The 57,671-nt window shown below is 43.8% G+C and carries 50 protein-coding genes and 2 riboswitches (2 of these 52 cut by a window edge); of the genes, 31 read left to right on the top strand and 19 right to left on the bottom strand.

Annotated features, from left to right (window positions below):
* The 7 genes from RB622_RS18265 to RB622_RS18235 form a co-directional block, all read left to right on the top strand.
* Positions 1 to 112: the 3' portion of a sodium:solute symporter family protein gene (locus RB622_RS18265; protein WP_308048035.1), read on the top strand. It extends 1,718 nt beyond the left edge of the window; the window shows 112 of its 1,830 coding nt (coding positions 1,719–1,830); its start codon lies beyond the left edge, outside the window; it ends in the stop codon at positions 110 to 112.
* 47 nt (positions 113 to 159) lie between these two features.
* Positions 160 to 1,350, top strand: a complete 1,191-nt coding sequence (locus RB622_RS18260; protein ID WP_308048034.1) for a glycosidase — start codon at positions 160 to 162, stop codon at positions 1,348 to 1,350.
* Positions 1,350 to 2,534 carry an AGE family epimerase/isomerase gene (locus RB622_RS18255; RefSeq protein ID WP_308048033.1) on the top strand — a complete coding sequence of 395 codons (1,185 nt, stop codon included), beginning with the start codon at positions 1,350 to 1,352 and terminating at the stop codon, positions 2,532 to 2,534. The genes RB622_RS18260 and RB622_RS18255 overlap by 1 nt, the downstream gene beginning before the upstream one ends.
* 480 nt (positions 2,535 to 3,014) lie before the next feature.
* Positions 3,015 to 6,083: a SusC/RagA family TonB-linked outer membrane protein gene (locus tag RB622_RS18250; RefSeq protein ID WP_308048032.1), complete on the top strand. Its 3,069-nt coding sequence runs from the start codon at positions 3,015 to 3,017 to the stop codon at positions 6,081 to 6,083.
* 33 nt (positions 6,084 to 6,116) lie between these two features.
* Positions 6,117 to 7,637: a SusD/RagB family nutrient-binding outer membrane lipoprotein gene (locus RB622_RS18245; RefSeq protein ID WP_308048031.1), complete on the top strand. Its 1,521-nt coding sequence runs from the start codon at positions 6,117 to 6,119 to the stop codon at positions 7,635 to 7,637.
* A gap of 103 nt (positions 7,638 to 7,740) precedes the next feature.
* Entirely contained in the window at positions 7,741 to 8,256 is a 516-nt protein-coding gene (locus RB622_RS18240) for a phosphoheptose isomerase (RefSeq protein WP_308048030.1), read from the top strand.
* 143 nt (positions 8,257 to 8,399) lie between these two features.
* A complete protein-coding gene (locus tag RB622_RS18235) occupies positions 8,400 to 9,293 on the top strand; it encodes a DUF72 domain-containing protein (RefSeq protein WP_308048029.1) in 894 nt (297 codons plus the stop codon).
* 60 nt (positions 9,294 to 9,353) lie between these two features.
* Here RB622_RS18235 and RB622_RS18230 read toward each other — a convergent pair whose 3' ends face one another.
* The 4 genes from RB622_RS18230 to tnpA all read right to left on the bottom strand — a co-directional run bounded on the left by RB622_RS18230 (position 9,354) and on the right by tnpA (position 14,954).
* Positions 9,354 to 10,313: a 3',5'-cyclic-nucleotide phosphodiesterase gene (locus RB622_RS18230; RefSeq protein ID WP_308048028.1), complete on the bottom strand. Its 960-nt coding sequence runs from the start codon at positions 10,311 to 10,313 to the stop codon at positions 9,354 to 9,356.
* Positions 10,314 to 10,439: 126 nt separating this feature from the next.
* Positions 10,440 to 12,638: a TonB-dependent receptor gene (locus RB622_RS18225; RefSeq protein WP_308048027.1), complete on the bottom strand. Its 2,199-nt coding sequence runs from the start codon at positions 12,636 to 12,638 to the stop codon at positions 10,440 to 10,442.
* Between the two features lie 64 nt (positions 12,639 to 12,702).
* Complete coding sequence (locus RB622_RS18220; RefSeq protein WP_308048026.1) at positions 12,703 to 13,335, bottom strand: cytochrome c biogenesis protein CcdA; 633 nt, start codon at positions 13,333 to 13,335, stop codon at positions 12,703 to 12,705.
* 136 nt (positions 13,336 to 13,471) lie between these two features.
* Positions 13,472 to 13,768, bottom strand: a riboswitch (cobalamin riboswitch).
* A 724-nt stretch (positions 13,769 to 14,492) separates the two neighbouring features.
* Positions 14,493 to 14,954, bottom strand: coding sequence for an IS200/IS605 family transposase (gene tnpA, locus RB622_RS18215; protein ID WP_308048025.1), 462 nt, complete (start codon positions 14,952 to 14,954; stop codon positions 14,493 to 14,495).
* Positions 14,955 to 15,089: 135 nt separating this feature from the next.
* Between tnpA and RB622_RS18210 the strand changes: the two genes are divergently transcribed.
* From RB622_RS18210 to cobN, 9 genes are all read left to right on the top strand, one after another.
* Positions 15,090 to 15,743: a hypothetical protein gene (locus tag RB622_RS18210; RefSeq protein ID WP_308048024.1), complete on the top strand. Its 654-nt coding sequence runs from the start codon at positions 15,090 to 15,092 to the stop codon at positions 15,741 to 15,743.
* A gap of 47 nt (positions 15,744 to 15,790) precedes the next feature.
* Positions 15,791 to 16,070: riboswitch (cobalamin riboswitch) on the top strand.
* Positions 16,071 to 16,253: 183 nt separating this feature from the next.
* Complete coding sequence (locus RB622_RS18205) at positions 16,254 to 18,656, top strand: TonB-dependent receptor (RefSeq protein ID WP_308048023.1); 2,403 nt, start codon at positions 16,254 to 16,256, stop codon at positions 18,654 to 18,656.
* Between the two features lie 124 nt (positions 18,657 to 18,780).
* Complete coding sequence (locus RB622_RS18200) at positions 18,781 to 20,325, top strand: PepSY domain-containing protein (RefSeq protein ID WP_308048022.1); 1,545 nt, start codon at positions 18,781 to 18,783, stop codon at positions 20,323 to 20,325.
* A 68-nt stretch (positions 20,326 to 20,393) separates the two neighbouring features.
* Positions 20,394 to 20,543 carry a hypothetical protein gene (locus RB622_RS18195; protein WP_308048021.1) on the top strand — a complete coding sequence of 50 codons (150 nt, stop codon included), beginning with the start codon at positions 20,394 to 20,396 and terminating at the stop codon, positions 20,541 to 20,543.
* A gap of 94 nt (positions 20,544 to 20,637) precedes the next feature.
* Positions 20,638 to 22,512, top strand: coding sequence for a CocE/NonD family hydrolase (locus RB622_RS18190; RefSeq protein WP_308048020.1), 1,875 nt, complete (start codon positions 20,638 to 20,640; stop codon positions 22,510 to 22,512).
* Between the two features lie 119 nt (positions 22,513 to 22,631).
* On the top strand, positions 22,632 to 23,981 hold the full coding sequence (locus RB622_RS18185) for a cobyrinate a,c-diamide synthase (protein WP_308048019.1): 1,350 nt from the start codon (positions 22,632 to 22,634) through the stop codon (positions 23,979 to 23,981).
* A gap of 62 nt (positions 23,982 to 24,043) precedes the next feature.
* Entirely contained in the window at positions 24,044 to 24,328 is a 285-nt protein-coding gene (locus tag RB622_RS18180) for a hypothetical protein (protein ID WP_308048018.1), read from the top strand.
* 21 nt (positions 24,329 to 24,349) lie between these two features.
* Positions 24,350 to 24,526, top strand: coding sequence for a hypothetical protein (locus RB622_RS18175; RefSeq protein WP_308048017.1), 177 nt, complete (start codon positions 24,350 to 24,352; stop codon positions 24,524 to 24,526).
* Positions 24,527 to 24,656: 130 nt separating this feature from the next.
* On the top strand, positions 24,657 to 28,949 hold the full coding sequence (gene cobN, locus RB622_RS18170) for a cobaltochelatase subunit CobN (RefSeq protein WP_308048016.1): 4,293 nt from the start codon (positions 24,657 to 24,659) through the stop codon (positions 28,947 to 28,949).
* Between the two features lie 294 nt (positions 28,950 to 29,243).
* Here the strand turns inward: cobN and RB622_RS18165 are convergent, their stop codons facing one another.
* The 4 genes from RB622_RS18165 to RB622_RS18150 all read right to left on the bottom strand — a co-directional run bounded on the left by RB622_RS18165 (position 29,244) and on the right by RB622_RS18150 (position 33,339).
* A complete protein-coding gene (locus RB622_RS18165; RefSeq protein ID WP_308048045.1) occupies positions 29,244 to 30,434 on the bottom strand; it encodes an IS256 family transposase in 1,191 nt (396 codons plus the stop codon).
* 893 nt (positions 30,435 to 31,327) lie between these two features.
* Positions 31,328 to 31,540 carry a hypothetical protein gene (locus RB622_RS18160; RefSeq protein ID WP_308048015.1) on the bottom strand — a complete coding sequence of 71 codons (213 nt, stop codon included), beginning with the start codon at positions 31,538 to 31,540 and terminating at the stop codon, positions 31,328 to 31,330.
* A gap of 427 nt (positions 31,541 to 31,967) precedes the next feature.
* Positions 31,968 to 32,708, bottom strand: coding sequence for a hypothetical protein (locus RB622_RS18155; protein WP_308048014.1), 741 nt, complete (start codon positions 32,706 to 32,708; stop codon positions 31,968 to 31,970).
* Positions 32,709 to 32,769: 61 nt separating this feature from the next.
* On the bottom strand, positions 32,770 to 33,339 hold the full coding sequence (locus RB622_RS18150) for a Crp/Fnr family transcriptional regulator (protein ID WP_308048013.1): 570 nt from the start codon (positions 33,337 to 33,339) through the stop codon (positions 32,770 to 32,772).
* 445 nt (positions 33,340 to 33,784) lie between these two features.
* On the opposite strand from RB622_RS18150, the gene RB622_RS18145 reads away from it, so the two are divergent.
* From RB622_RS18145 to RB622_RS18130, 4 genes are all read left to right on the top strand, one after another.
* Positions 33,785 to 33,937 (top strand): hypothetical protein, encoded by a 153-nt coding sequence (locus tag RB622_RS18145; RefSeq protein ID WP_308048012.1) that lies wholly within the window; start codon positions 33,785 to 33,787, stop codon positions 33,935 to 33,937.
* A 12-nt stretch (positions 33,938 to 33,949) separates the two neighbouring features.
* On the top strand, positions 33,950 to 34,399 hold the full coding sequence (locus tag RB622_RS18140) for a hypothetical protein (RefSeq protein WP_308048011.1): 450 nt from the start codon (positions 33,950 to 33,952) through the stop codon (positions 34,397 to 34,399).
* A gap of 235 nt (positions 34,400 to 34,634) precedes the next feature.
* Complete coding sequence (locus RB622_RS18135) at positions 34,635 to 35,204, top strand: hypothetical protein (protein WP_308048010.1); 570 nt, start codon at positions 34,635 to 34,637, stop codon at positions 35,202 to 35,204.
* A gap of 55 nt (positions 35,205 to 35,259) precedes the next feature.
* Positions 35,260 to 35,532, top strand: a complete 273-nt coding sequence (locus RB622_RS18130) for a DUF4242 domain-containing protein (RefSeq protein ID WP_308048009.1) — start codon at positions 35,260 to 35,262, stop codon at positions 35,530 to 35,532.
* Positions 35,533 to 35,557: 25 nt separating this feature from the next.
* Here RB622_RS18130 and RB622_RS18125 read toward each other — a convergent pair whose 3' ends face one another.
* A complete protein-coding gene (locus tag RB622_RS18125; RefSeq protein WP_308048008.1) occupies positions 35,558 to 36,403 on the bottom strand; it encodes a methyltransferase domain-containing protein in 846 nt (281 codons plus the stop codon).
* A gap of 153 nt (positions 36,404 to 36,556) precedes the next feature.
* On the bottom strand, positions 36,557 to 37,261 hold the full coding sequence (locus RB622_RS18120) for a type 1 glutamine amidotransferase domain-containing protein (RefSeq protein WP_409021629.1): 705 nt from the start codon (positions 37,259 to 37,261) through the stop codon (positions 36,557 to 36,559).
* Positions 37,262 to 37,504: 243 nt separating this feature from the next.
* Here RB622_RS18120 and RB622_RS18115 point away from each other — a divergent pair, with 243 nt between their 5' ends.
* A complete protein-coding gene (locus RB622_RS18115; RefSeq protein WP_308048006.1) occupies positions 37,505 to 38,068 on the top strand; it encodes a Crp/Fnr family transcriptional regulator in 564 nt (187 codons plus the stop codon).
* On the opposite strand, the gene RB622_RS18110 is transcribed toward RB622_RS18115, so the two are convergent.
* A complete protein-coding gene (locus RB622_RS18110; RefSeq protein WP_308048005.1) occupies positions 38,065 to 38,241 on the bottom strand; it encodes a hypothetical protein in 177 nt (58 codons plus the stop codon). The genes RB622_RS18115 and RB622_RS18110 overlap by 4 nt on opposite strands.
* A 317-nt stretch (positions 38,242 to 38,558) precedes the next feature.
* Here RB622_RS18110 and RB622_RS18105 point away from each other — a divergent pair, with 317 nt between their 5' ends.
* The 3 genes from RB622_RS18105 to RB622_RS18095 all read left to right on the top strand — a co-directional run bounded on the left by RB622_RS18105 (position 38,559) and on the right by RB622_RS18095 (position 43,596).
* Positions 38,559 to 41,315, top strand: a complete 2,757-nt coding sequence (locus RB622_RS18105) for a DEAD/DEAH box helicase (protein ID WP_308048004.1) — start codon at positions 38,559 to 38,561, stop codon at positions 41,313 to 41,315.
* Positions 41,312 to 43,114 (top strand): hypothetical protein, encoded by a 1,803-nt coding sequence (locus RB622_RS18100; protein ID WP_308048003.1) that lies wholly within the window; start codon positions 41,312 to 41,314, stop codon positions 43,112 to 43,114. Before RB622_RS18105 ends, RB622_RS18100 begins: the two co-directional genes overlap by 4 nt.
* A gap of 77 nt (positions 43,115 to 43,191) precedes the next feature.
* On the top strand, positions 43,192 to 43,596 hold the full coding sequence (locus tag RB622_RS18095; RefSeq protein WP_308048002.1) for a hypothetical protein: 405 nt from the start codon (positions 43,192 to 43,194) through the stop codon (positions 43,594 to 43,596).
* A 57-nt stretch (positions 43,597 to 43,653) separates the two neighbouring features.
* Here the strand turns inward: RB622_RS18095 and RB622_RS18090 are convergent, their stop codons facing one another.
* Positions 43,654 to 45,486 (bottom strand): hypothetical protein, encoded by a 1,833-nt coding sequence (locus RB622_RS18090; RefSeq protein WP_308048001.1) that lies wholly within the window; start codon positions 45,484 to 45,486, stop codon positions 43,654 to 43,656.
* A 111-nt stretch (positions 45,487 to 45,597) separates the two neighbouring features.
* Positions 45,598 to 46,398: a 5'-nucleotidase, lipoprotein e(P4) family gene (locus RB622_RS18085; protein WP_308047999.1), complete on the bottom strand. Its 801-nt coding sequence runs from the start codon at positions 46,396 to 46,398 to the stop codon at positions 45,598 to 45,600.
* A 159-nt stretch (positions 46,399 to 46,557) separates the two neighbouring features.
* Between RB622_RS18085 and RB622_RS18080 the strand changes: the two genes are divergently transcribed.
* From RB622_RS18080 to RB622_RS18070, 3 genes are read left to right on the top strand one after another with little or no spacing between them, the layout of a single operon-like run.
* On the top strand, positions 46,558 to 47,289 hold the full coding sequence (locus RB622_RS18080) for an intradiol ring-cleavage dioxygenase (protein WP_308048044.1): 732 nt from the start codon (positions 46,558 to 46,560) through the stop codon (positions 47,287 to 47,289).
* 57 nt (positions 47,290 to 47,346) lie between these two features.
* The gene (locus RB622_RS18075) at positions 47,347 to 47,922 is read left to right on the top strand and encodes a hypothetical protein (RefSeq protein ID WP_308047998.1); all 576 of its coding nucleotides are present in this window, start codon (positions 47,347 to 47,349) and stop codon (positions 47,920 to 47,922) included.
* Positions 47,919 to 48,638: a pirin family protein gene (locus tag RB622_RS18070; RefSeq protein ID WP_308047997.1), complete on the top strand. Its 720-nt coding sequence runs from the start codon at positions 47,919 to 47,921 to the stop codon at positions 48,636 to 48,638. Before RB622_RS18075 ends, RB622_RS18070 begins: the two co-directional genes overlap by 4 nt.
* Positions 48,639 to 48,643: 5 nt before the next feature.
* Here RB622_RS18070 and RB622_RS18065 read toward each other — a convergent pair whose 3' ends face one another.
* On the bottom strand, positions 48,644 to 49,036 hold the full coding sequence (locus RB622_RS18065; RefSeq protein WP_308047996.1) for a protease inhibitor I42 family protein: 393 nt from the start codon (positions 49,034 to 49,036) through the stop codon (positions 48,644 to 48,646).
* Positions 49,037 to 49,350: 314 nt separating this feature from the next.
* Here RB622_RS18065 and RB622_RS18060 point away from each other — a divergent pair, with 314 nt between their 5' ends.
* Complete coding sequence (locus RB622_RS18060) at positions 49,351 to 49,728, top strand: catalase-related domain-containing protein (protein WP_308047995.1); 378 nt, start codon at positions 49,351 to 49,353, stop codon at positions 49,726 to 49,728.
* 62 nt (positions 49,729 to 49,790) lie between these two features.
* Here RB622_RS18060 and RB622_RS18055 read toward each other — a convergent pair whose 3' ends face one another.
* Both RB622_RS18055 and RB622_RS18050 read right to left on the bottom strand, forming a co-directional pair.
* A complete protein-coding gene (locus RB622_RS18055; RefSeq protein WP_308047994.1) occupies positions 49,791 to 51,410 on the bottom strand; it encodes a PQQ-dependent sugar dehydrogenase in 1,620 nt (539 codons plus the stop codon).
* Between the two features lie 303 nt (positions 51,411 to 51,713).
* On the bottom strand, positions 51,714 to 52,796 hold the full coding sequence (locus tag RB622_RS18050) for a phosphatidylinositol-specific phospholipase C1-like protein (RefSeq protein WP_308047993.1): 1,083 nt from the start codon (positions 52,794 to 52,796) through the stop codon (positions 51,714 to 51,716).
* Positions 52,797 to 53,097: 301 nt separating this feature from the next.
* Here RB622_RS18050 and RB622_RS18045 point away from each other — a divergent pair, with 301 nt between their 5' ends.
* The gene (locus RB622_RS18045; protein ID WP_308047992.1) at positions 53,098 to 53,931 is read left to right on the top strand and encodes a GNAT family N-acetyltransferase; all 834 of its coding nucleotides are present in this window, start codon (positions 53,098 to 53,100) and stop codon (positions 53,929 to 53,931) included.
* On the opposite strand, the gene RB622_RS18040 is transcribed toward RB622_RS18045, so the two are convergent.
* The gene (locus RB622_RS18040) at positions 53,881 to 54,156 is read right to left on the bottom strand and encodes a hypothetical protein (RefSeq protein WP_308047991.1); all 276 of its coding nucleotides are present in this window, start codon (positions 54,154 to 54,156) and stop codon (positions 53,881 to 53,883) included. The two genes, RB622_RS18045 and RB622_RS18040, sit on opposite strands and share 51 nt — an antisense overlap.
* Before the next feature lie 111 nt (positions 54,157 to 54,267).
* Here RB622_RS18040 and RB622_RS18035 point away from each other — a divergent pair, with 111 nt between their 5' ends.
* Positions 54,268 to 54,849, top strand: a complete 582-nt coding sequence (locus RB622_RS18035) for a 2'-5' RNA ligase family protein (RefSeq protein WP_308047990.1) — start codon at positions 54,268 to 54,270, stop codon at positions 54,847 to 54,849.
* Positions 54,850 to 55,478: 629 nt separating this feature from the next.
* On the opposite strand, the gene RB622_RS18030 is transcribed toward RB622_RS18035, so the two are convergent.
* Complete coding sequence (locus tag RB622_RS18030) at positions 55,479 to 55,706, bottom strand: hypothetical protein (protein ID WP_308047989.1); 228 nt, start codon at positions 55,704 to 55,706, stop codon at positions 55,479 to 55,481.
* Between the two features lie 192 nt (positions 55,707 to 55,898).
* Here RB622_RS18030 and RB622_RS18025 point away from each other — a divergent pair, with 192 nt between their 5' ends.
* The gene (locus RB622_RS18025) at positions 55,899 to 57,125 is read left to right on the top strand and encodes an RsmB/NOP family class I SAM-dependent RNA methyltransferase (protein WP_308047988.1); all 1,227 of its coding nucleotides are present in this window, start codon (positions 55,899 to 55,901) and stop codon (positions 57,123 to 57,125) included.
* Between the two features lie 6 nt (positions 57,126 to 57,131).
* Here the strand turns inward: RB622_RS18025 and RB622_RS18020 are convergent, their stop codons facing one another.
* Positions 57,132 to 57,671: the final stretch of a hypothetical protein gene (locus RB622_RS18020; protein WP_308047987.1), read on the bottom strand. It continues 1,140 nt past the right edge of the window; the window shows 540 of its 1,680 coding nt (coding positions 1,141–1,680); its start codon lies beyond the right edge, outside the window; it ends in the stop codon at positions 57,132 to 57,134.

Below are 57,671 nucleotides of genomic sequence, written 5' to 3'. Positions count from 1 at the left end.
GGTATTTGTCGTGTTAATGATGCCTCTTCAGATTGGCATTACCGCTGCGATCCTTGGTCTGTGCGTCATTATCCTGTGGAAAACCTGGTACAACAAGCTCCCCGCAGCTTAATATTTCAGAAATATTTTTTTGTATCTCATCGAAAATATTGAATCATTATGTCAGTTTTTAAAACGAGACTAACGCAGCTTCAAAAAGAACACACCTTACTTATTGAACGTAAAAATCAGTCAATTTGGCCGGGAAACGGAATTTACGACCGTTACACACATCCTGTTCTGACAGCCGCGCACGCGCCCATTTTCTGGGAATATGATCTTAACCCGGACACCAATCCGTTTCTAATGAAACGTTTCGGGATCAATGCTGCTTTCAATGCCGGCGCCATCAAACATGACGGTAAATATCTTGTGGTTGCCCGTGTGGAAGGATCCGACCGTAAGTCGTTTTTCGCCGTTGCGGAAAGTCCGAACGGGGTGGATAACTTCAAATTCTGGGATCATCCGATCGTGATGCCTGAAACGGGAGAACCCGATGGAAATGTTTACGACATGCGCCTGACCAGGCATGAAGACGGATTCATTTATGGACTTTTCTGTACGGAACGCAAAGATCCCAACGCCAGACCGGGAGACGAATCTTCGGCCATCGCGCAATGCGGCATTGCCCGCACTACAGACCTGAAAACCTGGGTGCGCCTGGCGGATCTGATCACCCCTTCTCCCCAGCAACGCAATGTGGTTTTACACCCGGAATTTGTCAACGGGAAATATGCTTTTTACACCCGTCCCCAGGATAGATTTATCGAAGCAGGTTCCGGTGGAGGTATCGGTTTTGGTTACGCTGAAACGATTGATAACGCCGTTATCGAGAAAGAATTCATCGTGGACCAAAAACAATACCACACCGTTTACGAAGCTAAAAACGGACAAGGACCGGCACCTGTTAAAACAGAAATGGGATGGCTGCATCTCGCGCACGGCGTTCGTAACACGGCCGCCGGATTGCGTTACGTGCTGTATATGTTTATGACGGATTTAAATGATCTTACCAAAGTGATTTACAAACCAGCTGGTTACTTCATAGCCCCCGAAGGCGAAGAACGGATTGGTGATGTCTCCAATGTAACTTTCTCAAACGGCTGGATTTTGGATGAAGACGGAACCGTATTTATCTACTACGCCTCATCCGACACACGCTTGCATGTGGCGACTACGTCATTAACGCAGCTGCTCGATTATGTCGTTAACACACCGGCTGACGGGTTCCGCTCGGCAGCGTCGGTTGATACTTTGACCGGTTTGATTAACAAAAACCTGACCCGCGCCGGTCATACTGTTGCCATATAATGCTAGAAAAACTGTCCTATTTTAAATCTGAGATCGAGAGCGAACTACACGCGATCCTGGATTTCTGGAAAAATCACGCAAGTGATATTCCCCAGGGTGGCTTCGTTGGGAAAATGGATCATGAAGGAGTTGTTCATACCGATGCGGAAAAAGGTTGCGTATTAAATGCCCGCATTTTATGGACGTTCGCCGCAGCCTATAACAACTTCAAAAATCCGGCTCACCACCTCCTGGCCGAACGCGCTTACGATTACATTCAAAATCATTTCCACGATCAGGAAAATGGCGGCGTTTACTGGTCCGTGGATGCCGCAGGAAAACCACGCAACACCAGAAAACAGATTTACGGGCTGGCTTTTACGATCTACGGATTAAGCGAATTTTACGGAAATAACAAAAAACAGGAAGTCCTGGATTTTGCCATTTCACTCTTTGAGCTAATTGAAAAAAATAGCTACGATCATAAAAATGGTGGTTATTGGGAAGCTTTCAGCGCAAACTGGCAACCGATGACCGATTTGCGGTTAAGCGAAAAAGACCGGAACGATCCCAAAACAATGAATACGCACCTGCATATCATGGAGGCTTATGTAAATCTCTACCGCATATGGCCTGAACCGCGTGTCGCAGCAAAAATCCGTCATCTGCTGGAAGTTTTTGAAAAACATATCATCGATCCCGACACTTTCCATTTGCAATTGTTCTTTAACGGAAAATGGGAAAGTCAATCCCAAGCTGTTTCTTACGGCCACGATATCGAAGCAAGCTGGCTTTTACATGAAGCGGCTGAAATTTTACACGATCAGGCACTGATAAAAAAATGGAAAGAGATTGCGCTCAGAATGGCCGATGCAGCTGCCAGAGGCTTTATGCCCGATGGAAGCCTGATCCATGAATATGACCCTGCAACCCACCGCACGGACACGCACCGGGAATGGTGGGTTTCGGCAGAAGGTATGGTTGGGTATTTAAATGTATATCAGATCAGCAACGATGACCGTTATCTGGAAAAAGTCGCAGGACTCTGGGCATTTGTTCAAAAACATTTATTGGATCAAGAAAAAGGCGAATGGTTCTGGGGCGTTCATGACGACTACTCAAAAATGCAGGAAGATAAAATCGGCTTCTGGAAATGTCCGTATCATAATGCCAGAGCCTGTATGGAAATTTTGAGACGTATTTAGGCCGTCCCGATTTGCAATCGGGACGGGAATGGTTTAGCCTTGTAACGCAAAGAAATGATAAAGTTAAAAACGCTGAACCAGGCAACACCGATTACAAATCGGTGTTAGCTACTCCGCTCCATACCGTGATTTTCTATCAAAAAGACTAAAAAATATACCATTGTACGTAGCTGCATCTAAATCAGCTACCACCAAACGAAACAACCGAACATAAACAACTAATAATGAGCCAATTGATACAATTAAAATTTGTATCAATTGACTCATTATCATTACAACCCATCGCTATACCGGCTTTCCGAAGATAATAACTGTGTTATTTTTTGATAAAATACGACTATATACGGCTAATTTTCAAATGGTAAATTTGCAATAAATAATTTAACTATATCAATAGAAAAATCAACCAGATGTAACTATTTGTATAATTAATTTTATCTACAAGAGTCCAGTTAACCTATTTTAAAACTTGAAAGCAGTATGCGAAAAAATGTACTAGTGACAGCACTCTTCTTTTCCTTACTCGTCACCGTGGGTTTTGCCCAGGAAATGACGGTAACGGGGAAAGTGACTGAAGAAGGAGGAAGTGAAATTGCCGGTGTCAATGTGGTTCTGAAAGGAACAAACCGCGGCACCACCACCAACGACAAGGGAGAATACAGCATCATGGCCGAAAAAGGCAAAGTGCTTACTTTCAGTTTCATCGGATACAATTCAAAAGAAATCACAGTCAATGCATCCGTCCTTGATGTTTCGCTGACCGTCGAAGCCACCGCACTGAATGAAGTTGTCGTCACTGCGCTTGGTATTAAAAAGGAGAAAAAAGCACTTGGTTATGCCGTTTCCGAGATCAAGGGAGAAGAACTGACCGTTGCCCGCACGCCAAACATGGCAAATTCCCTCGCAGGCAAAGTGGCCGGTCTTAATATTACCGGAACAGCCACAGGACCGGCAGGTTCCACACGGATAACCCTGCGAGGAAACGGATCCATTTCCGGAAATAACCAGCCACTGATCGTTGTAGACGGTATACCGATTAACAATGACAATCTTGGGCAGGCAGGCATGTGGGGAGGCGCTGACCAGGGCGACGGGATTTCGAGTTTAAACCCCGATGAAGTTGAAAACATCAGCGTTTTGAAAGGTGCTACGGCCGCAGCGCTTTACGGCTCACGGGCATCCAACGGTGCCATCCTTGTGACAACAAAAGGTGGAAAAAAAGAAAAAGGTATTGGCCTGGAAGTTAATAGCAATTTCCTTGCCGAGGACTTATTGATCAAAGAATTCAAAGATTACCAGTACCAATACGGAATGGGTAATAAAGGTTTGAAGCCCACAACGGTCGCAGAGGCCCTTACCTCAAATAGCTGGGGATCGAAACTGGATGGCACCAATGCGATTCAGTACGATGGCGTATCCAGACCCTATGTTGCACAGCGGGATAACCTGACGAAATTTTACCAGATGGGAAGTACTTTCACGAACAGTGTCGCCTTTTCAGGAGCGGCGGCCAGCAGCACTTATCGCTTCTCCATGAATAACATGGATAACAAAGGGGTAATGCCAAACAATACGCTGCACCGTAATAACTTTGCTTTGAATGTTAATTCAACGCTTGGCAAAAAACTGACGATCCTTACCAACATCAAGTACGTCTTTGAAAAAACCAAAAACAGACCGAGACTATCCGATTCTCCGGGAAATGCCAATTACACGCTTTATTCTCTTGCTTCTTCCATGGACGTTAACACGTTCAAAGACAGCAAATATGACGCCAAAGGAAATGAGCTCGTTTGGTCTGATAACGTTTATGTGACCAACCCTTATTTCGCAGCCTACGATTTCGTTAACAATGATCAGAAAAACCGGGTGATCGGTGCCATCGAACCTAAATTTGACTTTACCGACTGGCTTTATGTGAAAGGACGTATCGGGATCGATTATTTCAATTACCGCTATCGTTCCATCGAGCCTTATGGTACCGCCTACAAAACGCTGGGCTCCTATACCTCCAATCAAAGAGAATTTATGGAGCGTAATATGGACTTGATGCTGGGTGTCGACAAGAAATTCGGAGATAAGTTTGGGCTAAACCTGATTCTGGGCGGAAACCAGATGCGCAATGTTAACCGCCTTACCAACCTTGGCGGAAGCAACTTTAACATTCCGTTTTTCTATGATATTTCCAACATCGATCCAGCTGCCAGAAGTTCCAGTGAAAACTACATTGAAAAACGTATCAATTCACTTTACGCCTCCGGTGAGTTTTCTTTCAACAATTATCTGTTCATAACGGCCACGGCACGAAACGACTGGTTCTCAACGCTGGCCAGAGGATACAACAGTATACTTTATCCTTCCGTGGGTGGTAGTTTTGTCGTCTCAGAGGCGATACAAATGCCGAATGCGATCAATTACCTGAAAGTAAGGTCCTCATGGGCACAGGCCGGTGGTGCAACTGATCCATATAAATTATTACTTACCTACGCACTTTCCGGTGCGCACAACGGTGCTCCGCTGGCCCAGATCAACAATTCAGAAATACCCAATAGTCTGTTACAGCCATTAACCTCTACAACCTTTGAAGCTGGACTCGAAACAAGATTATTCAACAATCGTCTGACCGCTGACATCGCATTTTATACGAGAAAAACAACCAATGACATTGTCAATGCAACCGTATCTTATACCTCAGGCTACAATGCGGCAACGTTTAATGTAGGTGAAATATCGAACAAGGGTATCGAACTTTTGTTGAATTTTGAAGCACTGAAAAAGAATTCCTTTACCTGGAATGCATCCTTTAATATGGCCTACAACAAGAGTGAGGTTATCAACCTGTATGACAATCTGCAAACGTTACGTGTGGATGAAAACAGAACCAGAACGGCATACGTACACCAGGACATAGGCCTTCCTTACAGCCAGGTAAAAGGTTTTGATTTCAAACGTGACGCACAAGGCCGCGTGGTATACGATGCACAGGGTTATCCGCTTCAGGGTGAGCTGATCAGTTATGGTTCCGGGGTTTCACCATGGACACTAGGTTTCACTAACTCGTTCCGCTACAAAGGCTTCGGATTGAGCTTCCTGGTAGACGGTAAATTCGGTGGAAAATTATTCTCAGGCACAAACGCATTGGGCTACCGGCGCGGAAATCAAATCGAAACACTTGTAGGACGTGACGGCGGACTTATCGGCGAAGGGGTAAACGAAAAAGGCGAACCTAATACCATTCGTGTGGATGCACAGCCGTACTATGAACGAATAGCCAACAACATTGCCACACCGTTTGTGTATAGTTCTGACTTTGTGAAGCTGCGTCAAGTGATCATCGATTACGCAATACCAACGAAATATCTTGGCCCAAAATCTCCGTTTAAAGCGGTTTCACTGTCTCTGACCGGACGTAATCTTTTTATATTATTTAAGAAAACACCGAATATCGATCCTGAATCAAATTACAACAGTTCGAACGCGCAGGGGCTGGAATTTTACAGCGCTCCGCCAACACGCAGTATGGGCGTTAACCTGAATTTGAAATTCTAAAAGAGTCGGTATCATATCAAACAAGATAACATTATGAGACATAAAATATTAATCCTTTTCAGTCTGATGACCTTTTTGGGTTCTTGCACGAAGGACTTTGAGAAAGTGAACATTAATCCGAATGCTCCGGCGTCTGTTCCTCTGGACTATCTGCTAAGTCAATCATCGCTGCTGCTTGCCGGTTCTGCCGGTGACCCCGGTTATAAATCCTGGCGCGCCAACTTTATTTATGCAGGTTGTATCATGCAGCAAATGGCTTCGGTGGAGGTGAATTTTTACCGCGGAACCGTTTATACTTTTCAGGGCGATTTAAGCGCAGCCTATTTCGAAAGCTCTTATCCCAACTCGATAAAAAACCTGGTGAACTTGATCGATCTGGCAAGCAAGGATGCCAAAGATGTGAACATATTGTCCATGGCGAGAATACTGAGGGTGGTTGAAACTTCATTCCTGACGGACCTTTATGGCGACGTGCCTTATTCAGAAGCCGGAAAAGGATTTATCAGCAAGATCAATTCTCCCAAATATGATGCGCAGCAGGCCATCTACATGGACATGCTGAAAGAGCTTGATGAAGCGACCAAGGCATTTAATGCCTCTTCATACAAACCCACAACCGCTGATTTTGTTTATGGCGGTGATCTTGAAAAGTGGAAAAGAGGTGCACATTCTTTGATGCTGCGCATTGCTTTGCGTATGCAAAAAGCCGACGCAGCCAATGCACAAAGCTGGGCAAAGAAGGCTATTGATGCCGGTGTTATGACCAGCAATGATGATAGCTTTGCCATTAAAATGGACAAAACCGGAGCAGGAAACAACTCCAACGCCAACTCATGGAACCTGGGCGCGGGGAGAAAAATCGCCGATGGAAATAATATCCAATGGGCCAAAACCTTCATCGATATGATGAAAGCAAGAAAAGACCCCCGACTTCCGGTTGTGGCTGCGCTAAAAAATGGCGACCGCTCTGTTGACAAACAAATAGGTATTCCAAGCGGAACCGATGCCACCGCATTGGCTTCGCTTCCTGAAAAAAATCTGGACAACTATTCCCGCACTGCACCAAACATGTATGCGTTGAGTAACCCGTATTTCATCATGACCTATGCCGAATCTCAATTGTTGAAAGCCGAAGCGATTGAACGTGGCTGGTCTGCGGGTGACGCCAAAGCAGCCTTTGAGGCGGGACAAACAGCGGCGATTCTTCAGCTAAATTCTTATGGCGGTATACTGACCGACGCAGATGCAAAAGCTTATGCAGCCGCAAATCCTTATCCGGCTGGCAGCCTGGATGCAAAAATGGAAGCGATCCAAACAGAAAACTGGCTGATCAATGGCTCCGTACTAAACCACATGGAGGCCTGGGCCGACTGGCGCAGAACAGGATTCCCAAAACTGATTCCCGTAAACTATCCTGGAAATGAAACCAACGGTCAAATCCCCCGCCGCCTGCGTTATCCGCAAAGTGAGGTGGGTGTAAACGACAACATCAAAGAAGCGATCACACGACAAGGTGGAGATACTTTCATGACCAAAATGTGGTGGGATAAATAAGATACGACAGCCTCTTCGAAAGATGCTCCAAAATATCGGAGCATCTTTTTGCTTTTTATCCTAATTTTGAGGTTTATCGGATCATAACCAAACTTATCAAAATATGCTTGACGTATTTCCTGCTTCAACAGACAAAGCTATTGTTTTCGAAAATGTACAGAAGTTCATTGACGAACAAGGCTTCAATGTTGTAGCTAAAGACCATTCTCGTCCTTGGGGAGGCTTTTTTGTACTTGACGAAAGCCAGGCGCCACAGTTTATCAAAACATTCTTCCCGCATTTATCCCTGGAAGATTTTGCAGGTTATGAAAAGCTAAGCCCAAAAATCTTAGTGGTGGCTCCTGAAAAACGTTTATCATGGCAATATCACCACCGTCGTGCCGAAATCTGGAAAGTGATCGGTGGCAACGCGGGTATTGTGATCAGCGATACGGATGAAGAAACGGAAATGAAACAATTGCCAATCGGAACGGTGATCAGCCTGAATCAGGGTGAGCGCCACCGTTTGATCGGTGTTGACGAATGGGGTGTTGTGGCCGAAATCTGGCAACATACGGATCCTTCCAATCCATCGGATGAAGACGATATCGTCCGCGTTCAGGATGATTTCGGAAGATAATTTTGACAAAGTGACAGTGCCATGGCTCATTAACCATGGCACTTTTTTTACTCAATTAGTTTTTGGAGCTTCGATACCTGAAATATTTGGTAAATTTAAACCTCCCGTCACCTTTCCCAAACCTTACTCCCATATATAGCGCCATGAAATTCGGAAAAATTGAAAACCCGGAGAAAGTTGATTTCGTACTTCCTCCCGATCATAAGGATAACAAGATCGTTTTAGAAAAATCGAAAAAAGGCAGGCCGGAGATTTTTATCGGCTGTGCAAAATGGAATAAGTCCGACCTGAAAAACTTTTATCCAAAAGGTACAAAAGACGAGCTTGCCTATTATGCCACACAATTCAACAGCATTGAATTAAATGCTACCTTTTATAACAATTTCCCGGTTGATACCATTGACAGCTGGCATGATAAAACTCCGGAAGGTTTCAGGTTTTTCCCAAAATTGCACCAGGGGATCAGTCATTGGAAAAGGTTGAAAGATGCGGAAGACCCAACGAGTGTGTATCTGGATCATATTTCACATCTTGAAGAAAAACTGGGCATGCTGTTTCTGCAATTGCCGGATAACTTCGGACCGAAAAACTGGGAAGTTCTAAGAGATTATCTGGAAGTATGGCCGTCCGGATTTCCTTTGGCACTTGAACTGAGGCATACCGGCTGGTATGACGGATCCTGGAACAGCGACAGCCTTTATGAACATCTCGAAAAGAAAAATATCACACACATCATCACCGATACCGCCGGCCGCCGCGACCTGCTGCATATGCGCCTGACGACCCCAACGGCATTTGTCCGCTATAACGGAGCTAATGTGGACTCTGATTACACGCGCCTGGACGACTGGATGGACCGGTTGAAAAAATGGGTAGATGCCGGCATTGAAAACATCTATTTCTTTGTGCACCAAAATCACGAAGAAGCCTCTCCCCTTCTATCGGCTTATCTGATCGAAAAAGTCAACAAGGAGTTTGGGACGGACATTAAAATTCCGCATAATCCAAATGCCTCCAAGCAAATCGGATTGTTTTAGCCATAACTTTCTCTTTGCCACGAATTTCGTAAATGTTTGCCGTCTGAATTCGTGGCATTTTTATAACTCGAAAGCACTTCCCTGTTCCGGAAAAATAATGTCAAGTCCCAGCGCATTGCCATCGCTCAGCTGGCCTTTGATGATTACCTCGTTTTGTCCCGTCGGCTTGATGTGCGTAACAATAACCTTTAAATCGCGCATATTTTCCTTTCCCGCCAGCGCAGCCAGTTTATTCATTTCTTTCATCAGCCATGCGGGCGTAAGGTGCCCAAAAAGTTTATCATCAGGCTGCTCATTGGGATAGGAAACTTCAAGGAAAATGCCGGTTAACGTTTTTGTTTTGACTAACGGAGCAACCGCTTCCCAGACTTTTTGAAGTTTGTTTGATTTTTCCACCTCGTCGGGACCGGTATCTCCAAAATACAAAACCTGTTTTCCATTATGCTGAATCAGGAACGCGGCACTTTCATAAGGATTCCCGTGACTGAGTGAGAAAGATTTTACGGTCATTTCTGTATTTTCCAGACTTACCTCCTGCCCTTCCGTCAACGGTTTATACTTGTATTTTTTCAAAGAAACACCGTTACCGTCACTTCCGAAATTCGGCCAGCTTTCCCAGTTGAAATAGTGCTTTTTAACAATTTCGATACATTTTGGCAAGCCATAAATACTCTTGACCGTATCCTCAGGCGCATTGATGATCAGACCGGAAATATGGTCGAGGTGCGGGTGTGAGATCAGATAACCTTTGATAAAACGCCTGAAAACCTGGTCGGTCGTTGCAGCAAACGCTCCGTTGGCAACAGACATTTCGATTCCCTGGTGTATGGTGCCGGCATCCAGGCAAACGTAAGCCGTCGAATTGACCGGCGCCATCATATACGCCGACATATTCCCTTCCTCAACCCCGCCTTTAACCCCAAGCGGAACCACGTTAAATGCAGACTGCGCCTGACAAACCGAAGTTAAAAACTGAAAAATGCATGAAAATATAATGAGGCAGTAAATCCGTAGTCGCATGATGAGTTGGATTGAGATGTCGCAAATAATAAATCCTTCATCCTAAGATACGGATGAAGGATTTATATTATTATCCCGACGGTAAACAATTCGGTACGCGCGTTACCGAAAACCGGTTAGCTTATGCTAAAATGCAACTGTATAACGTACTGAAACAGCGCGACCGGGCAAGTTATAGCCACGTTTTTCATAATAATTTTCATCGGTTACATTATTAACCTTTAACGCCAGCGTATGTTTTTGAGCGATTTTGAAAGCCGCCGTAAAATCCAATACCATGTATTTAGGATAATCGATCACTGGATTGATCGGATCCGTGTAGTCGATATCCTTGCGTGTTCCAATCGAACGCCCCGACAAACGCAGACGAAGCCATTTCAGGTTATCATATTCCAAACCATAGTTGAATGTGTTTTTAGCCACATTCTGAATATCGCGGGTAACTTTCGATTCGTCAGTTCCCACGATATCTTCTGCTGCCTTAAACATGGAAGTTGCATTGATATACGCTTTCAAGGAATAACGATAATTTGAAAGTGCGCCGAAATCATAAGTCACTTCGGTCTCCAAACCGTTGATTTCTGCATCCGCCGCATTGACAAAAGTAGCACGGGAAACGATGACATCTTTATTGGCAAGCGGTTCATTAACCGTTCTGATCACCTTGGCAATCCGGTTGGTTACCTTCGTTGAAAAATACGTTACGTTAGCTGAAAGACCTGTTTTTGGTTTATTAAAACTCAAACCCAAATCCCAGCTCACACTGCTTTCGTTTTTCAAATCAGGGTTTCCGGCCGTAACCGCAATTCTTCCTTTTGAATCCCGTATTTCGTTATATCCTGCCACGCTGTACGCATCTGTGGTTACAAAAGCGCGTCCAACGGTTCCTTTTACCCGCAGTGCAGGAATCAGCTCATAACTCAGCCCTAAGCTCGGACTTGTAAACGGATTCGTTTTTTTACCTGATTTATACGTCGGCAAAAGTGCCGTTTCCTTTACATCAAAGGTAATGTTATCATAACGGACACCTGGCTGCACTGTCAGGCGACCGAAGTTCAACATGGCCTGGGCAAAAAATGCGGAAGAAATAATGGCATAAGCCGGCTGCGTTGGTGCGCGTTCGGTTGTGTCGTTTGTCCAGCGTCGGCTCTTGGTTGAAGCATTCAGATAATCATAACCTACAATTAAAGAATGCTTACCGATGGACCAGACATCCTTTACCTGAATGCCTTTCCAGGAATTTCCCAATTCCGCAGAACGGAATGGAATAACCGGCTTGCCTGATGTGTTGAGTGTATAGTTTTTTGTATTTTCTTCCGAGGTGAAAACTTTCAGGCTCGGACTGTGATTACCGATTTTACCCGTCAAAGCCACATCAAATGCAGCGCGGTCAACATCCTTTGTGCTTGCTTCGGTGGAACCCGAAGAAATTTCTCCCGGCGATTCTACGTTTTTTGCCTGGAATTTATCCCCACGAATATCAATCCGCCAATTTTCGTTCAACTGATAACCCAACCGCAAGGCACCCGAAAAATAATGCAGCTTGGTATAAGGTCTTCTTACACCGTCGGCACTGCGCTCATCGACATCCTGAACGGGTTGAGTCGTGTAGTTTTTTCTAACCGTCGTATAATCAAAAGCATCGCGAAACAAATTCCATTTCCCTATTTTATAATCTTTTGATCTTTCAAAATAGGAGAATGACATGTCATAATCCAGTTTTTTGGTAAGATTCCCACCCGCATTCAAACCCGCCTGCAATGTTTGAAAACTTCCGTATTCGATAAATCCGTTGCCTTTTGTATCTCCTTTTGATCGTTGTGTGATGATGTTAATGACGCCGCCCATCGCCTGAGATCCGTACAAAGAAGAGGCAGGTCCTTTTAAAACCTCAATTCTTTCGACACCATTTAAGTTGATCTGAGATAAGTTGGTGGCTCCTGCGGCACGGCCGTCGATCAAGAGCAGAGTACGCTGGTTTAATCCAGAGAACTGCGGACGAAATCCACGGATACCGATCCCCGACGAAAGGTTCGGATATTGAATGACATCCACGGCAGCAGTTTTACGGACAATATCAGTCAGGTCATTGGAAGGGGTCATTTCAATATCCTGGCGACTGATGATATCCAGTTTCTGAGGAATTTTTTCCTTTCTGGTTTCATAACGCGTAGCCGTTACCACAACAGGATTTAATATATTTTCTCGGGTAGAATCAGATAAAACCACTTCCTGTGCCTGCGCAGAGAAAGTGGTAACGGCCATGGCTAATAGACCGGCAAACGTGTGTTGATGAAAGGTAGAAAAGTAAAAATTATGCTTCATTGGTATGGATAGAATAATTGATTGCGATTTTGGGAATGATCTATTCAAAGTTATTTTGTAAAAACTACCCCTGAAAAGCCTCGTAGAGTGTGATGAGCCCTATAATAATCGAAAAAACACCTACGATATAGTTGATAATCTTCAAGACAGAATCCCGTTTCGCGGCAAACTTGTTAATGGAAAAAGCGAAGAAATATCCGTACGCCGACATCGACAAAATAATACCGAGGCTTTGAATAACGATAATCCAAACGGCAGTATAGGCGTCACTGGCAGCGAGTGTCAGCGCCACGGCGCAGGCCCCACCCGTTCCGGCCAGTCCATGCACCATCCCGACCCAAAAAGAGCGGCTGACTTTTTGAGCGTTAATAGTCAGTTCAGCTAAATCTGGTTTCCTAAAATTCCGTCTCAAGGCCACAATACCCAGCCAGATCATCAACGGCCCGATTATCAACTCGACTTTCTCGGAGATATCCAATGAAATATTTGATTTCAGGATAAGCACCAGACAGGCAAACAAAATAAGTGTAAGGGAATGCCCAAGTGCCCAATGCGACGACCGCCAGATCAGCTTCAAACGATCTTTTGGTTTCTGATTTTTTTCGGTGGCCAACACCGAAACCGCGGCCATATGGTCGGGCCCAAAGGAGTGCTGAACGCCTAGAAGAAGAGAGTCTACTAATAAATAATTGATCATTTCTTTTTACATAAGTAATTGAGAAAACCCGTTTTAACATATTAAGGGCTACTTATGAAAAATGCACCATGAAGCAACTTAGCAACAAACGACGCTGCCAACTCAGTAACTTCCTGCTTCTTTTCCCGAAAGCATTCCGAATATGATGTTACATGGCAGGTCTTCTGGCTCGTTCAGTCTAACAACGCCTTCCCGGTCCCAGTGTTGAATTTTGAATGAGTGAATAATTGAATGGTGGAAAACTCCGAGATCTGGCTCACTCTTCCCATTCTATCATTCACCAATTCTATCATTCAACATTGTCTCCCCAGTGGCAAAAATGTTGTGACTTTTTAATGAACTTACAGCAGCGGGTACTACTCCGGATTCTCACCGGATTCCCTTTTAAGTGTTTGGCCCTTGTGCCTCACACACCACTTAACGGATGCAAACTTACTATTAAATTTATTAGTGAGACAAAATTATTTTGATAGAGGATAGTGTAAGGCAACCCACACGAGACGTTCCTAACGGAACGAAATGAGGCAAATTGGAAATTTCATTGCTACCTACAAAATGTCCCGATGGGACATGATTCGGCAAAATAGCTTCACGGCAGAGATGTAGACAGGAAATCGCAAAGACTTTTATATTGACGAATGCCCGATAGCACATGTTCCGATAACAACACTCCTCCGGTAGCGATACCCAAGGCAAATTGAAAATACTTTTATATTGACGAATGCCCGGTAGCACCTGTTCCGGTAACAACATTCCCGGATAGCGATGCCCAAGGCAAATTGAAAATACTTTTATATTGACATATGCCCGGTAGCACATGTTCCGGTAACAACATTCCCGGATAGCGATGCCCGAGGCAAATTGAAAATACTTTTATATTGACATATGCCCGGTAGCACCTGTTCCGGTAACAACATTCCCGGATAGCGATGCCCGAGGCAAATTGAAAATACTTTTATATTGACATATGCCCGGTAGCACCTGTTCCGGTAACAACATTCCCGGATAGCGATGCCCGAGGCAAATTGAAAATACTTTTATATTGACATATGCCCGGTAGCACATGTTCCGATAGGAACATCTTGTTGGTAGAAAAGATCTATGCATTGCCTTTTCCCAACGTTCCTTCGGAACGTTTCGTGACGAATACTTATCGCCTATTCCAATTCCTTAAAAATATACTGCTCCTCCCATTCAATGTCAAACGCCACCAACAATTTCCTGTATTCTTCTAAAAAACTTTTCTTTTGATGATGGGTCTCCTGGTTTTGAATGTATCTGATCACGTCGGGCACCTGGCTTTTTCCATAGGAAAAGGCACCATAACCTTCTTGCCACGCAAATGGATGCCTGGAAAAATTCTGAGCTTTAACCCATTTGTTACTTTCTGTTTTAACGTTTTGTATCAAGGAGGAAATCGACTGATGCGGACGAATGCCGGCGAGGATATGAATGTGATCTGGCATGCTATTAATTTGAAGCATCTTGTGCCGGTTCTCCTGAAATATTCCGGTGATGTATTGGTGTAATTTTTCTTTCCAAACCGGCTGAATAAGTGCCTCTCTGTATTTTACCGCAAATACAAAATGGATGTGAAGTTGTGTGTAGGTATTAGCCATATTTCGATAGTGTGTTGTAAGAAAGCAATTTATCGAAAATCACCAAACGTTCCTAACGGAACGAAAGCCCTACCTTTACTCCACCATTTTCTACCAACGAAATGTCCCAAAGGGACAAAAGATCACGAAATATAAATGTTTAAAGACTATAAGCTCGCATCTAACACCGTCTTTTTGTTCCAAAGGAACATTTTGTTGGTAGAAAATACGGAAAAATCCCGGGTCCTCGTTCCATCAGAACGTTTCGTGCAAGTACAAAGCATCAAATCTTTAAAGAATTACAAGCTCCTATCCAACACCGTCTTTTTACCCCAAAGGAACATTTCGTTGGTAGAAAATCCGGAAAAATCCCGAACCATCGTTCCATCGGAACGTTTCGTACTAGTACAAAGCATCAAATCTTTAAAGAATTACAAGCTCCTACCCAACACCGTCTTTTTGTTCCAAAGGAACATTTCGTTGGTAGAAAATCCGGAAACATCCCGAGCCATCGTTCCATCGGAACGTTTCGTGCAGGTACAAAGCATCAAATCTTTAAAGAATTACAAGTTCGCATCCAACACCGTCTTTTTGTTCCAAAGGAACATTTCGTTGGTAGAAAATCCGGAAAAATCCCGAACCATCGTTCCATCGGAACGTTTCGTGCAAGTACAAAGCATCAAATCTTTAAAGAATTACAAGCTCCTACCCAACACCGTCTTTTTGTTCCAAAGGAACATTTCGTTGGTAGAAAATCCGGAAAAATCCCGAGCCATCGTTCCATCAGAACGTTTCGTGCAGGTACAATAACTTCGATTTAAAACCGTACATTTGCGCCTCAATAAGTTCTTTTCTTTATTTTTCCAACAGGAAAAGGTTTTACTATCAGTGAATTAATAGGGAATCGTGTGTAAATCACGAACTGTCGCGCAACTGTAAGTAACATCAAAAATTTATATCAATCATGTCCACTAGGCTAATGATTGAATGAGTGAATGATAGAATGGATGGAGTAAGCCAGATTTTGGCAGCTTCCAACATTCATGAATTCTCACATTCGATCATTCAAAATTAATCCCGGGAAGGACGGTATAAATGTTACAAGTCAGGAGACCTGCCTTTTTCTATGTTGACAATGCTTTCGCGGAATGAAGCTTCGTCAGGTTTGGTGTTTTTCTATCCAGGCAAATTTGCCATGGATCGCTATGCCCTTGCGGTATGCTGAACACATTTTCTTGTCTTTATTTCTTCTTCCTTCCGACGGCATTCCAAAATACAGCTAAGAGCTTTTAACTCATTTCTCTAATCAAAGTTAAAGGTATGCAAACGCAAAAAAACTGTTTCCCGCGGACTGGAAACAGCAATCAAATTACAACAAGAACACGGTACAGTCATGTACTCAAAATCGCTCTGTTTATCCAGCTATTGCTAATCAACGCAGCTTTTGCCCATCATTTTGGCACATTAAAAGGTTCCATCCAAAGTGAAACAGGCGATCCAATTATTGGCATTCATGTTCGTTTGGAAGGGACATCTTTCGCTGCGATAACAAATGAATCCGGTCATTTTGAGATCAAAAACATTCCGGCCGGTCATTATACACTACTGGCAAGCGGAATTGGTTATGAGGCGAAAAAAGAAAACATCGAAATCAAACAAAATGAGATAACACTTTTACAATACAAGTTAAACAGCAAGACCAACGAGCTGTCGGAGGTGGTAATCAGTTCAGGCGCCAACCGCTCGTTTTCTTCGGTAAATAAAATTGATGTGCCGCTTCGTGATATGCCAATCACAACTTCCACGGTATCTGTAAAAACAATCGAACAGCGTGGAGTCGATGATTTGGGTGAAGCTATGAAAAACACAACCGGTGTTCTGGCGAACAATACCTACGGTGGTTTTCAACACTTTACCATTCGAGGATTTTCAAATTTCGTTTTATTGGTTGATGGTGTCCGCGACGAAAGACATAACATTTCTACCAGTGCACCCAATACAAATCTTGCCAATGTTGAGCGTATAGAAGTCTTAAAAGGGCCTGCTTCTGTCCTTTTTGGTCACTCGGCTTTGGGTGGCATTATCAACATTGCCAGAAAACGCCCAACTGCCAATTTCAAAGCAGATTTCTCAGCAACCTATGGCAGCTTCAATACCAGAAGAATCCGTGCCGGCGCCGGCGGTGCAATCAGTGACAAGCTGCGTTACCGGGTCGATTTCGGCATGTCGGATACCGACGGATACCGTCATTCCGGTTCCAATACGAACAATGGTTATCTGGCTTTGGAATATACACCCACCGACAAAGATTTATTCTATCTGACAATTGGTGCCAACAAAGATATTTATGATACAGATACCGGCATTCCCATGCTTGAAAGCAGCAAGGTAGTTCCCGGGATGAATGTCAACACACGGTACAACGATCCGGCCGATTTCCTGAAACATACCCGCTACGACTATCAGCTGAAATATGTTCATAAATTCAATGAAAGGTTAAAACTTTCAAACCAGCTTTCTTATTACGACGACAACATCAATTATTTCTCCACAGAAGAATTGACGCTGAACAATTCATTGGATTCGATCAATCGCTCGTTCCCGTTTTATTTCAACCATTTAACAAAACCCTTGCAAAACCAGCTGGAACTGACTTATGAATTCAACACCGGCCGCATTGAACATAAGTTACTGGTTGGATATTCATTAAGTCTTCTCAACAGAAAAACATACAACGGCGATGTTTACGGTCCTGGCAAAAACGCAACCGTAGCCATCTCCAATCCGATCCTGAATCAGGGTCACATCAATTTCAGGGACGTAAATTACAAAGCGACCATGGAAAATGTTCATGGGATTTACGTGCAGGACTGGATCAAAATCACGGATAATTTAAAAGCACTGGCCGGGCTGCGTTATGACATTTTCGATGGCACCTATTATACCAACAAAGTTGACGCCGACAGAAATATAACCGAAAAAGGTCCTGAATCTACCATTTCAAAATCCGCATTAACCTACCGCGCAGGTTTGGTTTACCAACCAATAGAACCATTGTCTGTGTACGGTTCTTATTCTACTTATTTCAAGCCATCACGCCGTGTTGCACCCAATGGAGAGACCTTCGATCCGGAAACGGGTTATCAGGGAGAGGTCGGAAGTCGTCTGGAATTATCATCCAGATGGGCTGCCAATCTTGCCTTTTATTATATGCGTAAAAACAATCAGCTGGAAGCCTTGCCGGGTGGTGTTTACAAAAGAATCGGCTCTGCCGAATCGAAGGGATTTGAAGCGGAAATCAACGGAAACCTTTTACCAGGGTTGGATCTTACGGCGGGTTACACCTTCTCAAAAGCGAAATACCTGCCCTATGACAGTGAAGAAATCAATGTCGCTGCCGGAAAAAGAGTATCCTTCGCTCCCACCAATATGTTAAATGCCTGGTTGAATTATGAACTGCAAACCACTGCGCTGAAAGGACTCAGTTTAGGAGCAGGTGCCAATTACATGAGTGAGACTTTCACCAACAGTGCCAACACCTATGCGTTACCTGCATATACCGTCGCAGATGTAGCGATTGGATACCGTGTTGGGCGCGTAGGTTTACGACTGAATATCAACAATTTGTTTAACGAAAAATACTTCGCTAATGCCATTTATACAAGCCAGTTTTCACCGGGAGCAACAAGAAATTTTCTGCTGAGTTTGAAGTATGGCATCTAGGATTTTTTACCCGTCCGACGGTTTTTTAACCGTCGGACGGGATTTTTGCATAAGACATCGTATCAGCCAAAAATATTTTCGATTGACAATCTTAGCTATCCGGCGAACATGTCAATTTCTTCCTATGAAAAACATTACAAAATATACTTTGCTCCTGCACCGCTATCTCGGATTTGCATTGAGTCTGCTTTTTGTGATCTGGTTTTTGTCGGGTTTCGCGATGATGTATGTCAAATATCCAACGATGCGGCAAAATGAAAGATTACAAAACCTACCCGTTGTTGACCTAAGCCACGCCAATCTAAGTCTGAAGGAATCCTTGGCAAAATCCAGTATCACGGATACTTTACGCGCAGTCAGGTTAGGCATGTTGCTCGACAGACCTGTCTACCGCGTTACGACAATCCAAAATAAAAACCTCGCCATTTATGCCGACAATGGAGAATTATTGACTCCAACGGATACCATACTGGCACAAAAACTGGCGATTACTTTCCTCAAAAACAGATATCTGCCTAAAAAGTATGAAACCTTAACTGAAATCGATCAGTGGATGGCCGGTGCCAGATCGATGGGATATCAGCCTCCAGTGCACCGTTTTAAGATGAACGATCCCGAAGAAACCTACCTATATGTGTCTACCCAAACAGGAGAAGTAGTGCAAATGGTTAATGTCAAACAGCGTTTCCTTGCCTGGCTGGGTCCTATTCCACACTGGATTTACCCGACTGTGCTGTTGAGAAACAGACCACTTTGGAATGACATGATCATCTGGACTTCCTCCCTGGGTACACTCATGTGCATCGCCGGTATTGCGATGGGTTTTATTCGTTACAAAAGAAAGGATAAAGATTCACTGGCTTTTAGTCCGTATAAAAAGAAGTGGTTTCGCTGGCATCACTATACGGGTTTTGTCTTTGGAATTTTTGCTTTCACCTGGGTTTTCAGTGGTCTGTTATCCATGACTCCCTGGGATTGGGCACCCTTTACCAGACTAAATCCGGACGAAAATAGACAATGGACGGGTGGAGTTTTCAACCCTGATTTATTTAAGCTGCCTCCTTCGAAAGCATCGGCGGTTTTCAGAAACAACCTGGCACTGAAAGAGATTCATTATACACAATTACAGGGAAAACCGTATTATCAGGGCTATCAGGACGAACAGCACACGCAGCTCTTATTGGCCGACAATTCGTCGAACAACGCTTTTGAGTTATTTCCTTCCAAGCCTTTTGTCCAAACGGTTAAAGCGCTGAACCCGGCAGTTAATGTGTTAGAAGCTGTGGTACTGTCGGATTACGACGATTATTATTACTCGAAAAACAGAGACAAACGCCTTCCGGTATTAAGGGTCAAAATGGATACACCCGAAAAAACATGGTACTATATTGATCTAAAAACGGGGCAGGTGGTTTTAAAACATGAGAAAAAGAGCCGTTTGGAAAGGTGGTTGTACCACGGATTACATAGTCTGGATTTCAGTTTCATCTTTTACAAAAGACCGTTATGGGATATCATTGTGATTATTTTGATGCTTGGAGGTTTGGCCGCGAGTAGCACAGGATTAGTGTTGACGTGGAAATGGTTAAGGAGGAAGGTAAAAAATAAAAAGCCGGTTTTGAAGCGACAGGCAGTGGTTGAAGATCGTTTGAAAGATGGTGTACAATAAATCACGAAACGTTCCTATGGAACGAATTGATTGATCTTGAACCTAGTTTCTACCGACCAAACGTCCCTATGGGACGACGTTCAAAGGCCAATATTTTGCCGAAAAATCTCCAGATCTCGCTAAATAAAAACGTCCCTTTGGGACGTCTGGTTGGTAGCTACGATTTCGTTTGGGTCTATTGGCTTCGTTCCATCGGAACGTTTCGTGTAAATATCTAAAAACTAACATACACTTTAAAATCTGTCCCTACCAACAAACCCGATTCTTAATGTATTTTTGTCAAGACAACAATTAACGCCAATCATCAACCTAATGAAACAAAAAATATTTTACATTCTCCTCTGTCTACTCCCACTACTTTCCAACGCGCAAAACGCCGCCATAACAGACACTGGCTGGGTGAGAAAAAACTATCAAAAAACGGAACAATTCATTGAAATGCGGGACGGTGTGAAGTTGTATACTGCCATTTATACACCACGGAATAGCAATGAAAAATATCCCGTTCTTATGCAACGCACGCCTTATTCCTGTCGCCCTTATGGCGCAAATAACTACCGCCAACGCTTGGGTCCGAACGGCAATTTGATGAATGAGAAGTATATTTTTGTTTATCAGGATGCGCGGGGTCGTTATAAAAGTGACGGAAATTTTAGGGAAATGACACCGGCTATTCCCGACAAAAAAACCAATAAAGATGTCGACGAATCCAGCGATACGTATGATACGATTGAATGGCTGTTAAAAAACACGACTTCCAATGGTAAAGTCGGCATATATGGAATTTCTTTCCCGGGGTATTATTCCTCGGCAGCTTTGCCCGATGCACATCCGGCCTTGAAGGCAGTTTCTCCACAAGCCCCCATGTCCGATGAGTTTCTGGGCGACGACTGCAACCACAACGGCGCATTTTTCCTGATGGATAACTTCGGTTTTTACAGCGGGTTTGACGGACCTAAAAGTGCAAACGCGGAAAGTTACACACCTTTTTTCAACGCCGAATTCAATGATGCCTACCAGTATTTTCTGGATTTCGGTCCTTTGAAGAAAGCAAATACGACTGCCTATTTCTCCGACCCGAAAAGTGTATGGCGACAAGTTACCGCCCATGATACCTACGATGAATTCTGGCAATCAAGAAACATTAAAAAGCATCTGAATAATATTAAACCTGCGGTTTTGGTCGTGGGTGGTTGGTTTGATGCAGAAGATTTGTATGGTGCTTTGAAAACCTATTCGGCGATTGAAAAACAGTCTCCCGACAATAACACAAGATTGGTAATGGGCCCCTGGACACATGGTGGCTGGGCTTCTCCAAGTTGGAAATCGTTTGCCGATTATCAGTTTGGCGCTGATTTAAACCAATACTATCAAAACGAAATCGAGACCAAATTTTTTAATTTTTATTTGAAAGATAAAGGTGAATTCAATCTGGCCGAAGCTACTGTTTTTGAAACGGGTTCCAATCTGTGGAGGAATTATGATGTCTGGCCACCAAAGAATAGTCAGCCGGAAACATTTTATTTTCATTCCAAAGGAAAACTGACCGCCGAAAAACCAAAAGCTTTGAAAGCGACAACCGAATACATCAGCGACCCTGCCAAACCTGTTCCTTATACGAACGAAATCAGTGGCCACAGAAATAATAAATACATGGCCGAAGACCAGCGTTTCGCTTCCCGCCGCCCGGATGTAATTTATTTCCAGACTGATTCTCTAACCTCGGATCTGACTTTGACAGGTGAAATAACAGCCAATCTTTTTGTCTCCACCACAGGAACAGATGCTGATTTTATTGTAAAAGTGATTGATGTCTGGCCCGATAGTTCGCCTGATCAAGTGCAACGCGGACAACCCAAACCTCTGGATATGCGTGGATATCAACAAATGGTAAGGGCGGAAGTATTCCGAGGAAAATTCCGTAACAGCTTTTCAAAACCGGAACCATTTGTAAAAGATAAGGTTGAAAAAGTGTCTTTCAAACTGAACGAAGTTGCGCACACCTTCAAAAAAGGACACCGCGTGATGGTGCAAATCCAAAGCAGCTGGTTCCCCTTGGTTGACCGTAACCCGCAAAAATTCATAAACATTTTCGAAGCCAACGAAGACGACTTTCAAAAAGCTGAGATTAAGGTATTTCATGATATCAAAAACAGCAGCAACGTAATATTGCCTGTGCTAAAATGATAGGTTACATGGAGGACCACAGAGTTGTAAAGAGATACATAGAGTTTTCTATACTACTATATAAACCTCTGTGTCCCTCTTTCTGACTCAGTGGCCCTCTGTGTAGCCTATAAAACCATATGCGAAGTTCTCATTTCCTTATTTCGGCTCCTTCGAGTAATTCTGGTAAAACGACCCTTACCCTTGGGCTTTTGCGTGCTTTGAAAAATAAAGGATTGCATGTTCAACCTTTCAAATGCGGCCCCGATTATATTGATACACAACACCATACCACAGCGTCAGGAAATCCGGGAATCAATCTGGACACCTTTATGGCCTCGGAAGATCATGTCCGTGAAATTTATAAACAGTATTCCGAAGAAGCCCATGTTTCCGTCACCGAGGGTGTTATGGGACTTTTTGATGGTGCAGATAAAATGCGGGGAAGCAGCGCAGCCATTGCTGAATTATTGGATATTCCCGTAATTCTGGTAATTAATGCCAAATCGATGGCCTATTCAGCCGCACCTTTGTTGTATGGTTTTAAGAATTTCTATAGAGGAATTCGCGTCGTCGGTGCGATTTTCAACTTTGTCAGCACGATCTCGCATTACCGGTTTTTACAGGAAGCGTGCGAAGAAGTTGGTATTGAACCGCTAGGTTATCTGCCAAAAAACGAAGCCCTGGCGATTCCTTCCAGGCATTTAGGATTGCATATTTCGGCGGAAACGGATTATGAAAGTATTATCGAACAACTGGCACAGGAAATTCCTAAAACGATTAATATAGAACGGTTGCTGGAAATTTCCACAAGAGAAATTTCTCCCGAAATAGAACCCGAAACATTATCTCAAACACCCGTTCCAACCAAAAAATATAAAATTTCCGTCGCCCGGGACGAGGCTTTTACTTTTACCTATTACCAAAATATCGAAGTGCTTTCTTCTTTTGGCGAGATCACATTTTTCAGTCCGATTCATGATAAGGAACTTCCTGAAGTGGATTTTCTATACTTGCCAGGCGGTTATCCTGAATTGTTTGCTGATGCCTTAAATGAGAATAAAACCATGTTGGAAAGCATCAAATCTTATTGTTTAAACGGAGGACTGACTTTTGCGGAATGTGGTGGTTTGATGTATCTAGCAAATGAAATGATTACTTCCGAAGGCTTCAATTTTTCAATGGTCGGTATGCTGGATTGCGCGACTTCCATGGAAAATTCAAAATTGACATTAGGATACCGCACGATCCGGTGGAATGATTTAGAATTGAAAGGACATGAATTTCATTATTCCAGATTGTTGGAAAATCGTTTGGAAACGGAACCTGTAACCGTTAAAAATGCCAAAGGGATTGAGGTTGAAACGCGACTGTACCGGAAGCTCAATACGTTTGCTTCTTATGTGCATTTGTATTGGGGGGAGAATTTTGGCTTTATTGAATACTTATTGAAGCATTTCACGTCAAAAGGTTTCACGCAAAGCAGGTAAGGGAAAACGCAAAGAACGCTAAGCTTTTTTCTTTGCGGACTTTGCGTTTTATCTTTTTTACTTTGCGTGAAAGAAGAAATACAACACTTTTACAACGCTATATAGCCTTTGCAGATCAGGGATATAATGTTAAATTTGATAAAGAAATTGAAGAGCTAACCGGAAATCAAAAAAGCATGGGAATAAGAGAAATGGTACTCGATAAGGCTGAGAAGAAAGGAATTTTGAAAGCTAATACTTCTGTAATAAAAAGTTTATGCGCAATTGGCAATTTCACTATCTCTCAGATTGCTAGTTTAGTCAATGTTTCGGAAGCATTTGTGCAAAGTGTCGTTGTTGCAGAATAGCTAACCGGTAGTCAAAAAAGTATGGAAATAAGAGAAATGGTACTCGATAAAGCTGAAAAAAAGGGAGCTGAAAAAGCGACCGTCTCATTCATCAAGAGTTTATGGGAAACGGGTAATTATACTGTCTCTCAGATTGCTAGTTTGGTCAAAGTTTCTGAAGCATTTATTCAAAATACCATTGCTTCAAAACATAAGTAATACACTAAAATAAAACACCTTACACACCATCAACCTAAAAAGGCTCCCACACGGAGTCTTTCTTTTTATTAAAAACCTCATTAACGGCCACACTAAAAGCTAACCGCTAATAGCCAACGCCTAACAAATCATGTCAGAAATTAAACGCCAACGCATCACCCGCGCAGACGGGAAAGCCATCAATCTTGTACAGCGCCGGGGACATTTGTCTTATTGTTATAACGCTTGCTGCTGTGGTCGGGTGGATCGCGGGTATGCGTCTATTCCGGTTGAATTGTACAAAAGTGAATGGCTGCGCAGGAAAATGCGGAATGTGGTGCATATGACAAAAGGCGGTTGCCTGGGTCCCTGTACGTTGGCGAATGTCGTTACACTTCTGTTCGACGGTAATTCTGTCTGGTTTCATTCGGTGAACAGTGACTGGCAGATTATTGCCATTTTTGATTATATCGACAGCATGATCTCGGCTGACCGTTTCCTCGTTCCACCGGCGGAATTGTCTGAAAATGTGTTTCAGTTTTATACCTGGAAAGGCTCGGAAGCTTCCACTAAAATCGGACAGACGCCCATGCCTACGGAAGGAATTGTTTTCCTTACTCATGCCGATACGGATTTATTAACACTGCATAGAACCATTCAGGATTTGCCGAATGATTTCCCAAAAACATTAGGCATTAACTTAATGGCGGTAAAAAGTGAAGCGCAGATGGCGCAGTTACTCGACGGTGAAATCGCCTCAGCACAAATCATTATCCTCCGGATTCTCGGTCGGCCAAGTGCTATTCCCGGGTTTAATGAATTGATCAATCGTGCCAAGAAAAACAGACAGCATCTTATTGTGGTCAGCGGTACGGGTGATTTAAATCCGGATTTTGCAGCTGCTTCTACGGTTTCCCCGGCGATTTTGCATGATGCTATGCTTTATTTACAAGCCGGCGGTTATACCAATTTCACTTCGCTGCTTTATTACCTTTCTGATCATTTGTTGATGACAGGTTTTGGCTCGGATGCGCCGGTTACTTTACCTGAACACGGTATTTATCACCCTGATTTACCCGAAAACGCTGATCTTTCCGATTGGCTTAAACGATATAATCCAGACCAGCCCACAGCCGGAGTTACCTTTTACCGCTCTCACTGGACGAGCGGCAATACTGCTTTTATTGATGCGATGGTGCGCGCTTTGGAGGATCGTGATGTTAATGCTTTACCCATTTTCACCTCATCGCTCAAAGTGACCGATCCGGTTTCCGGACAACCCATTGCTTTCCAGTTTTTCAATGGCGAAAAAGGTGTTCAGATTGATGTTTTGGTCAATACTGTTTCACTTGCCATTACCGATATCCAAAAGGCAGGTTCTGATAATACTGGCGCCGAAAAAGCATTGAGTCAGCTGAATGTGCCGATTATCCAGGCAATTTCAAGTACCATGAACCGCAATGCCTGGGAATCTTCCAGTCGCGGGTTGAGTACTTTGGATACCGCTATGAATGTCGCCATTCCTGAATTTGACGGGCGCATTATCACCGTTCCGATTTCTTTCAAGGAAAAAGACAGACAGGCAAAAGGATATGAAGCGCTTGACAACCGCATTGATCGCGTGGCCGGAATTGCGCTGCGTTTTGCCCGTTTGCGGCATTTGAAAAACTCGGAGAAGAAAATCGCTTTCATCTTTACCAATTCCAACACCAAAGCTTCCCAGATCGGGAATGCCGTTGGACTGGATGCACCGGCTTCGCTGATGAATATTTTGCATGCGATGCAGGCGGAAGGTTACCAGATTAAAAATCTGCCGACTACCGGAACGGAATTAATTCATGAATTAATTGACCGTTGTTCTTACGACCAGACTTACCTCACACCCGAACAGCTTTCCAACGCTGCCGGTCGGGTTCCGTTTGATCAATATGCTGGCTGGTTTGATGAATTACCGGAAGCTCTACGCAAAAAAATAACCAAACAATGGGGGCAGGTACCCGGCGAAACGTATGTCCATGACGGCCATATCGCCCTCGCCGGACTTGAACTCGGCAATGCGTTCGTAGCCTTGCAGCCGCCGCGTGGCTATGGCATGGATCCGGATGCGATTTATCACCAGCCGGATCTGGCGCCGACGCATCATTATTATGCATTATACCGCTGGCTGCGTGACGGCTGGGGAGCGGATGCAATTGTGCACGTTGGCAAACACGGAACGCTGGAATGGCTTCCGGGCAAAGGAATCGGGTTGTCGGAAAACTGTTTTCCGGATGCCATTCTGGGTGATCTGCCGCTTTTTTATCCTTTTATTATCAACGATCCCGGCGAAGGTTCGCAGGCGAAACGCCGTGCCCATGCCGTGGTCGTGGATCACCTGACGCCGCCTATGACTTCCGCGGATAGTTATGGCGAACTGGCCCAGCTGACCCAGCTTGTCGATGAATATTATCAGGTGGAAACGCTTGATCCTTCGAAATTACCTTTGCTGCAAAGACAGATCTGGGAGCTGATCAAACAGACGAATCTGGATGCCGATCTGGCTGCGATGCTGAACCGTGACCATGGCGATCACAAGCACGATTGGGACGATGATATGACGCCCGAGGGTGTGCCAGCGAGTCTGGCGGAGATGGATGGAAAGGATATTGCCCACCTGATCGAGGACATCGACGGGTATTTGTGTGAATTGGGCGCGGCGCAGATCCGCAACGGTTTGCACACGCTCGGACAAATGCCGGAAGGTGATGCGCTGATTGATATGCTACAAGCGCTAACCCGACTGCCCAATGCCACGGTACCGGGTTTACAGTCAGAAATGGCTTCGCTTTTTGGTTTTGAAATAGAAGATCTTTTACAGAAAAAAGGTCAGAAAATAGATTCCGTTTCGCCGCAGTTTCAGTCGCTGGCAGGAAGGCCGGTGGTGACGGCGGCGGATGCGATGGAAATTATTGATGAGCTGAACAATCATTTGTTCAGGGTACTGGCACAACATCGTTTTCATCCAAAATACATTGATCAGGTTTTGTATGAAACACTGGATATGGCGCCTTCGACGACGGGTTTGGCTGGAATCCGGCTTGTGCTGGCATTTGTTTGTACCCAGCTGGTACCGAACCTGGCGCGGACGGATGAAGAAATTACCAACCTCATGCACGGACTTTCCGGCGGGTATATCCCTGCCGGTCCGAGTGGTGCCCCTACACGGGGCATGGCGCATATTTTGCCAACCGGACGAAATTTTTACGCCGTAGATCCGCGCGCACTTCCGTCCAAAGCGGCCTGGGAAGTGGGCCAGCAGCTTGCACGGGAAGTTTTGGATCGTCACCTGAAAGAAACGGGGCGCTATCCGGAAAGTGTCGGGATCAGTATCTGGGGGACTTCGGCGATGCGTACCCATGGGGACGATGTGGCGGAAGTGCTGGCGCTGATGGGCGCCCGGCCCGTATGGCAGCAGGAAAGCCGGCGCATTACCGGCGTGGAAATTATCTCGCTCGAAGAACTCGGTCGCCCGCGGATTGATGTGACCACCCGGATCAGTGGATTTTTCCGTGATGCTTTCCCGCATTTGATCGAATTGCTGGATGATGCCGTGCAGCAGGTTATTGTGCTGAACGAACCGCTGGACCAGAATTTTGTCCGAAAACATTATCTGAAAGATCTGGCTGAACTGCAAAAAGATAATGAATTATCGATTGAAGATGCCGAGGAAAGGGCCAGTTACCGGATTTTCGGGGCGGCTCCGGGTGCTTATGGTGCGGGGATTTTGCCTTTGATCAATGAAAAAAACTGGCATGCCGATGCGGATTTTGCGCAGGCCTATGTCAACTGGGGCGGTTATGCCTATACGAAGAACGCGCAGGGTGTGGATGCCCGCATGGCATTTCAGCAATGCCTTTCCGGCGTGGAGGTGGCGCTGCACAACCAGGACAACCGCGAACATGATATTTTCGACAGCGACGATTATCTGCAATTCCATGGCGGGATGATTGCGACCATACGCAGCCTCACCGGGCAACAGCCAAAACATTATTTCGGCGACTCGCAAAACCCGGCACAACCGGTGGTGCGCGACCTGAAAGAGGAAACGTTACGTGTATTCCGTTCAAGGGTTGTGAACCCGAAATGGCTCGACAGCATCAAAAAACACGGCTACAAAGGCGGACTGGAACTAACGGCGACGGTTGACTACCTCTTCGGTTATGATGCCACGGCAAACGTGATCGATGACTGGATGTACGAAAAAGTAGCCGAAACCTACGCCCTGGACGCCAACATGCAGCAGTTTTTTGCCGAAAGCAACCCATGGGCCTTACACGCCATCGCCGAAAGATTACTCGAAGCCGCACAAAGAGGCTTATGGGCCGAGCCGTCCGCTGAGGTTTTGCAGGGGTTGAAGGAGGTTTATTTAGAGAGTGAGGGGTTGTTGGAGGTTCGGGGGGAGTGAGGAAATTAGAATAGGAAATTGCTTAAACAGTTAGATGTGCGGTGAGAAGTGATAGAATTATTTGGGATTTTTTCACTGCGTTCGAAAGACAACCCTTTTCCCATAATTAACCTTGTGAATTTGAGGCAATATATTTACGTTTTGGTCCGGTAGAATTTGCTAATGATTGCAAGAACATATCATTGGGTGCATTTTAATAATAAATATTATTGCTCCGATAATTATAAAAAGTACATGTAAAGAGAGCGTTAAATTAACTGTGTAAGCCCGTGTTAAAACAACTGTGTAAAGGGATTAAATTTTGATTTGACATTTTTCCTGCCCGAATATATTAATAAATTGTAAAAGCATAATTGGCCAATTTCTTTGGGGCATAGTCCATTTTCTGGACACTTGCATCAGAGCCAGGTAAACGGCCTTTTCCATCGCCGAGTCGTTTGTAAAAGAAGTTTTGGTTTTCGTATACTTGCGAACGATGCGGTTGATGTTTTCAATGATGTTCGTTGTATAAATGATCTTTCTGATTTCCATTGGAAACTCGAAAAAAGTAGTCAGATTGTCCCAATTGGCCTTCCAGGATTGTCCGATGTAGGGGTATTTCTTCGACCAAACCGCTTCAAAAGCTTCCAGTTCACGGTAAGCTATCTCTGCATCCGGCGCATCGTAGACTTTTTTCAAGGCGTCAGCTACCTGTTTTTTGTCTTTCCAAACCACAAATTTCAACGAATTTCGTAGTTGATGAACGATGCATATTTGGGTTTTAGTCTCAGGAAAAACGGATCTGATCGCATCAGTAAAACCTTTTAGGTTATCGGTGCTACTGATTAAAACGTCTTCAACACCCCGGCTTTTTAGATTTGTCAGCACACTCATCCAGAAGGATGCGCTTTCGTTTGGGCAAGTCCACATACCCAATACTTCTTTTCTGCCCTGGTTATTAAGACCAACGGCGATTTGAACCGCTTTGTTTATTACTTTACCTTCATGACGGACTTTAAAAACAACAGCATCTAACCAAACAACCATGTAAACAGACTCCAATCGACGGCTCTTCCATTGATCTATATGTTCAATGATCCGGTCGGTAATGTGTGAGATCGTAGCCTCGCTCATATCAACGCCATAAAGTTCCTTGATATGGTTTTCAATATCACGAGTACTCATACCGTGGGAGTAAAGCGAAAGGACATGATCCTCAATGTCATCCATGACCCTGCGCCTCTTAGGAAGAACCTGCGGTGAAAAACTACCATCACGATCTCGGGGGACTTCTATTTCCGTTGGACCATATTTGCTTTTAACTTGCTTGCGAACTTTACCATTCCGACTATTTTCGAAATGACTGCTGTTGGAAGCATGCTTTTCGTAGCCTAAGTGCTCGTCCATTTCCGCCTGAAGAAGCTCTTGGACGGTCTCTTTGAAGAGTTCCTGGAAAAGATTTGACAGGTCTTTTCCTGATTTGATCGAACCCAGATTCGACCTAATCGCCTGTTTGAGTTGAGAACGGTCCGTCGATACGGTTGTTTTCCATACTGTATAAAGTTATAAATTAGCCGCCTACCGCGGGTGCATTTACACAGTTATTTTAACACTACCAATAATACTTCTAACAAGATTTATTGGAAGGATTTTATATTATTCTTTTTTATCCCATTTGTGATTTCATTTACTCTAGTATTAAAGGGTTACAATTTTAAAACGCAGGTAAGCAATCTAATTTCATCAATATCAATATTTGGGGATTCCTATTTAACTTATTGGCTATTATTTACAGCCAATTTGATAAATTGCAATCAGATGCCTTAAAAGAAGACAAGAGTTTAAAAAAAATATTTGTAAACGAAATCCATTCAAATATCTCGTTTTGCATTTTATTATCTATAATAATTGTCTTAGTACTATTATTAACAACTGTTGATTTCCCTTCGTTTGAATATTTAGATATTCTTAAAAAAATTGTGGATGTCATAGCATATTTTTTACTTATACTATTTCTCCTTACGTTGATAATGGTTTTAAATCGAGTATACATATTGTTAAACAGAGAAGCTCGAAAACACTAATTATTCGCTGCACCCGCCTATGTTAAAGTAATTTAAAGCTATCATCACGAAACGTTCCTACGGAACGAAAACCACATCAACACATTCTGACTTCTACCAACGAAATGTCCCGATGGGACAATGACGTTGGGATATTCAGGGATTTTTGTTCCGATAGGAACATTTCGTTGGTAGGAAGTGAATTTAATTTCCGGGTAACCGTTCCTTCGGAACGGCTCGTATGCCGGGTGCTGAGTGTAATCTAAAAAAACGATCAATGCCTAAAATTCAATCAACCAAAAACCAATATAGATTGAAACTGCTCAACCTCACTTGTTATCCCTCAACCCCAACCCTATTCCCATCAACCCACCAAGCCAACCCCAGCACAATCATCTGCAAAACCACAAACGAAACAAACAACATCATGATATTATCTTCCGGTGGCGGGCCGAACATGTTGTAGGCGTTGGCCAGGACGAAAAAGCCGGTCATGATCCATAATCTCCGGGTACCTTGCGCGGTGATGGCTTTCGTGCCTTTTTGCATACATATAAACGCCGCCGAAAAAGATAATGCTTTCCAGCAATACGGTGATCAGCTTGTAATTCCATCCCCCCTATCCCGACTTTGAAATCACCAAAGGGCATCAGGGGCAAATATGGGATTTGGATAATAGCGCCCAGAAAGCGGTAGATTAATACGGCGGTCAGCAGGAATTTCACGAAACGTTCCTTCGGAACGAAAACTCCATCAACACATCCAAACTTCTACCGACGAAATGTCCCGATGGGACAATGACGTTGGGATATTCAAGCGTTTTGTTCCGATAGGAACATTTCGTTGGTAGGAAATCGGTTTAATTTCTGGGTACCCGTTCCTTCGGAACGGCTCGTGTTTGCTCCTTCTGGGTTCGATCCGGGATCATATTGAACAAATGAAATTCAACTGATGAAATTCACACAAATTGAAACTTCTAAACTTTACCTACTCTAAACTCACCCCCAACCCTATTCCCATCAACCCACCAAGCCAACCCCAGCACAATCACCTGCAAAACCACAAACGAAACAAACAACATCATGATATTATCTTCGGGTGGCGGGCCGAACATGTTGTAGGCGTTGGCCAGAAGGAAAAAGCCGGTCATGATCCACAATCCCCAGGTACCTTGGGCGTTGATGGCTTTCGTGCTTTTGGCATACATATAAACGCCGCCGAAAAAGATAATACTTTCCAGCAATACGGTGATCAGCTTATAATGCCATAAACCCATCCCGACTTTGAAATCACCAAAAGGCGTCAGGGGCAAATCCGGGATATGGACAACAACGTCCAGAAACCAATGGCTCAACACCGCGAGACCGACAATGACAGCACTTTTGACATCCTTTTTAAAAAACCAGTAGCCGCTTCCAACGATAATTCCCCAGACGATTCCCATGAAAAGACTGTGCGTATAGGGATAATGGACGAACTCGAAAGGTGTCACTTCGGTAAAACCGGGATGTATTTTCACGGTTTCAATATTGAAAAGCAGCAAAAACGGCCACAGGATATCTACAAATTCTACGGCCACAAAAAGCATGGTAAGCGAAACTTTGGGTGCTATTTTCTTCGCGGCAAGGGCGAGACCATAATGTCCTAAAAACATGATTTCTGACTTGGTTTGGTACATCACAAAAGTACCGGTCGGCCAGACCAAGCTACTTGACAAAAATCAAGAAAATGGATTTACTGGAAAATACTGAATCTTTCAGAGGCTAGTTTTTACTAACTCACTGCAACTGTTTTCTCCGGATACGGCTGATGGTTTCGGGCGTCATACCCAGCATGGAGGCAATGTATTGCAAAGGCACCTGATTGAATAACGCACGGTTTCTTTCGAATAAAAAATGGTAACGTTCCTCAGCTGTCATCGAGATAAATGAAAAAATACGGTCTTCCATCATCGTAAAACAATGCGCGAGGAACAGCTTTTCCGTCTCGGGCCATTTCGGAATGATCTCCCCGATCCGGTTATAATCCGCCCGCTCGATCACAAATATTTCAAGGTTCGTGAGCGCCTGCATATACCAGCGCGACGGCGTTTGAAACAGTAAACTGGACAGATCCGCCACGAAATAACCTTGACTCGATATCCACTGCGTGACTTCCTTGCCGTCTACATCTGCATAAATCCGCAAAAGCCCCGACTGGATAAAACACAGCTGATTACACTGCCTCCCCGCTTTCAGGAAATAATCACCTTTATTCAAAGTCTTCTTCCTGAACAGGGCAGACACTTTTACAAGGTCATCCTGATCGAAGGTAAAATAGGAATGAAGGTATTGTTCGAGGTCGGTCATTTTTGGCGGTCGGCTTTCGGCAGTCAGCTGTCAGATTTATGCAAGGAACAAAATTTTGGGCGATTACGGAAAGGTGTTGGCGACGGCTCTCCCGTTTGGCATAGTTTCAGACTATGTCTGGAGACCACGCCAAACACATGAACCGAGTTCACCTGATCACAAAACGTTCCTATGGAACGAAAACCACGCAAAGCCACTCCATCTTCTACCCACGAAATGTCCCAAAGGGACAATCACATTAGGATATTCCGGCGCTTTTTGTTCCGATAGGAATATTTCGTGGGTAGGAAGTGAGTTTTTTATTGTTGGGTGCCCGTTCCTTCGGAACGGTTCGTGTTTGCTGTTGCTGCGTATAATCTGATTACTTACGCCAGATTAGATGCAGTGCAACGAATTAACCGATTTCGACGAATAACTTACTACATATCAATCATTCCCGGCGACCATGAGAAAATATATTGCACTGCTACTTTTACTGGTTTGGGGAACCTTACCTACCCGCGCACAGGACCGTTATGACTCGCGAAAAGCACTAACGAGCGAAGAGCTGTTTTTTAAACAAAATGGCAATCAAAAGAGCCGGGGGAATGCCGGGTAGAAATTCCTGGCTTTGGATTGTTCGCCGCTCCTGGGCGGTTTCCGGCGTTATCGTTTCTTCCCGGGCGATAAAATAAAGTTCAGGCTTCGGAATGAAAAAATCCGGTTTAACGAAATCATAGCCAGCATTACCGACTCATCCTTCACCATTGGCATTACAAACGAAGCTGCCAGCAGGATGGATTACCAGGAAATTCCGTTTAAAAACATAAGACTTATCAAAGTTTCCAGACGGATCCCCTTTGTCACCGAAGCAGCAATCTACTTTCCTATGGCAGGCTTGATTTACATCGGCGCCGCCTTTGTCAACAAGGGAGTGGATGATAAACATTTTACCACGGATGCCTCCGCGTTGATTGTCGGCGGAGCATTAATGGCGGCAGGTTTGGTCTGTTGCAAATTATCGTTTTCAGGAATTAAAATAAATGATAGGAACAAGCTGAAAGTGTTGGAAACTTATTGATATAAAGATTAATTATTGTCACTCCCCGGCTCCTTGAACAGCACGTTCTGCTCTAAATCCGGCCACAGACCGAATAAGATATCAATACTAAATTACAATAAATCAACCCATTACCGAATAATAAAATAATTCGCATTGCATTTTTTTTTAGCTTATCTTTAATAAGCACAAGGGGTTTGTACCAGTTTTTTTCTTTTGAAAAACTGTCTATCATTAACCACTTATCTTTTCAGAGATGGTACGCTATGCGTTACCCCGGTTTGATCTGTCGAGAGAAAATGACGAAGCGATTGTCAGGAGCTTTTTAGTGTCTCTTGAATATTTCTTCAAAGATTTTGTTGAAGCGCCTTTCAATTTTGCCGATTGGGTAGGTCAAAAAAACATCGGTGATTTAACCAACGAAATGTTCCAGTCAGCGTGGGAGGAAACCAGCACGTCATTGCACGTAGCCTTAAATTTTTATGACGAAAGCCAAAATGAGGGCACGTTATACCGCAAACTGGAAAGTATCGGGTTTACCCGTTATAGCTTACAGGCAAAAGCGAACCTACTAAACACCTTTTCAAAAAAACTGGGAGACTTTATCGATGAATTTTTCCCGTCCGAAGTACCGAATACAAGAATTTTTTCGATACTCTATTCTCCCGAGAATGTCAGTTACAGATCTTCCATGACGTTTATCAACATTTTAAAAGATCTATTGGATTACCTGAACGCTTTGCTGGGAAGCTTAGCCAAAATATTTGAAGTCATTGATATCATCAAAGAATTTAAAGAACTGATCGAAGGCTCTATCAAAGTCTGAGCCCCGGAATAATCTTACTTGTCATCATATTTTCACTTTAAACGATCATGCAATCATGCCAAAATTTGTCATTGAACGGGGAATTCCGGATGTCGGAAAACTGGGTAGCGAACAATTAAAAGGTATTTCGCAGGCATCCTGCGATGTGTTAAGACTCATGGGGCCTGAAATCCAATGGGTGCACAGTTATGTGGCAAGCGACAAGATTTATTGTGTTTACATCGCGCCAAACAAGGAAATGATCTTTGAACATGCGCAAAAAGGAGGATTCCCGGCCAATTCGGTCAGTGAGGTTTCAGCCATTATTGACCCAACGACAGCAGAATAGCGCATAATCAACGCATTTGATACGCTTACTTCTCGGCATAAATCACAAGAGCGTTTGAGTCAATCACAACGTTCCCGTCGGGATATTTTTGTGCGAGCAAATCATAGACCTCTGTTTTAATTTTCTTTTTCATCGCATCGTCAGCCTTACTTAAAGCAGCAACAAAAGGAGCGGCCACTTCGGTCATCATATTCCAGTATACATCGGTGGTCTGGGCGTTCAGTTTTCCGGTTACTTCTTTTTCCGTTCTATTTTTCAGCCCAACCTGCGCAAATAAATCACTGATAAAACCTGCTTTTGCACAGCGGAACATACCTGGAGATGAAGGTGGAGGCACAGGCAAATCCATATTCTTGTTAATCGTCCCCATGATGGCCGTTACCCAGAAATTCTTTTCCGGACCATTCCAAACCGAGGTGGCAATTCGGCCGCCCGGTTTTAGCACCCGCGCCATTTCTTTCGCCGCTAAAAGCATATCAGGAAAAAACATAAAACCGAAACGACAACTGATCGCATCAAAAGTATGATCGGCAAAAGGCAACGCACAAACATCAGAGACTTTGGTTTCCAGATTATCAATTCCCTGCTTTTCCGCGTTTTCGCTGGTTATTGCGAGCATGTCCTCCGAGATATCCGTCGCCACTACCTTTCCACCTTTGACCATCGATGCAATGGTTAAAGCGGGTTCCCCCGTGCCGGAGGCAATATCCAGTATGTAATCATCAGTCCCGGGTTTTATCAGACTGATAATTTCGTCCCCCATGGGTTTCAGAAAATCCATCATCAGGTCATCCCATTTCTTCCAGCCTGGAGAAAACCGGTTCCATGATTCCTTTTGCTGATCGCGAATTTGTTCGAGTTCCTGGTCCATGATCTTATCGATATAATTGTATATTGAAATTACGAATTTTAAACACAAATACTCATAACCAAATAGTTACAAAATCAACTTCTTATCCAACGGCAAAAAATCCAGAACCTGGGTTCTGGATTTTTCATCGGCACGGATCTCCGCATCTTGTAATTATTCAGCGCTCTTCAAAGCTCCAATAATTTTCTCGGCTACCAGTTCAGACGAGGCAGGATTTTGGCCCGTAATGAGTACGCCATCACTTACTGCAAAGGGTTGCCAGTCGGCACCTTTCTGATAGTCCGCACCGTTTTCTTTCAGCATATCTTCGAGCAAAAATGGCACTTCTTTCGTGGACTGTCCTGCGATTTCTTCGCTGTTGGTAAACCCGGCCACTTTTTTACCTTTTACCAACAGTTCTCCGTTTTTAGCCTTAACATTTTTCAACGCCGCCGGTGCGTGACACACCAGTGCAACCGGTTTATTTGCATTATAGAAGTACTCGATAATTTCGATTGATTTAGCATTTTGAGGAAGATCCCACATCGGTCCATGCCCACCAGGGTAATACACCGCGTCAAACTCTTTCGGGTTCACATCGGTAAGCGGAACCGTATGGTTCAGTCTTTCCTGTGCAACCGGATCGGCAAAAAACCGTTTCACCGAAGCGGTGCTAAAATCAGGTCTTGTACTTTTAGGATCAATCGGCGCCTTTCCGCCCTTGGGTGATGCAATGGTCAGTGCAACACCCTGATCCGTGAACAGAAAATAGGGAGCCGCAAATTCTTCGATCCAGATTCCGGTTTTTGTATGCGTCACCGGGATTTCATCAAAAGAAGTAACTACGATCAGGACTTTTTTCGTTTGCATATTGTTCATCGTTTGTTTATTTACATTTGTGCTGCCCTGCGCCAAACCTTTGACGGCAAGCAATGGAATCAGCAGCAGGGAAAAGAATGATGTGATTTTCATGATGTTTTTTATGCAAAGTTGGGCATAACGACGCACTGAAAACAAGGAAACAGATCACTGTTTTTCTGTGACAAATATCACACCGCTACTGTGGTTAAGCCGTAAAAAAGCATCATTCCCCACCGTACATTCAATTGATATTCAAAGCGTATGAGTTTACAGTTAAGAAAACATTTCGAAGAGATCATCACGCTGACGGATGAAGAGTTTGATTATGTGCTGTCACATTTTGAGCCGAAAAAATTCCGGAAGCATCAGTTTGTCGTGCAGGAAGGCAACGATGTGGACCACGAGTATTTTGTCCTGAAAGGCCTACTGAAATCAACTTATCCCAAGGAAGATGGTAAAGACCATATCCTTCAATTTTCTATGGAAAACTGGTGGGTAACGGATTATCAGGCATTTTTCAACCGGCAAAAAGCTACGCTTAATATCGATTGTATTGAAGACGTTACAGCACTCATGCTCACTGCATCCAATAAAAATAAGTTATGCTCCGAGATGCACAAAATGGAACATTTTTTCAGGATTAAAACCAATGGAGGATATGTGGCCCTGCCGCAGCGAATTTTATCATTTCTGCAATACGACGCCAAAGCGCGTTATCAGCAATTGATCGGAAAATATCCACAGCTTTATCAGCGTTTGCCCAAAACTTTGCTGGCTTCTTACCTAGGCGTTTCCAGGGAGACTTTGAGCCGGTTTACTGTCTAATCCAGGAGCTCTTTTGTCGGCAGGTAGTCAAAAATGATTTTATCCACATCAGAAATTTTATCCTGATCAGCGTAGTTGAGCCACTTTATTTCCTCAATTTCCGAGGTTGCCTGTAACGTACCGCTGTAATTTATCTTACTGGCAAAAGGGAACCTACGCACTCCCCTTTTCAAAAAACTTAGGGGTTTAATCGATGAATTCACCTTCATTCGAAGCGCCGAACATTAGCATTTCTCCAAACGCTATTCTCCTAAAAATGTCAGTTACCGTGTTTCCATAACATTTACGAACATCTTAAAAAATCTCCCGGATTCTCTAAACACCCTATTGGGAAGCCTAAGTAAAAAATTGGAAGAAGTATAATCTGTCGCCAAACCCATTCTTGCATCGCAATCCTCTTTTCCCTTACTTTGTTTTTGTTCCAACCCAATATAAAATGTCTATTTTCGAGCAATTAAAGCGAAGTAAATCTTTTACAGAATATAAAGATATGTCCCCTAAAAAAGATATGGGGCTTTTTTTTCTTCTTCAGTTCGATCAACAAGGCGCATTTATTGAAACAGTTGACAAAACCGGCAAAAACGCAACCTTTGATTACCGTCAGTATAGTGGCGTTCAGCGAAGTATAGCCAAAACGATCTACATGATCCGGGACCGCAGCCATTTCACCATTGACTGGGAAAATCCTGAAAGCAGGTTATACCTTCATGAACACCCATACCTGATCCCACAATTACTTGAAAGCGGTATTTTTATCAATCCTGATGATGAAGTCATTAAAGCAGGAGCCGGGACAGCCCAACTACGATTAATCCTTAGCAAAACGAGTGAGCAGTCGCTCTCGTCTCAACTGGCATTGATAACCCCGGATGCCGAATTTACCGATTTCCAGTTTATCAATGAAGAACATGTGTGGCTCGCTGGCAGTAATATTGTGCTGGAAACACAGCCTGTAGGCGCACTTTTTCATTCTCTGGAAAACTTTAATCTTAAAAACTTACCGCTTGCTGATTTACAGAAGTTTCTTTCCCTGTTTTTCTCTTACCTCGACAATGTAACCTTGTTATACGAGAGTTATACGGTGCAAAGAGACGCTGAACCTATCAAATCAAGGCCTGCTCTTATTTTCGAAAAAGTAGATGCCGACAATTCGCTTTACTTACGCATCGGGCAGCTTATGCCCAATACCGATGTCGATTTTCTTGACGAATATGACCTGTTCCGTTTTGCGGTGATCAATGAAATGGAAGAAACCATTACTGTGCGCCCGATCGAGCAGGTGCATGTTGAGCAACACCTTTCTTTCATTGAAAAAACACTAAATAAACATGCAGAAAAGGGGAAGAAAAAAAGCAACAACGGAATTATCCAGGAAGAGAATTTACTAATTATTCCTGAAAACATAGCTTCGGAATTTATATACAGGGATATCCCTGCTTTGATTGGCCAATATGCACTGGTAGGTAGTGAAAAGTTAAAATCTTACAAGATTAATGTAAATCCGCCGAAACTAAATGTGCAGGTGGGCCACGGGATCGACTTTCTTGAAGGGAAAACCACCCTCGAGTTTGGCGATCAGAAGATTTCGCTTTTTGATGCGATTAACCAGTTTAATAAAACCCGTTACATCATTCTTGCAGATGGTAGCCAGGCACTCGTGAATGAGCTTTATATGCAGAAACTCCAGCGTCTTTTCAAAAAGAAAAAGGATAAGGATAAAATCGAAATATCCTTTTTTGACCTTCCGCTGGTAGAGGAGCTGATCGAAGAACGTGCTGCAAAAGAGCAGTTCAGTAAAGCAAGAAATATATTTGAAGGTTTCAACGGGCTCGCTGATAAAAAAGCAAAACTCCCGGAAATCAATGCAAAACTACGTCCCTACCAGCAACAAGGCTACAAATGGCTCCTGTATCTGCACCAGAATAAATTGGGCGGATGCCTGGCCGATGACATGGGACTGGGAAAAACCCTGCAAACGATCACACTGCTGGCGGAAGTTTATGCAAAGGATAAAACCGGGTTGACTTCGATCATAGCCATGCCTAAATCTTTGCTTTTTAACTGGGAAAATGAGCTGAAAAAATTTGCGCCACAGCTTACTTTTTATACCTGGTACGGCACCAACCGGGATAAAGACGAAGCCCGAAAAGTAAATATCATCCTGACCACCTATGCCATGGTACGTAATGATATCGAGTTTTGGAAGGACGAAAAATTTCTTTACGCGATCCTCGACGAATCTCAGGCCGTAAAAAACCTGAACAGTCAGTTACACAAAGCGGTATTACTCCTCCATGCGTCATACCGGCTGGCATTAAGCGGGACACCCGTAGAGAATAATCTTTCCGAACTCTATGCCTTATTCCGCTTCCTGAATCCCGCCATGTTTGGAAGCGCCGAGGGTTTCAACCATCATTACCTGACGCCGATTCAAAAATATGACGATAAGGATGCGACCTTAGCGCTAAAAAAGAAGATCTATCCTTTCATTTTAAGAAGGTTAAAAAAGGACGTACTCAAAGAGCTGCCTGACAAAATCGAGCAAACATTGTTTGTGGAAATGAGCCCAGAACAGGCCAGCTATTACGAACAGCGGCGGCTATACTATAAAGATGCCATTGAACAGCAGGTCGCCATGAAAGGTATTCAGCAATCCCAGTTTTTTGTTTTCCAGGCTATGAACGAACTACGTCAGATCGCATCCATTCCGGGAGCACAAACGGATGGGAAAATTGACTCGCCCAAGACGGAACTACTCATTGAACAACTGGAAGACGCCATTGCCAACAAACATAAGGTCCTGGTTTTTGCCAATTACCTGGCCGCCGTTGAAGACATTGGCGAAGAACTCGACAAGCGGGGTATCGACTTTGTGACCATGACCGGAAGTACCCGAAACCGGCAGCAACTCGTAGACCGGTTTCAAAATGATCCGGATTGTAGAGTTTTTGTACTGACCCTCAAAACAGGAGGTACCGGGCTCAACCTTACCGCCGCGGATATGGTATTTATTTTCGATCCGTGGTGGAACAAATCTGCGGAAAACCAGGCCATCGACCGTGCACATCGCATCGGACAAGACAAAAAGGTAATGAGCTACAAGCTGATCACACTGGGTACCATTGAAGAAAAAATACTAAAACTTCAGGAAGTAAAAAGCGCATTGCTCGATGCCATTATTTCCAGTGACGGGGCTTCCGTGAAAAGTCTGAGTGAGGATGATATTGCATTTATATTAGGAAAATGATGACCAAGGACGAAATCAAAATACTCCGTTTGGAATTGGCTGGTCAAAACAAAGATTTCATCATGAAATTTTTCTATACACCTGTCGTAAAATTTTTAACCTTAAACGAGGCAAAATACCAAAGCCAGCTATCTCTGTTCGGTATAAAAGATCTCCGGAAAGTTCCTATAAAAGAGGATATGCTGGACATTGCATTTAAACTATACTCCGATAAACAATTCATCTCCGATTATCTGGCAAACCTCGGAAAAATAGCGCATACAGTATTTACGAAGGCGGTTTGGTACGGAGGGCTGGACAGAAAAGCACTGGAGGCGCTCTTTAAACAGAGCGTTCTTTTCAAAAAGCACGAATGGAACAGCTATTACAAAACAGAACTGATCCCCGAGGTAAAATCGGTCTGGGGGCAATACATCACCATTTTAGAGCCAAATGGATACTACGGGGATAAGGAATTGAGCCTGGCCCACACGGACTTGTTACTTAGTTTCCCTCTTGCCCTGCGTAAACTGCTCGCCATTCAGATGCCTAAACCGGAGGGTTATGAATTCACCGCCATCCCGGAACCGGGCAGCGGATTTGCATTACACCGGACCGAAAGCATCGTTTTCAGCGAATTGCCCAGAATCATTGCCTACCACGCTCAGGGGAATATCAAGTATTCTCAAAAGGGGAATCCCAACCAGGCTTCTGCGAAAAAAATGTCGAAAGCCCTGAAATTAACTGAATTCAATCCGGATTCTGAATTTCCGATCCGCTCATTGCTGTTGGCAGGTTTGCTTTCCGATGATTTTAAGATCAAAACAATTACGGACACTCCGGAGCAGATTATCGGCAAGTTGTTTGCCTCTGATTTTTTCACAAAACAGACAGCCCCTTATTTACTGACACACCTGAAAGGCCTTAACTATTTTAGTTTTTACGATTATGAAAGAGGCCCCACAGATAACATTCTTAAAGTATTCAAGCAACTTCCTAAAAACGAATGGATCAGCTTCGATAATTTACAAAACTTTGTGCAAAGCCGCTTTCTGGATATTCTGCCCCTCTCGGATTGGCATTTGAGGAATAAAATACAGGCAGAATATGAAATAACCAGAAATGGAAATTTACAAAAGCAAACGGTTTCCCTCAATCACGGTATGATCCACCAATTTGTGTGGAAACCTTATCTGGCGGGTCATGTTTATTTACTTGCGGCACTGGGACTTATGGACCTGGCACTAGACTCCGCTGTTCCCAATCAGTATACGGCTTATGACAGGCTTCATGCTTTTCGGTTGACTAATCTGGGTGCCTATATTCTGGGACTTACCAAACTATATGCCGCCCCGGCAAATGACAATCGAACGACGTTATCTTTCGATGAAAACAGTACCATCATTCGCATTGAAGGAGATATCGTGCTAGGCGACACCATGCTGGCTAATTACGCAACCAAAGTCAGTGAAAACCGCTATCAATTTAGTACCGGGAAGTTTTTGAAGGAATGTAAATCAACCAAAGATATCCAAAATAAAATCGTATTATTCAAACAAACCATCGGACAAAAATTGCCGGCGTTTTGGGAAGATTATTTGCAGGAACTTGTCGTTAACAGTAAAAGTATTGTCCATCAATCCAGGATACAGGTCTTTACGATTCCCCCGGAGAACAAAGGCCTGCAACGTATGATTGTTCAGGATGAGGTGCTGAGAAAGCTGGTGGTCAAGGCGGAACAATACCATATATTAATTGAAGACGCCAAACTGACCGCTTTTATCAACCGTATGAAGGAATTGGGATATGTTTTGAACTAAACCTACTGTCGAGGGCAAAGAATAACGCAAAAAAATCATTTTCGCAACGGACATTTTAAAATAAATCTTACCAGACAATGCCAAAACTAAAGATAACCCTTACCCAAAAATGGAATAAACGAACCAAAGAAATTGAGGTCCTGAATAATGGAAAGGAGCTTGGAACGGTTTATAATGGAGAAACATCTGAATTTGACATCCCGGATGGAAGCCATAAGATCAGTGTAAAATCCGGGTGGTACGGCAGTAAAGAAGTGACATTTTCAATTCATGAAAATGAAACAAAATCTTTCTCGGTTGATGTCTTTAAATATGGAAATCTGATCATTTCCTCCCTGTTTGCGGTGATCATCATCCATTTTATTGCAAGTACATTTTTCAACATAAGCTATCTGGTCTGGCTCAATATTCCAGCGCTTTTGATCATGGCTTATTATCTTACCCTTGGACGAAATGACTATCTGGTAATAAAAGAAAACTAGCATTCAGTCGGGTATCCGGCCGTTTTGATCAAATTACGACCGGATATCCAACTGATATCAAGCCATTTCCAATCGACATGCAAGCAAATCCATTTCCACTTTTTTCAATTGGCTGATCATGTCCGCCCGGTAAGATTCGGTCTGATTCTCAAATTGAGGTATCAGTCTTTTGTAATAATCAATCCCGGCTATTAGCTGATCGCTGAATTTCTGAAGATATTTTTTCTTCTTTTCATTCAGCATTTTCGCACTCATTGCAACATCCTTTTTGTAATAATCCACATACAAATTCAGCTCGTTGACAAACATATTGGGACGTTTCACCTGACTCAGTAAATCTACTTTCCCGTAGATATGACCAACCATTTCGTCTAAGGAATAAATTTTCGAAAACCAGGCAAGATTTGGCCCCGGACAAATGGATACGGCTTTATTCTCCCGCTGTCGCAACAGATTGTTTTTCAACAACGCAGACGCACTCAAACCGTCACAAAGACAAAGTTTCTCCGTAATCCAGCTTAATTGCGCTTCAAAATCATCCGGGCGCGGTTGCATTTCCTCCAATTGTTTAATTTTCAGATGCTGATATTGACGGGATGCCGTACAAATCGGCTCCGCAGTAAACTCGGTATTGGATACCAGGTATTTCTTTTTGCAGGGACTTCCAGGTCGTCCGGCCGCAATCCGATCCAAACGCTGTTTTTCGGCACTGCTTCGTTTGAAATTATTAAACAACACGCCCAGCGGCGAAGAATTGCTCACATAGTAATCGTCATGATCGGCTTCTGTCAAATCCTTCAAAGTACCGTCATCCACGTTGGTAACTTCCGGAACCAGCAAAAACGGACTCCCCCACCCGGTTGCGTCTACCTGGTAATGATCCAGCAGAAAACGATCTTCTTCCGCCGTTCCAATCCCGCCCTGAACCGTAATTTTCAAACCGGGTTTCTGATTTATCGCTACATTTTTGGTTAGCAATGCCGACTGACAAAGCGCAAAAAGTTCTTCGAACATTTCCTGTTTCCGGGTTTTAAATTCTTCCAGAATAGGGCCTAACAGATAACCTTCGGTGGCAAAAGCATGGCCACCGCAATTCAGTCCCGATTCAATCCTGAACTCCGAAACCCATATTCCTTTTTTGGCGAGGAACTTTGCCTGAATAAACGCCGACCGAAAATCGCTCACTTTTAAAATAATCTTCTTACGCAGCTGCCCGTTTGCATCCGGGTAAAAATCTTTGAAATTTTCGAGATAGTTATACAATCTTGGGTTCATCCCGGCCGACAATACCAGGGAAGAAGTAAGGCCGCTGTTGGCAAATCCTCTCAGCGCGGCCGAAGCGTCGGAGAATTCATCCGGCAGCATTTCACCATGCACATCACGGTTCAGCTTATCCACTTTCGACATGATATTGACGTCAATCGCGCCCTTTTGCATATTGTCACGCAAATATTGCTCAATCCGCAACTTCTCCTCTGCATCGGATGACGCCAGCATTTTAAGATAATGTCCTTTCAAGGGAGCACTATCGGGTAACAATTCAAAATAACGTTTGATACCACTGCCTTCTCTAAACGACTCCTGCCGCAAGGTTTCAAAATTCTTATTCACAATCCGGTCCATCAGATTCAGATATTCGGTAATCCGCCGACTTCTGAAATCCGTTTCTTTGCTGTGAATGGGAACATATTTTTCACCATTTTCCAGTGTATGCAATTTTCTCATTCGTTCAATCATTTCGTCATCAACGATCGAGGCCACGGATGAAATCCCGAAATGAGAAACTTTGATCGGTGTATCAACAGAATATCCCAGTCCTAAAACCGGTATATGAAAAGTATGCGTTGTATTTTCCTGACCCATAATGCTGCTTAGAGAAGTAAATTTCACAGCCCAAAACTATAACCTGTCGGGAACAGAAAAATTGACGCACGTCGTCCCGATTCATGATAAAGATCATCATGGCAAAAAGAGCGAAAAAAAATATTAACGTCTCACTAATCAATAACTTTTCAAAATGCTTTTGATTAGTGAGTCCTTTTGGACAGGCGTCAGTTTCATGTTGTACTTGTAAGCTGCACTTTCCCAATCTCCGTACACCGGATTGGGCAAAACAATAAACCGTTTGCCAAATTCAGCCGCCGACAAATAAGTATTTTTCAGCCGTTCATCCTCCGGTTTTTTATCAAACAATGCGCTAAAATCAGCAAGATTATCGCCCATCAGCATGATGATATGGTGTGTTTCAGCGATCGTCTGCCGTCTTGCTTCTTTGGATGATAGGGTTTGCTTCAATATCAAATGATCGTTCGTTGCATCCGGAAAACCAAAACGCACCAGATTAGCCAGTGTGCCTTTGCGCTCCGCTTCTGCACGATTGGTCAGGTAAAATATTTTCACGCCTTTGGAAGCTGCGTATTTCAAAAAAGGTAAAGCGCCCGGGATGGTATCTGCCTGCGACAAATCGGTCCACTGTTCCCACGATTGCTGCTCATAATCCTTTCCCTGCAACGACTGTTTGACATCATACGGACTGTTATCCAAAACGGTTTCATCGATATCCGTAACAATAGCGAGCGGTTTGGATTGCGGCTGTTGCAATGCCTGGTCAACCCGGAGATGGGCTATATTAAAGGCCTGAAGGCATAGCGCTTTGTATTCCGCGGCACGCTGCTGAAACAATGCAGTAAATAATTTTCCGTCGGCTGTCAGATTCAGGGAGCCATCATTCCCGCCGGGTTGGTGCCTGACAGCGGTACATCCCATAGCCAGCACGGTGATAATAAGGAAGTATTTTTTCATACGGCAAATTAACAGCTTATGTGTTTAATCCCGCCCGGGCCATTTATAAATGCAGCAATTTACCGCAACATTGATATGCTTTACCTCAAACTCTTCACTTTCAGCAACAACACTTTGCGTTCGGGCGTATTGTCTAAAAAACCAGAACTACTAAAACTTATGGAACGTAAAGAATTTTTAAGAAGAGGTTTCTTATCGGCATTGGGCACATCTTTTATTCTGCCAATGGTCGGTGCATGCAGCAGCGACAGCGTTGATCCTACCACCACCGGAACCACAACAGGCACGACGACCGGAACAACAACGGGCACCTGTACTACAACGGCTTCTGAAACAGCAGGACCGTTTCCGACCAAAACACCAAGCTCGCTGGTGATGGCCGATATCACGTCGGGACGTTCCGGAACAAAGCTTACGGTTAAAATCACGATCCAAAACAAAAACGCCAGCTGTGCTGTGCTAGCCAACGCGATCGTGGATATCTGGCATTGCGACGCCGATGGAAATTACTCCGAGTATGGCGGAAGCGGTATGCAGTCGACCAATTACACCAGTGTGCATTTCCTGCGTGGCCGCCAAACAACCGATGCTAACGGGCTGGTAACGTTCACCAGTATCTATCCGGGCTGGTATTCAGGACGCGCTCCGCATATCCATGTGCACATTTACAACAGTGCAGGCACGTCTTTGCTGGTTACCCAAATCGCTTTTGACCAGTCCATTTGTAATACCGTTTATGCACAAGGTGCTTACAAAAGCCATGGTTTACAGGACACGACCAATGCCAGCGATAATGTTTTTGGCGACGGTGTCGGTACCGAACTGGCTGCTTTTACAGGCAGTGTTGCAGACGGTTACGTGCTTACGCACACGATCGTTGTTAATGGCTAATTAAACAGAGGCTGTCAGTTTTCTGTTCTGACAGCCGGAAATAAACCGAATTGTGAAATGACAAAGGGACTTATTCAATTATGCTATCGCAAAATCATCGATGCCGACGCGCAAAAGGTATGGGACAAATATGTTTTTGAAGATACCTGGATGGAGTTTTTCATGCAGGCGCAGACCTACAACCAGGAAGGCCAATACAATACTTTTCAGGAAATCACGGAAAACGTGCCTGCTGCCAGCAATCTGAATTATCTGGTCAGCACGGCGGCGATTAATTACATTCGGCAACTGAAAGATATTGTCCCGGATATCGTCAATGTTTACGGCAAATTATGCTTGCCTTTCAACCGTTTCAGGTTCGAAATTATTCATGCTGACCTGAAAGATAAGGATGGTTACAAAATTGCTGTTTACTTTTACAGCGAACCTGTCACCTGGATTGACACATTGGATGGCAAACTGCTCATTGCCTACGGCGATCAGCGCGAAAACCTTCAATCCGGTACCGAAGTGGAAACTGAAATGATTGCACTTCAACCGTACCTGAATATTTCCAGCGTGATTCTTGGTTCGAAAAAATCTGATACCGAAAAAGATTGTCTGTTATTCACAACCGAAAGCAACCCGATATGATCACACAAACAGAAGGACAAATCTATCTTGCCGGCCAGCGCGGCTTATCACAATTATCCATGTTCCGTAGTTTTCACACCTTTAATTTCGGGCTGTATCAGGATGAAAACCGTGCCCCATTCGGGAATTTACAGGTTTTCAATGATGACACACTGGCTGGTGGAAAAAGCTTGGGTATGCAGGTAGGGCACAACACGGAGGTTATCCTTTTGCCAGTTGTTGGTGCTCTGGAATACCGGAACAGTCTCGGCAAAACAGGCATCCTGGAAGCCGGCCAGTTTCAGGTTTTTGCGGCTGCGAAAGGAATGGAATATGAAATTACCAATCCCTACGAAGAGGACCTGGTCAATTTTATACAGATCTGGTTAAAAAACGACGAGCCGGTTTTCGAGGCTAGCATGCAGGAAAAGAGCATCGATCTCGAAACAAGAAATCAGCTATTACCGCTGTTTTCCCCATATGTCGAAGATGTGACGATTCAGCAGCAAGCCTATGCGTTTATCGGAAAATTTGAGGGGCGACAAGAAGCTGTTTATCCGTTAAAAAATCCTGACAACGGAATTTTTGTATTCATCATCGAGGGAGCTTTTGAGGTTCAAAACAGACTGATGGAAGCACGCGATGGGTTATCCCTACGCAACCTGGAAGAACTCGAATTTGAGGCACTTTCCAACGACGCAATCATTCTGATCATGGAATTCACTGCGCCGGATTAAGTATTTCAGGGCTGAATAATCACATTCAGAAGCTTGGTTTCCGCTACTGGACCGTTCTCAAAAGAGCGGGCCAGGTTAAATTTCAGCAGGTCTTCACCCATTGCCTTCGTCGAATGCAGCGTAAATATTTTCATGGTCCCTCCTCCCACTTTTCGCCCGTTGGTTTTCTGAACCGACGACGATACTTCTTCAATTTGTGACTGGCCTTTGTCCAGTGTCCAGTCATATCCCGTGCCGGATTGCAGCGGTATTTTTACTTTCAACGAGCCTCCGCTATGAATAGCCACGGTTGTTTCCGCTCTTTCCAGTACGACGACGCGATGCATTTTCCTATCGGCGGCACATTGCCAGAAAACCATCACCAGAAATATCCACAAAATACACTCCCGTTTTTTCATCTCTTTAATTCGTTGAGACAACTCCGACAATCTGTAATTTCTTCCTGAAAATAGCAAATAACTCGATGTAAAACAATAGTTACAGGGAGGAAACGCTTGCGTCCGAAATCTTGATACAGAACAGAAAAAAAATAAATTTCCGGTAGTCCCCCGTATACTCGAATTTGGCAATCGACCTGGTCATAGGGGGAAGTGAACTTTGCATTGTCTATTAAATGGTATTGTACACAACGAGGGTGAAGCCGGTCTTCGCGCTCGTTATGATAAGACCGGCAGGCAAACTTATGTATTATCTAACACAACGTTCTTTTGTTATGACGCAAAACCCGGAACGCAACAGCCATCTCGAACTGGAAGAAATAAGATACTTTCCTCAAATGCCCTATAAGACGCCAATCGATAGAACCGAAGCCTCTTTTCAGCAAACACCGCTGCTGATGAACCTGAATGTAGGAAGCTGGTTGTCCGATGATGAACCGTTGTCCGGGACTTTTTATAAGGAAATGCTATCCCCTGAAGAAAAAGTTAACCTGATTGGCAACATCATTAAAACGATGCAGGGGCTTGATGCTCCGGACAAAGATCAAGTGGTCCGGCAGCAGCTTTATCATTTTTTCAAAATTGATACACTACTGGGAATGGCCGTAGCCGAAGGGCTGAAAGTAAAAATTACCTCCGTATTATTTTTGTAAAACCGGTTTACCCAGACCCCCACTTTCACGAAACAGGTGCGGGTTTGGGATGCCTTTTACAACTATTCTCTCACAAGCTTCATTTTTTTTACAATACCGGTTTCACTGTCTTCTACGTTGATGGTGTAAATGCCTTTGGAAAATCCTTTCAGGCTGAGTTCAAGCGCCGCCTCGGTAGTTGCTTTCGTCTTAATGACCAGTGCACCCGACGTACTATATACGTAAACGATATTGCCGGGTTTCAGACCGCCAATCTTAAACCCATCCGTCGTTGGATTGGGAAAAACCGACAAGGGATCAGCAGTACAGGGTGTGTTTACCGATAAAATCCGGCTGTATTCGAAAGTCTCATCCTTATCCACCATTTTCAAACGGTAGAACGTATTTTTTTCAAACGGATTCGCATCAGCAACGCTGTAAACGTGATTTGCTCCGGATGCCGGTATTGTTTTGATGGTTTCGAAAGTTCCGGCATTTGTACTGCGCTGCAATTCAAAATGAGAAAACCTGTCTTCCATAACACTTTTCCACTGCAGGCTTACAACACATTCCTCTGCTTTGGCCGTAAAATATTCCAGTTCAACAGGAAGGGGATCGCCTGGCAGCGTAATTTTCCCGATGGTTCCGTCGAAAAAGGAAACCGTGTAAAGTTCTCCATCTTTGTCTTCTCCAAAAGAAACGATCGAAGGATAAGACACATCCTCAAAAAAGCCGCTTTTTGCGCCATGCGTATAACCATCGGGCGTAATCATCCCGATTTTGGTGGATATGTAGTCGGCAAAGAAATAACATCCTTTGAAAGAATTGTATTTGGTACCCCGATACACATAGCCGCCAATCGCCGAAGCACTGTTGCCGCCGTTGTTCGTGAAACCGGGATACGCCAGCCTGGGAGCCGTAAAACTCGTCGCAATATCGCAGCTGCAATTTCTGTAAACCGCATTGCCCTCCATATAGTCCCAGCCAAAGTTTTTAGGACTGGTCACGTCGGTAGCTTTCAGCAAATTAATCTCTTCCCAGCCGTCCTGCCCATTATCCCCTACCCAAAAATCGCCGGTGGAACGGTCAAAGCTAAACCGCCACGGATTCCGTAAACCTTTGGCCCATATCTTTTGCAATATGTTCTCAGCCGGAACCGGGCTATCCACGTCAAGCCTTATCACCTTTCCAAAAAGTCTGTCCGGATTTTGTGCATTAAGTTCAGGATCACCCGGTACACCCCTGCTCCCCGGACCGTTATCTCCTGTCGTAATGTAGAGAAAATTATCTTTTCCAAACGCCATATCTCCTCCCCTGTGCCCGGCGTCAATATTTGTAAAAGGAATCGTTAAAATGGGTGTTTCCACTGTGCTTGCAATATCTGAATCAGCATTTCCTATTCTCTGAAAACGGGAAACCTGGGCCTCAAACCCATCTTTCACAATGTATAAAACGTAGAAATAACCATTGACCTGATAGTTGGGATGAAACGCGATGCTATATATACCCGCCCATTCAATGTTATTCATCTTTGCACTGATGTCCAGAAAAGCAGGATTATGAATGGGAATGCCATTTTTCACCACCTTGATTTTTCCGCCCACCTCTGCCACAAACAATCTGGCATCATAGGCGTGGGTCACTTTAAGCGGTCGGGTAAAACCGGATAAATAAGATTCTATAACCGGTTTTGGCTGTGCCATGACAGTCATTTTAAGCAGTTGCAGTAAAACAACAAAGGAGAGTATAAGTCTTCTACACATAGGGAAGGGGTTTGCAAATCAGCGGTAAAGAAACGCCTTTATTTTAACTAAGCAATTACCGGACAATATCTTGCTTAAAAAATAAAAACCCCAAGCCTTTAAACACTGATAACTAACAGATTACCCCTCAAATAACGTCTATATTTGGCGGGCATTTTTTGATCAACGTTTCGCGGTTAATTTCTTTTACACTTTATCAGCGTTACAAACGCTGGACCGGGCAACACCCATTGCAAATCGGAGTTAGCGTCCGGTGCCTGAATGTTCATTTGCAAAAAGCGGATTTACCCGGAAATAGGTATTCCCGCCAAAACTTACAACGTAATCCGACTTGAAGTGCGTACTTTTTACAAAATAATCCGTCGTTATAATTTGCGCGCCCGAGTTACAAGCCGCATCGAAACTGCTCCTGTCGTTATTCCTCGCTTGCTGCGTATCCGCGTCGGCACGGGTACGGATGATATACCCTTTTTTTACGAGGTCTTTTATTTCAGGCGCCTTGGGATTATTTCTGATCATCACGGCCGCCTCCGGAGTTCCGGGGTCGGCATCCGCAAACAACACGCGCCCTTTCAGCGAGGGATGTCCGGCGATATACAACGCTCTTTTACTCTCCTTATCGTCCAGCACAAAAACGAATTTACCCTTTGCCTCTTTCAAAGTCGGCCAGTTATTTTTCAGTACGGCGGCTTCCAGGGTTTCAAATTTGCCCCGCACCATATCTGGCGTGATCAGGTGTTCCTTTCCCAGATATTTCAGGAGCGTTTTGTCCACGTCTTCAAATGTCTTTTCCGTGAATTTTTCCGGCACGGTTAACTCCGGATTTTTCGATGGCTGGTCTTTTGCTTCAAGCGTAATAAATACCGGATGATGGTCAGGATGCGCCTCAGACCACTTTCTCAAATCCTGGAGGCAATCCGTAAATGTTAAGTAATGGCTCCGAAAATCGAGGTCTACCATATGAAAAATCTTAAAGCCCGGTGCTTTCATTTTTCCTTCCGGATCATAATTTTTCTGATTGACAGCCCAATCCAATCCTTTGGGATGTGCATATTTCCCGCCTTTTTCATCTGCATAAATATCAATTTCCAAATTCAGTAAACCCATGTTCAACTGGTCAATAATACTGATATGCGCATAATCAATTTTGCTTGCCGAAACCGAATCCTTCTGTTGAAATAACCTGAACAACGCCGGGTCAATCGCCTCCTTATAACTGTTATGCGACCCTATCACCTGAATCTTGTTCATGGGAAGATTGTCCGTATCGTTTTGTTTGATAAAAGGAAGGGCAAGAAGCAGGGCTAGGCCGGTCAGGGTTTTCATAGGATAAAAGTTACAGGTCGGGAGCAGCGTCATGCCGTCCATATTAAAACAAAACAGGGCAGGAAATTTACCCGACAAAGAAAAACTTAGATTGTTAACCCAAGATCAAGCCAGCATTAATTTTGCTGTTTCCCCATTTTTGGCCACAAATCGATATCCTTGTCCCCGCGTTTGTTTTAATTGTTAAGGACTTTCTTTTTTCTTCAAAACCTGTTGATTGTAAACGGCATTCACTCAAAATATTTTGAGCAGGCCATCAAAAATTTTTAAATTACTGCTACATATCTGAAAAATACCTGCCATGGACAATCAAGAAAATGATCCACAGCCTGTTTTTGTACACGTTGAACCGGTGCTTTGTGTCAAAAACATTACGGAGACCATTGCATACTGGCATAACGTGCTGGGTTTTCCCGGAAAATGGACCTGGGGCGATCCACCCGATCATGGCGGTGTTTCCTGGCACGACGTGTCTGTCCAATTTTCTCTGAATCCTGAACTGGCTTCGGTCTCCGAAGGTCATTCGATCTGGATCAGGGTGAAAAACATACGTACGCTTTATAAACTCCATCAAAAGAAAGGCATTCACATCGCGCTGCCCCTTGAAAATAAACCCTGGGGTATGACGCAGTATACGATCCGCGAGATTAACGGCTATTACCTGAGCTTTGCCGATCAAATTTCCGACCGCGAGGCGGTTAGCAAACAGTTACCGGGAAATATCCGCATTGTTCACAGAAAACCAACGATATCGGAATACAGAAAACTAATATCCTCCGTTGGCTGGTCAACAACCGCCAGTGATGAGGTCTTAAGATTTCAGCTGTCCGCAGTACTTCACGCTGTTGTCGCCGAAGACATTGCTACTGAAGAAGCCGTGGGATGTGTTTTGTTACTGGGAGATAACGTCAGCTTTTATTATGTAAAAGATATGATGGTCCACCCCTACTGGCAGGGGCAACGCGTGGGAACCGCGATGATGCGGGCGATATCACAATGGCTGGATACCCATGCGTCGGCGGGAGCATTAGCCGGGCTCTTTACAGGAGAGGGCCTTGCGGATTTTTATCAGCAGGCTGGTTTTTCAAAAGCGTTTGGTATGAACAAGATCATTCGACAACGTGAAGGCCAATGACCAGCATTCCGGACCTACGCTGCCACTTACTTTTGTTACCAGGCTGCTTTTGGTAAAGATGGACGATTGCTTTCCGCCGGTTACCGTTATTTTTCTTTCGGAGTCAATGGCATCACTGGAAGTACTGTATGCATAAATGTTTCGCCCGTTGATGTATATAAAAGTTCCGTCATTCAGGCCGTCATCGGCTGTTTTGGTCGTAATCGCGCCGTTGCTACTGGTCATGACTTTTAGCTACGCACACCCATGCCGATATGTTGCGGCGTGGTTTATTTTTCAGAAGAATTGATTTATATTTCCAAACCTTAACCGGTAAAACCTTAAAATTTTGAAATCATGAGCGACACTATTTTTCCAGCCCAACCAGGCCGTATGTGCGAGTATCTGTTAATTCTTTCACCCAATCAGGAGGTGAAAGACGAAACCATGCGCATCAAACGCATTTACAAGGAAAAATACAATTGCTGGAACGCCGACCGGTCATATCCTCATTTCACACTGGCTTATTCGTTCTTGAATGAAAATGAGCAGGAAGAATTTGTAGGTTATCTGGATGAAGTTGCGCTGTTAACGAATCCATTTTTAGTTGAACTGCATAAGTTCGAAAGGTTTGCCTCTTCTACCATTTATATGGACGTTGTAAACAAGGAACCTATCACCCAAATAGCCATTCTGGTCAAGGAAAAAGCCGGGCATCTCATGAAAACATATCAAAAAACGAAGCCAGAATTTATTCAGAATCCACATTTGACCATTGCCACCCGAATGAGAAAAGATCAGTTTGAACTGGCGTGGAGCGAGTGGCAATCCGTTGCTATTCAATACAATTTTGAAGCCATTGATATGACACTTTTGAAAAAACCGGAAGGAGGCCGCAGGTATGAGACCGTGAAAATATTTACGTTTTCGAAAAAATGAGGCTGTGATAATTTCAAAGGCTTCGCTTACAACCTTTGTGGTCAGATTGTTGTCTATCCATAAAGCCCTTTGTACCATGAAAAAAATCCTGTACTTATCGTTCCTGATACTCATTTTAGCGCACTGCAACTCAAAAAAGCTATCGCCCGAGGCAGATGTCAAAACCTGGTCCGCTCCATGTTCCTCTTTTTCAAAAGACAAAGACGGATATATCTTGAGTGGATGTTGTTACCATGTTACGATCCCTTCTCTGGTTTTAAACAAAAATGAGTCTTTTTCAAAAAAAGGAATGATCCGCTCACGTGATAACAAGGGAAATTATACGGAAACAGAAGTTGACGTAAATGGTAATTTGTCCTCCGATGGTAAAAACTTATATGTCAGCTTTACCTACCATAATAAAATTGTTAATCATGAATTTTCTATTGTGGAATCAACTATGTTATGTGATTGTGCGTGTCTTTAAAGTAAATCACTGAACTATTCCAGCCTGATTTTTTTATACTCGGACGGATTCTACCCTTGTATCTGCCACAGTTATACGAAAAAGGACAGATTCAAATCCATAACGCAACGGCTTACTTGTTTATATCACTCAGTAAATCAAGCGATTACACCCACTTCACCTGTTAAATACTTGCCCTGATATCCGAATCTGGATTTTTATCCTTGTGCAGGTATTCCCAGTCAACGATTTTATGTTCCGGATAAATATTGCTGGTATCCTCAGGATCTTTCCCTCCTTCGGTGTCAACAAAAGCCTTCAAAACCTCTCTGTAAATCCCTTCATGACGAACACCATTCCGATCCTTAAACCGAACCTGTTTATGATCCGCGGGCATACTTATATTTTCCATAACAATTTACAATAAATGGTTAGAATAAGGTGTCATCAAAAAGGATGCCAGCACAGATCGTCAGAATCAATTTCCCTCCATTATTATTTGTCAGGGATCATTACCTCAAAAACTTTACCGAACTTTGCCCCATAACACGATTGCAGTGATCGGTGTAAAATCTAATTCCGGACCATCCCGTCTGTCTGAACTTTGAAACTATATAAAGGACTCATTGAGGCTACTGTTCATGCCTTGCAACACATATTTTCGGACAAGCAACAAGCCGACCGTGTCGTTGAACGTTTGTTAAAATCCAATCCAAAATGGGGCGCCCGTGACCGCGCTTTTTTGGCTGAGAATATCTATGAAATCGTGCGCTGGTGGCGTCTGATCAAGTTTTCGGCTGGTATGGAAAAGGTTACCCAACCTGCTGATTTCTGGAAAATCGTCGGTGTTTGGCAGATCATCAAACCCACACAGCTTCATCTGGACACGGATAATATTCTGCCCGAATGGGCTGAATTTGAAGGAATTAATATAGAAACCGTTTTAAACCGGTATCAGGAAGCCCTGAAAGTTCGTAAAATCGCGCAGTCTGTTCCCGACTGGATTGACGAAATCGGTGAAAAAGAATTGGGTGAAAAGTGGGAAAAGGAGCTCACGGCCTTAAACAACCAGGCGCCCTTTGTACTTCGTGTCAATACCCTGAAATCCGATTTAAAAACGGTCATTTCCGTTTTCGGGGAAGATAAAGTGGAAACTGTCGCAGAGATCCCGACAGCCTTGGTCCTTAAAAAAAGACAGAACGTCGCAGGTCAGGATAGTTACAAAAAGGGATTTTTCGAGATTCAGGACGCAGGTTCTCAGCTAATTACACCTTTTATGGATCTGCATCCGGGTCAGACCGTTATTGATGCTTGCGCCGGTGCGGGCGGAAAAACCCTTCAGATCGCAGCGGCACTACAAAATAAAGGGCGTATCATTTCCCTGGATATTGAGAATTTCAAGCTGGAGGAACTTCAAAAACGGGCTACACGTAATGGCGTTAAAATCCTCTCGACCGGACTGATCAAATCAGATAAAACAATCAAGGAACTAGTAGATACGGCCGACCGTCTCTTGCTGGATGTACCCTGTTCCGGACTTGGCATTTTACGCAGAAATCCCGATACAAAGTGGAAACTCCAGCCGACTTTCCTCAACACGATCCGCAATACGCAATGGAATATCCTGAGCACTTATTCCAAAATGGTTAAAAGAGGCGGCAAAATGGTTTATGCAACGTGCAGCCTCTTACCCTCAGAATCTGAAAATCAGGTCACCCGGTTCATCATGGAATTTGGAGACCGATGGAGACTGATCGATGAGCGCCGTACGTCTGTTGCCGATGAAGGTTATGACGGATTTTATATGGCTTTACTGGAACGGATTAAATAGCGCACGCTAATTTCCCAGTTTAAAATTCCGGATGACAATTCTGCTGTCCGGAATATTATTAATTGTCCAGCACAAGACGATATCATAAAAACCGCCGGGGATTTTGGAAGGAAAAACGGCAGTAAAAGAATGCGGTTCAGACACCTGGCTCAATAGATTATTAACCCACCCTTTGTTTGGCGACCGGACGGCTACCAGCACCGGATTAAGTACATTTTCCCGCTTGAATAAAGCCAGATAAACATTTCTTTTTGGGACAAGGGAAGGCAAATTACCTATTTCTAAAGTGACTACCGGATAAATACTGTCCCTAAATCCATCTGGTTTCGTTAGTGCCTGGCTCTTAAAAGTTGCTTTCAATTCCTGCCCCTGATTTTTCAACGCCATGCCCCAGCTGGAAATCCAATCCTTTTTCAGATATTCCGGAAAATCATAATAGGTGTAAAATGCTGCTTCCGGATCCGGCGCACCCGAATACTGATGAATGAAAAAGTTGTGGGCCGGGTAGTTAAACGCATCCACTTTTAATTCATCATTATGAACAAT

The organism is Dyadobacter sp. LHD-138 (assembly GCF_030929615.1).
Taxonomy (GTDB): Bacteria; Bacteroidota; Bacteroidia; order Cytophagales; family Spirosomataceae; genus Dyadobacter.
The sequence above is the reverse complement of the archived record's forward strand: the minus strand, read 5'-3'. Positions and strand labels throughout refer to the sequence as shown.

Coding starts and splice junctions, on each gene's coding strand:
- RB622_RS18260 (WP_308048034.1), top strand. CDS start 160: ATGTCAGTTTTTAAAACGAGACTAACGCAGCTTCAAAAAGAACACACC.
- RB622_RS18255 (WP_308048033.1), top strand. CDS start 1,350: ATGCTAGAAAAACTGTCCTATTTTAAATCTGAGATCGAGAGCGAACTA.
- RB622_RS18250 (WP_308048032.1), top strand. CDS start 3,015: ATGCGAAAAAATGTACTAGTGACAGCACTCTTCTTTTCCTTACTCGTC.
- RB622_RS18245 (WP_308048031.1), top strand. CDS start 6,117: ATGAGACATAAAATATTAATCCTTTTCAGTCTGATGACCTTTTTGGGT.
- RB622_RS18240 (WP_308048030.1), top strand. CDS start 7,741: ATGCTTGACGTATTTCCTGCTTCAACAGACAAAGCTATTGTTTTCGAA.
- RB622_RS18235 (WP_308048029.1), top strand. CDS start 8,400: ATGAAATTCGGAAAAATTGAAAACCCGGAGAAAGTTGATTTCGTACTT.
- RB622_RS18230 (WP_308048028.1), bottom strand. CDS start 10,313: ATGCGACTACGGATTTACTGCCTCATTATATTTTCATGCATTTTTCAG.
- RB622_RS18225 (WP_308048027.1), bottom strand. CDS start 12,638: ATGAAGCATAATTTTTACTTTTCTACCTTTCATCAACACACGTTTGCC.
- RB622_RS18220 (WP_308048026.1), bottom strand. CDS start 13,335: ATGATCAATTATTTATTAGTAGACTCTCTTCTTCTAGGCGTTCAGCAC.
- tnpA (WP_308048025.1), bottom strand. CDS start 14,954: ATGGCTAATACCTACACACAACTTCACATCCATTTTGTATTTGCGGTA.
- RB622_RS18210 (WP_308048024.1), top strand. CDS start 15,090: ATGTTTAAAGACTATAAGCTCGCATCTAACACCGTCTTTTTGTTCCAA.
- RB622_RS18205 (WP_308048023.1), top strand. CDS start 16,254: ATGCAAACGCAAAAAAACTGTTTCCCGCGGACTGGAAACAGCAATCAA.
- RB622_RS18200 (WP_308048022.1), top strand. CDS start 18,781: ATGAAAAACATTACAAAATATACTTTGCTCCTGCACCGCTATCTCGGA.
- RB622_RS18195 (WP_308048021.1), top strand. CDS start 20,394: ATGGGACGACGTTCAAAGGCCAATATTTTGCCGAAAAATCTCCAGATC.
- RB622_RS18190 (WP_308048020.1), top strand. CDS start 20,638: ATGAAACAAAAAATATTTTACATTCTCCTCTGTCTACTCCCACTACTT.
- RB622_RS18185 (WP_308048019.1), top strand. CDS start 22,632: ATGCGAAGTTCTCATTTCCTTATTTCGGCTCCTTCGAGTAATTCTGGT.
- RB622_RS18175 (WP_308048017.1), top strand. CDS start 24,350: ATGGAAATAAGAGAAATGGTACTCGATAAAGCTGAAAAAAAGGGAGCT.
- cobN (WP_308048016.1), top strand. CDS start 24,657: ATGTCAGAAATTAAACGCCAACGCATCACCCGCGCAGACGGGAAAGCC.
- RB622_RS18160 (WP_308048015.1), bottom strand. CDS start 31,540: ATGCAAAAAGGCACGAAAGCCATCACCGCGCAAGGTACCCGGAGATTA.
- RB622_RS18150 (WP_308048013.1), bottom strand. CDS start 33,339: ATGACCGACCTCGAACAATACCTTCATTCCTATTTTACCTTCGATCAG.
- RB622_RS18145 (WP_308048012.1), top strand. CDS start 33,785: ATGAGAAAATATATTGCACTGCTACTTTTACTGGTTTGGGGAACCTTA.
- RB622_RS18135 (WP_308048010.1), top strand. CDS start 34,635: ATGGTACGCTATGCGTTACCCCGGTTTGATCTGTCGAGAGAAAATGAC.
- RB622_RS18130 (WP_308048009.1), top strand. CDS start 35,260: ATGCCAAAATTTGTCATTGAACGGGGAATTCCGGATGTCGGAAAACTG.
- RB622_RS18125 (WP_308048008.1), bottom strand. CDS start 36,403: ATGGACCAGGAACTCGAACAAATTCGCGATCAGCAAAAGGAATCATGG.
- RB622_RS18120 (WP_409021629.1), bottom strand. CDS start 37,261: ATGAACAATATGCAAACGAAAAAAGTCCTGATCGTAGTTACTTCTTTT.
- RB622_RS18115 (WP_308048006.1), top strand. CDS start 37,505: ATGAGTTTACAGTTAAGAAAACATTTCGAAGAGATCATCACGCTGACG.
- RB622_RS18105 (WP_308048004.1), top strand. CDS start 38,559: ATGTCCCCTAAAAAAGATATGGGGCTTTTTTTTCTTCTTCAGTTCGAT.
- RB622_RS18100 (WP_308048003.1), top strand. CDS start 41,312: ATGATGACCAAGGACGAAATCAAAATACTCCGTTTGGAATTGGCTGGT.
- RB622_RS18095 (WP_308048002.1), top strand. CDS start 43,192: ATGCCAAAACTAAAGATAACCCTTACCCAAAAATGGAATAAACGAACC.
- RB622_RS18085 (WP_308047999.1), bottom strand. CDS start 46,398: ATGAAAAAATACTTCCTTATTATCACCGTGCTGGCTATGGGATGTACC.
- RB622_RS18080 (WP_308048044.1), top strand. CDS start 46,558: ATGGAACGTAAAGAATTTTTAAGAAGAGGTTTCTTATCGGCATTGGGC.
- RB622_RS18075 (WP_308047998.1), top strand. CDS start 47,347: ATGACAAAGGGACTTATTCAATTATGCTATCGCAAAATCATCGATGCC.
- RB622_RS18070 (WP_308047997.1), top strand. CDS start 47,919: ATGATCACACAAACAGAAGGACAAATCTATCTTGCCGGCCAGCGCGGC.
- RB622_RS18065 (WP_308047996.1), bottom strand. CDS start 49,036: ATGAAAAAACGGGAGTGTATTTTGTGGATATTTCTGGTGATGGTTTTC.
- RB622_RS18060 (WP_308047995.1), top strand. CDS start 49,351: ATGACGCAAAACCCGGAACGCAACAGCCATCTCGAACTGGAAGAAATA.
- RB622_RS18055 (WP_308047994.1), bottom strand. CDS start 51,410: ATGGCACAGCCAAAACCGGTTATAGAATCTTATTTATCCGGTTTTACC.
- RB622_RS18050 (WP_308047993.1), bottom strand. CDS start 52,796: ATGAAAACCCTGACCGGCCTAGCCCTGCTTCTTGCCCTTCCTTTTATC.
- RB622_RS18045 (WP_308047992.1), top strand. CDS start 53,098: ATGGACAATCAAGAAAATGATCCACAGCCTGTTTTTGTACACGTTGAA.
- RB622_RS18040 (WP_308047991.1), bottom strand. CDS start 54,156: ATGACCAGTAGCAACGGCGCGATTACGACCAAAACAGCCGATGACGGC.
- RB622_RS18035 (WP_308047990.1), top strand. CDS start 54,268: ATGAGCGACACTATTTTTCCAGCCCAACCAGGCCGTATGTGCGAGTAT.
- RB622_RS18030 (WP_308047989.1), bottom strand. CDS start 55,706: ATGGAAAATATAAGTATGCCCGCGGATCATAAACAGGTTCGGTTTAAG.